This window comes from Clostridium cochlearium, from assembly GCF_900187165.1.
Lineage (GTDB): Bacteria > Bacillota > Clostridia > Clostridiales > Clostridiaceae > Clostridium_G > Clostridium_G cochlearium.
The window spans coordinates 115,343-173,013 of sequence record NZ_LT906477.1 but is presented as its reverse complement, the minus strand read 5'-3'; the positions used below and the strand labels follow the sequence as shown (position 1 = coordinate 173,013).

The window sequence follows — 57,671 nt, the reverse complement described above, 5'->3', positions numbered from 1 at the left end:
TCTCTTTCTTAACTATGTAGATAATTTAAATTGTACTATTTTTTATACTTCACTTAATGTATTGCTTATATTATAATGCTATTTAGATAAAATTTTAATTTTGAAAAGGAAGATTGATATGAAACAACTTTTAAGTAAACTTAGGAAAGCAGTAAGTGATTTTTCTTTAATAGAAGATGGCGATAATATTGCAATTGGCCTATCTGGTGGAAAAGATAGTATCGCTCTTCTGTATCTTTTAAGTAAATATAGAATGTTTTCTCCTGAAAAATTTAACATAATAGCAATTACTATAGATCCAGGAACAAATATGGATTTTTCTCCTTTAAAAGCTCTTTGTAAAGATTTAGATGTAAATTTTCACATAATAGATTCTAATATAAAGGAAATAGTATTTGATATTAGAAAAGAAAAGAATCCTTGTTCTCTTTGTGCCAATTTAAGACGTGGAATACTAAATGATAATGCTAAAAAGCTAGGTTGTAATAAAGTAGCATTAGGTCATCATAAAAATGATGCTGTTGAAACACTTTTATTATCTATGTTCTATGAAGGTAGAATTAGTTGCTTTCTTCCAAAAACTTATTTAGATAGGAAAGATATAACTGTAATTAGACCTATGGTATATATAGATGAAGAATCTATTAAAAATACTTCAATAAAATATAATTTTCCTATAATACAAAATCCTTGTCCTGCTAATGGTTTTACTAAAAGAGAATCTATAAAAAATTTAATAAAATCTCTAAAAAAAGATTTTCCTGATTTAGATAATAGATTATTAGGTGCTTTAACAAATTCTAATCAACTTTGTATTTGGAATAAACAAAATTAAACAATTTGCTATAATATTAATTACACCACCTTCATATAAATTATTGAAGGAGGTGTAATTTTTGGATAAAACCATGGTCCATTATAATGATCCTTTGGCTTATAAAATAATAGGAAATAGTTTAATAAACTTTTTAAATGAAAAAACTATAATAGTGTGTATAGGAACAGATAAATGCATAGGAGATTCTCTTGGTCCTATAACTGGTACAATTTTAAAAACAAAAGATTTTCCTCTGCCTGTCTTTGGAACAATAGAAAATCCAATCCATGCGTTAAATATAAAAATAAAAATGGAAGAAATATCTTCTTTATACCCTAATCATAGTATACTTGGCATAGATGCTTGTTTAGGAGAACCTAATAATATTGGATTTATACAATCACGAAATTATCCAATATATCCTGGAAAAGGTGTTGGTAAGGAACTTCCTCATGTGGGAAATCGTTCCGTAGTTGGAATAATCGATTCCACTGAAATGAATATATTTAATAATAATTCTATTCGACTTAATTTTATACTTAATATGGCCAAATCTATTTCTGAATCCATAATATATGGTTTAAAATTATCTTGTAAAGAATACATTTTGTCAAATAAAAATAAAGCAAAGATATAAATTCTTTGCTTTTTTATTTTTAGTCTATTAAAACTATACTATCTCCTTGAAAAGTTATATCTAACTTATCCAAGTATTCTAACATCTTCCCTGTACCAATAGCTACACATGTAACTGCATTTTCAGAAACATATACTGGTACATGGGTTACTTCTGATATTAACTTATCTAAACCATTTAATAATGCTCCACCTCCGGTCATTACTATACCTTTATCAGATATATCTGCCGCTAATTCTGGTGGGGTTTTTTCTAAGATAGCATGGGTACTTTCAGCTATAGTATTTATAGGCTCTATTAAAGCATCTCTCATCTCTGATGACGATACAGTTATATTCTTAGGTAACCCTGATATTAAATCTCTACCTTTTATATCCATAAAATTTTCTTCACCAACATCATAAACAGATCCTATATTTATCTTTAAATCCTCTGCAGTCCTTTCTCCTATCATAAGATTATGCTTCTTTCGTATGTATTTTATTATAGCTTCATCGAAGCTATCACCGGCTATACTTATTGTTGATCTTGCAACTATTCCTCCTAGTGATATAACCGCTATATCGGTTGTCCCTCCTCCTATATCAATTATCATATTACCACTAGCTTTAGTTATATCAACACCAGCACCTATTGCCGCAGCTAGAGGTTCTTCTATTAAAAAAACCTTTTTAGCACCTGCATTCCTTGCTGCATCTATAACTGCTCTTTTCTCAACTTCCGTAGACTCACAAGGTATACATACTACTACTCTTGGTGAAACCATTTTCTTTTTACCACAAGCTTTAGTAATAAAATGTTTCAACATCTTTTCTGTCAAATCGTAATCAGAAATAACTCCTTCCCTAAGGGGTTTTAATGCAACAATATTGCCAGGAGTTCTACCAATCATTTGCCTTGCTTCTTCTCCTACTGCTAAAAGCTTATCTTTACTTTTATCAATGGCTACTACTGATGGATCATTCAATACTACACCTTTTCCTTTAATATAAACTAGTACAGTGGCTGTTCCAAGATCTATTCCCATATCTGTTCCTACATTAAAAAACATCCCTATTTTTCACACCTGCTCTTTCCTTATTCTTCTTTGGTAAATTTTGATACTACCTAATATCAATTATAATAGGAATGTTTTTAACCTTCAATAGCTTTATACTTCAATTTTGTAGCTTTTCCACCTCTTATATGTCTTTCTGCCTTATTAAATTCCAATATATTTTTAGCTTCTTTTGCAATTTGAGGATTTATTTTAGGCAATCTTTCTGTCATATCTTTATGAATTGTACTTTTGCTTACACCGAAGACTTTGGCCGTTTTTCTTATAGTAGCTTTAGAACTTATTATATAATTAGCGACTTCTAAAACTCTTTCTTCAATGTAATCCTTCAAATTACTACCTCCTTACTATTTATAAATATATTTAGTAACTAAATTATTTTTATAATGCCATTTTCCACTCAGTTATGTGGAAAATGGCTTTATTTTATTTAATATTTTATATACTTATTTGGATTTACATAATCTCCATCCTTAGTTACAGAAAAATGAAGATGTTCTCCATAATTTTCATAAGCTGCTCTTAATGTTGTTTTCCCTACTTTTCCTAAATTACTTCCTTTTTTAACTTCATCTCCTACTTTTACATCTAATTTCTCATCTAAATTAGCGTAAATTGTTTTCAACCCGTTTTGATGATTAATAGTAACTTGAACACCATCTACTGTATCTTTCTTTATATCTTCTATTTTCCCATCTAATACAGCAACAACAGGTTTTCCTAGTTCACATTTAATATCTATTCCAAAATTAGGTCTATAACTATTTGTAGATTTCCAATAAACAGGTTCTTCTGAATAATCCCTAGCTATAGTTCCTTCTACTGGTTTGACAAATTTGTTGTCTGTTTTAGCTGACACTTGAGCTACTTTTTCAGTTTTTTCTTCAACCTTTTTATCTTCTTCTTTAACTTGTAAAGCATTATCATATTCTACACTTGGCTCTCTAGTTTCTACAGTTTCTTGTTCTTTATTTTCATTTGATTCTTGAATTTTATTTTCTTCTTTAACAGCTAATCTTTTTGCTTCTTTATTGTTTTTTGAAGATATGTAAGCTGCTGATCCTATTAAACATAGACATATAAATAGAACTAGATAGAATCCCTCCTTCTTTATACGAAATTTACTTGAAAATTTTTTACCCATATAAGCACCTCCTTTTTGTAGTTTGTCCAGTCTGTAGTAAAAAATACATATTTTATTTAAAATTCTTTCTCCTATTTTCATCATTTTTTGACAAATAGTCATTAATTTTATAAAAATAAAAAATACTAAAAAGAAACTTTAAATTTCTTTTTAGTATTTTAATTATTTTTTAAAACTTCTTTATATTTTTTTATTTCTACACCTGTATAATAATGTTTTAATATATCCTTATAATTCTCACCAGATTTTCCTAATACATTGGCTCCCCATTGGCTCATACCTACACCATGTCCATATCCTTTGCATTCTATATTTATCTTATCTTTCTCAAATTTTATATTAAAATTTGATGAATTTAAATTAAAAATTTTTCTAAATGTTGGACCTGTTATAATGGTTTTGCCTAATACTATCTCTTTTACACTTCCTCCAGAAGTTCTGCTCTTTATTTTTACTTCATTTTTTATATTTTTTATATTTGATATAGATTTAGGATATTTTTTATTAATTATATTTATAAATTCACTATACGAATAGTTTTTATTACTCTTATATTTTGGTGCAATTTCTTCTCCTTGACTTTTTACACTCTTTAAATATGGCTCTGTAGATGCAAATATATCTTGGCCGTTTTCCGTAAATCCACTACTAGTTGAGAAATAATATGCTCCTTTTATGATTTCATCTTTATACACCAAAACTTCTCCTGCAGTACTTTCAACTGCATTTTCAATCTTATTCCAATATTCATTTCTTTTTTTCTCTGACCAGCCTTTCATTCTAACTTCTTTAGTTAAAAATGCTTGACAGTGTACTGTATCACATAAATCTGCACCATTTACATTTTTGCAACTGACTCCACCTAATTGTTTTATACGAGGTATAGCATAAGTTCTTGCTGCTATAGCTTGAGCTTTTAAGGCCTCCTCATGAAACTCAGCAGGCATTTCAGCTGAAACTACTCCTTTTATATAATCTTCCAAATCTAATTCTATTATTTTTTTATCTTTTGAGATATATACTTTTACTTTTATTTCTTCAATCTTCTTATTTTCAGATATATTATTTTTGTTGTCTTTTCCTATTAAAGATGGTTTTAATATTATAAAGCAAAAAATAATTACAATAAGTATACTAGCTAGTATACTTGCAAAAAATCTTTTTAATAAATACATTATATCTCCACTTCTCATATAGTTTTCTCCTCTATTAATCTTACGTATTTTATAATAACTATATGAAAACAATTATATTTATATTCCAATTATTATATTCTGTAAACATCTGCTCCTAGTAATTGAAATTTCTTCTCTACATCTGCATATCCCCTGTCAATATGATAAATATCTGTAATTTCTGTGCTTCCTCTTGCTACTAGACCACACAGTATTAACGCTGCACCTGCCCTTAAATCCGTAGCCTTTACTTCACAACCTGTTAATTTATTTCCTCCTTCTATTACAGCACTTCTCCCATCTATCTTTATATTTGAACCCATTCTTTTCATTTCGATGGCATGCATAAATCTATTTTCAAATATTGTTTCAGTTACTATACTAGTTCCTTGTATAGTACTTAGTAACGCCATAGTTTGAGGTTGCATATCTGTTGGAAACCCTGGATATGGCATAGTTTTTATATCCACAGGTTTTAGTTGACGATTTCCATCAACTATCATACTTTCCCCATCTATATTTATGTCTACACCTATTTCAGTTAATTTTGCTATTATTGGTCTTAAATGCTCTTCATTTACTCCATTTAATTTTATTCTACTCCTTGTTATAGCTGCTGCAGTCATGAAAGTTCCAGCTTCTATCCTGTCATATATGGGCTTATGGACTACCCCCTTTAAATTTTTTACTCCTATTATATTTATTGTATCAGTACCTGCTCCAATTATATTAGCGCCCATAGCATTTAAAAACTTAGCTAAATCTTGTATTTCTGGCTCTTCTGCTGCATTTTGTATTATAGTTTCTCCTTCTGCAAGGACAGCTGCCATCATTATATTTTCTGTTGCTCCTACAGAAGGAAAATCTAAGTATATTTTATTTCCTTTTAATTTATCCGCCTTAGCTTCCACGTAACCATATCCTATATTTATATCAGCTCCTAAGGCACTTAGACCCTTTAAATGCAAATCTATAGGACGAGTGCCTATATTACATCCCCCTGGAAGAGATATTTTAAAATTCCCAAATCTAGATAGCATAGGCCCCATTATAAGAAAAGAAGCTCTTAATTTTTTTACAAGATCACTGCAAGGTTCTAAACTACAAATATTAGATGTATCTATTATTATTTTATTATTAATCTTATCTATCTCTACTTCTGAAGATATGGATCTTAAAACTTCACTTATTACAAATACATCTTTTAACATAGGAGTATTTTCTATTATGCATTTATCTCCACTCAATATACTAGCTGCTATTATCGGTAATACAGAGTTTTTAGCAGAGTTTATATTAATTTCACCTTTTAGCCCTTTACCTCCATTAACAATAATTTTATTCATAGTATTCCTCCATATCATTATAAATTTCTAATATAATTCAAAAATCTGTGGTTCCCCCATTATTAAGTAGCTACCTGAAGAATAGTTTACTAAAGCATATTGAAAAGACTTGTTTTCTAAAAAATTACTATATCCATTAATAATTTTTACAGTATTAATATTATAATTAAGCCTTTCTATAATTTTTTTATTTGCACTATCTAAATCCTCTGTATTAATCTTAACTTTCATATAACTATATATTTTCAAATTTCCATTAAGTATTTTATTTCCACTTTTTTTTAAGTCATCTAAAATATTTTCTGAATTCTTTTCTATTAGAACCATTGTAGTTCTACTTAAATTTTTATCTTTTATATGTTCTTGTTGAATATATCCTCTTAAACTTTCCTTTTGAAATTCTATAATAACTTTTTTTTCATTTTCTTTATAATCCTTTATTTCTGTTTCTTCTATATCTAAACTATTTAAAATCTGTTGAAAACTTTTTTCCTTTCCAAGGCTATCTTCACTAATTAATTTTACGCCATTTTCAATTATAGTTCCCTTAGAAATATCTAATAAAGACTGAAATAAATTTTTCTTTGGTAACTTTGCTCCTAATAAAAATAATATTACAAATAATATTATTACCAATTTTTTATTCTTATTTTTTTCTATAACTCTCATACTAAACTATATATCCCCCTTACAATTTATTATAAAATCATCTTTAATAATTATTGACAAATATATAGTTTGTATTCATAAATATATTATTAATATATAAACTACATAAAAAAAGTGTTACAAAATAAGAGTATTTAAAAAGTTCTTATTTTGTAACACAAAACATAAAACACAAAAGCCGTTAGCAATTGCTAACGGCTTTTACTCATATTTAAATTATTATCTTTCTACAAGAAGGGCTGTTCCCATTCCTCCACCTATACAAAGTGTAGCTAAACCTTTTTTAGAATCTCTTCTTTGCATTTCATATAATAGTGTAACTAATATTCTCGCTCCAGAGCATCCTACTGGGTGTCCAAGAGCTATAGCTCCTCCATTAACATTTACTTTTTCCATATCAAATCCTAAATCTTTAGCAACAGCTAAACTTTGTGAAGCAAATGCTTCATTAGCTTCTATTAAATCTAAATCTTCTACTTTCCAATCAGCTTTTTCAAGAGCAACTTTTGTTGCACCTACTGGTCCATATCCCATATAAGCTGGGTCTAAACCTTTTGAACCATAAGAAACTATTTTAGCTAATGGTTTTAATCCTAATTCTTCTGCTTTTTCCGCACTCATTACGATTAATGCAGCAGCTCCATCATTTATACCTGATGCATTTCCTGCTGTAACTGTTCCGTCCTTTTTGAATGCTGGCTTTAATTTTGATAATGATTCTACAGTAGTTCCAAACCTTGGGAATTCATCTGTGTCAAACACTACTTCACCTTTTCTAGTTTTTATAACTACTGGAACGATTTCATCTTTAAATCTTCCTTCTTTAATAGCCTTTTCTGCTTTATTTTGTGAAGCGCATGCAAATTCATCTTGCATTTCTCTTGTTAATCCCCATTTTTCTGCTATATTTTCCGCTGTCATTCCCATGTGATAATCATTAAATGATTCCCATAAACCATCTTTTACCATAGTATCTACCATTTTGCCATCGAACATTCTTTGTCCCCATCTAGCATTTGGTAAAACATATGGTGCTGCAGACATGTTTTCCATTCCACCAGCTACTACTACATCAGCATCTCCAGCTTTAATCATTTGAGCTGCAAGACTAACTGCTCTTAGTCCAGAACCACAAACTTTATTTAGTGTAAATGCTGGGATTTCAACAGGTATACCAGCTTTTACAGCTGCTTGTCTTCCTGGGCTTTGTCCAAGTCCAGCTTGAATAACATTTCCCATTATAACCTCATCTATGATTTCAGGTTTGATTCCAGCTCTATTTATTGCCTCTTTAATAACTGTAGCACCTAATTCTACTGCAGGTACATCTTTCAAACTTCCTCCAAATTTACCCATGGCAGTTCTAACTGCACTAACAATAACAACTTCTTTCATTTAAAACCCTCCTAAATTATTTAAATTTTCGGTTTTCTCTCACCTTTAGTTAAAAAATTAACAACTTTCTTTTAAACTAATTATATTATAACCCCTTATTAAAAATTTATCAATATATTTTTGTTAAAAAAAACACAAACTTTATATAAAGTCATTAGGTCTATTTTCTAAATATTTAAAATAATATAATATGGAATCTACTATTCTTCTTGAGGCATACCCATCTCCATAAGGATTTATAGCTCTACTTATTTTATTATACTCTTCTTTATTTCTTATTATTTTATTAGCTTCATGTACTATAAGTTCTTTATTTGTTCCTAGAAGTTTTACTGTCCCTGCTTCAACTGCTTCTGGTCTTTCCGTTACATCTCTTAAAACTAAAACGGGTTTTCCTAAGTGGGGTGCTTCTTCCTGAAGTCCTCCCGAATCTGTCATAACCATATAGCATTTGTTCATTAAATTATGAGTTTCTTTAGTATCTAAAGGATTTAATAGGTGTACTCTATCTACGCCATCTAAATATTTATAAACCACATCTTTAACAATTGGGTTTAAATGAACTAAATATATTATTTCCACATCTTTATTATTTTCAACTACTTCTTTTAATCCTTTGCATATATTTTCTATTCCTTCTCCCCAATTTTCTCTTCTATGAGCAGTAACCATTATAACTTTTCTATTTTTATAATCTATTTCATTTAAAATTTTATTTTTAAAAACATAATTATCTTCTACTGTAAATTCCATTGCATCTATTACAGTATTCCCTGTAATATATATGTTATCATAATCTATTCCTTCTTTTAAAAGATTATTTTTCGATCCTTTTGTTGGAGCAAAATGTAAATCTGCCATAGCACCTGCTAATTTTCTATTCATTTCTTCTGGATAAGGAAAATACTTATTAAAAGTTCTTAATCCTGCTTCTACATGACCTATCTTTATCTTTTGGTAAAAAGCAGCCAATGCTCCTGCAAAAGTTGTAGTGGTATCTCCATGAACTAAAACTAAATCTGGTTTTTCTTCTCTGAACACTCCCTCTAAACCTTTAAGACTTTTCATAGTTATATCTGTTAAAGTTTGCCCTTTAGCCATTATATCTAGATCATAATCTGGTTTTATTTGAAATAAATCTAAAACTTGATCTAGCATTTCTCTATGTTGAGCTGTAACGCAAACTTTGCTACAAAGCTCCTCTCTTTTTTCTATCTCCTTTACTAATGGAGCCATTTTTATAGCTTCAGGTCTAGTTCCAAATATAGTCATTATCTTTGTTCTTTTCATAAAATTTACCTCCAAGTCAATTATGCACTATTCCTTGTGTTTAAAAAATCCACATTTCCACGCTGCTACCATTATAATTACTACAATAACTGCAAGTAAAAAGTATGAATTTTGGTTGCTTATTTGCATGGCTAATATAGCAAAACTTCCAAGTATAGCACTTATAAGATACATTATTAATACAGCTTGTCGTTGATTTAATCCCATATCAAGTAATCTATGATGTAGATGTCCTTTATCTGCTTCCATTATAGATTTTCCATTTATCTTTCTTCTTATCATAGCAAACAAAGTATCATATATAGGTATACCTAATGCTAATATAGGTACAGATATAGCTACTGTTGCAGCAGATTTTATTGCTCCTTCTATTGATATTGCTGCTAATAAAAACCCTAAAAGTTGAGCTCCTGTATCCCCCATAAATATTGAAGCTGGATTAAAATTATAAGGAAGAAATCCGAGAATTGCTCCACTTAAAACCGCCGTTAAAAATGCTGCCTCATATCTAATATCTATACTCATAACAGCAATTATGAATAAAGTTACTGAAGATATTAATGCAACCCCAGCTGCTAATCCATCTAATCCATCTATTAAATTAATAGCATTGGTTATACCTACCACCCAAATTAATGTTAATGGTATAGAAAGCCATCCAGTAGATAACCAAGGATTACTGTTAGAAAATGGATTAGTTATATTTACTATTCTTAAGTCAAATGTAATTAAAATAGCTGCAGATAAAATTTGAAATAATAATTTATAAATAGGTTTTAAATCATATTTATCATCTAAAAAACCTGCTATAACGATTATGGTTGCTCCTATTAATATTCCCTTTTCAGGATTAGTTAAAGCACCCTTTTTTATAACTACAGTAAATAAAAATGATAGGTAAATAGCTATACCTCCTAACAAAGGTACAGGCTTTTTATGTACTCTTCTTTTATCTTTTGGTACATCTATAACACCTATCTTAACTGCAAACTTTTTTACTAAAGGTGTTAGTAGTATAGATGCCATAGTGGAAACTATAAAAGCTAAAAATAATTCATTCATTGCTATCTCTCCATTAATAAGATCCGTCCCCTTCTAGTGAATCATCATTGTCTATCCAATCTTGTACAGGGACAACTCTATATTCTGTTTTTGTATCTCTAATTATAACCTTATTTATTCCTGCGTTTATTATAAATCTTTTACAAAGAGAACATGGTGCAGCATTTTTTACAAGTTCTCCAGTTTCTTTTTCTTTTCCAACTAAATACATAGTAGAGTCTATCATGTCTTGTCTTCTTGCTGATATTATTGCATTCTGTTCTGCGTGTACAGATCTACATAACTCATATCTAGTTCCTCTTGGTACATTTAACTCTTTTCTTCTACATACACCCATATCACAACAGTTTTTTCTTCCTCTAGGAGCACCTGAATATCCTGTTGCCATTATTTCATCATTTTTTACAATTATAGCTGCAAAATTTCTTCTTAAACAAGTGCCTCTTTCTAATACTGTTTCACATATATCTAGATAATAATTATTTTTATCAATTCTATCCATTTATTCCTCCGTATATTCTAAATTTTATTTATATACTATTTATTATTCTATACTAAAAATAACATAAATTAAAGTCACAAATTATAACTAAGTAATATAAAAAGTCGGCATATGCCGACTTTTTATATTACTTAGTTCCAAATAATCTATCTCCTGCATCTCCTAATCCTGGAACTATATATCCTGATTCATTTAATTTTTCATCTATAGCAGCTACATATATATCTACATCTGGATGAGCATCCATTACTACTTTTATACCCTCTGGGGCTGCAACTAAGCAAACAAGTCTTATATATTTTGCTCCTCTTTTCTTTAAAAGAGTTATAGCATCTGTAGCTGAGCCACCTGTTGCTAGCATAGGATCTGTTACTATTATTTCCCTTTCCTCTATATCTTGCGGTAATTTACAAAAGTATTCCACTGGTGTTAAAGTTTTTTCATCCCTATAAAGTCCTATATGACCAACTTTAGCTGCTGGTATAAGTTTTAATATCCCATCTACCATTCCAAGACCTGCTCTTAAAATTGGCACTATGGCTACTTTCTTTCCAGCCAATACCTTGCTTTTAGTTTTACATATTGGTGTTTCTATTTCTACATCTTTTAAATTAAAGTCTCTTGTAACTTCATAAGCCATAAGCATTGCTACTTCTTCTACTAATTCCCTAAAATCCTTTGCACCTGTATTTTTATCTCTTATTAAAGTTAGCTTATGTAATATTAATGGATGTGCTATTTGTGTTACTTTACTCATATTTTTCCCTCCTAAATTTTCTTATTTATGAAAACTATTTTCTATATCACTTATTTTATCAACTCTTCTTTTATGCCTTCCTCCTTGAAATTCAGAAGATAGAAAAGTATCTACTATATCTAATGCTAATCCTACACCAACTACTCTTTCTCCTAATGCTAATATATTTGCATTGTTATGTTCTCTAGCTGAATGGGCACTAAAAGTATCTGAGCAAAGAGCTGCTCTTATACCTGGTACCTTATTAGCAGCAATACTAATTCCTATACCTGTTCCACAAATTAGTATACCTAAATCATAATTTTTATTAGCTACTTGATTTGCTACCTCTTTAGCATAATCTGGATAGTCACAAGACTCCTCTGTATTAGTACCAAAATCCTTAAATTCAATGTCTTTTCCTTCTAAGTGTTTCATTATTTCTTTTTTAAGTTTTAAACCTGCATGGTCACTTCCTAATGCAATTTTCAAAACAATGCACCTCCAAATAATTTATAATTTTACAAAAAAAGAAGATATTAGTACTCTTTAATGAATACTTTATCTTCTCCTAATTTACTTAAAAGTAATAATATATTTTCTTTTAATTGTATAAATGTTTGTTGATAAACAGACAACGTGCCGCCGAAAGGATCTAAAATTTCACCTTTTACGCCGACATATTCATTTAAAGTATATATTTTTTCCTCATATTCTTGAAAATTATGTTTTAATACTTTTTTTAAACCTTCTGTCATTGTTAATACTAAATAGCTATTTTTTAACATCTGTTCTGTTAATTGTATTGCTTCTCTTTCATAGATATTTATATTTAAATTTTTATCCACTAATTTAGCTGCATTAGAAGAGGCTTTGCTGTTAGGATATACAGCTACACCAGCTGACTTAGCTATTAGTGATGTTGTATTAAATTTATTAAATATAGCTTCTGCCATTGGGCTTCTACATGTATTTCCTGTACAAACAAATAATATATTCATTAGCTCCTCCAATTAACTTTTCTAACTATCAGTAAAATATTTTATACTACCTTATTATATATGTCAACTATTTATTTTTTTATTTAAACATTTATAATATTAAATCCCGCTGATTTTTTTAATCTGTTCATAATGGCAATACCTATCCCCTTTTCTTCAAAGGATTCTGATAATATAATATCTACATTTTTACTATCAAAACTTCTTAATACTGAAAATAGGTTTCTTGCAATACTCTCTAAATTTTCCCTGCTGCCCAAGGACACTATCTGACCTTTTACATAAAGCTCTTTGGTCTCATCTGTAGTCATTATTCCAACATTTTTTCCTGCTGATTCATACTCTTCTGTAAGCTTTTTTATTTTCTCTACAGAATTTCTTAAATTGCCACTAATTATTTTTAATTCTGCTTTAGGTGCATAATGTCTATATTTCATTCCAGGGGCTTTTGGCTTTATATTTTCATTATCTTTAGTCATTATAGCAGAATCTATATATATATTGTTATCTATCTCTTTCAACATTTCTAAGGTTATTCCACCTGGTCTTAATACACAAGGCGGATATGCAGTACAATCTATAACAGTAGATTCTACTCCTACATCACACTTTTGACCACCTATAATATAATCTACTTTGCCATCCAAATCTTCTATACAAGTTTCTATATCCGTTGGACTAGGTCTTCCTGATATATTAGCTGAAGGCGCAGCTATAGGTACCTTTGCCTCTTTTATAAGTTTTCTTGCTATCTTATTAGAAGGCATTCTTATACCAACACTATCAAGCTCAGCACTAGTCCTATCCGGAATTAAAGAGCTTTTAGATAATATTATAGTCATAGGTCCTGGCCAAAATTTCTCCATTAATTCATAAGCTATTTTAGGAATTTCTTTAACTAAAGGCTTTATTTCATCTATATCTGATATATGAACTATAAGTGGGTTATCCTGCGGCCTTCCTTTTGCTTCAAATATCTTTTTCACTGCATCTTCTTCTAATGCATTAGCTCCTAAACCATATACAGTCTCTGTAGGGAATACTACTAATTTACCATTTCTTAATGCCTCTCCACACTCTTTCAATGTTTTATCTTCTAGTTTATCTTCATATATTCTAATAACTTTAGTTTTCAAAATTACATCTCCTTTTATATCTTCTACAATAAATATACTATAATTAGTCCAAAAATCAATCCTGATAATACTCCAATTGTATTAGATACACCTTCCCATAATTTATTAGATTGAGGTAACATCTCTCCACATACTACATAAAGCATTATTCCCGACGCTAAAGACAAATTTGCTCCTAATAGATCATTAGATACCTGTCCCATAAAAGCTCCTAAAATGGCTCCTAAAGTTGTAGGTAAAGCTGTTATTACCGTATATAAAAATATCTTAAAGCTATTTTCATTAGATGCCATTAAGGGAGTCGCTACAGCCATGCCTTCTGGTATGTCATGTATAGCAATAACTAAACTCATTTTTATTCCTAAATTAGTTCCAGCTGCAAATCCACATCCCATAATCATTCCTTCTGGAAAATTATGTAGCATAAGTCCCAAAGCTGTTATCATAGCCATCTTTTTATGCTGATTTATAGATTCATTACTAATGTTTTTATCCACAAAGGCTATAAATATTATTCCCAATATACAGAAAATAATTGTATGTTTAAAGCTCCAATTTCTAAGAGCTTCTGGAATTAAATCAAATACAACCACAGATAGCATTAATCCAGCTGCAAATCCTAATAATGTTCCTAATAATTTCCTTGAGGGATTTTTTACCATTATACCAACTAATCCTCCTATAGTAGTACCCATTAAAGATATAATGCTTCCCATTATTATCATATAAATCAAAATTTATTAAAACCCCTTTTAAAATACTATTCTCTAGATAATATTTTAAAAAATACGCAAATATTACTATACTATAAATTTCTATATTCTATTATTTTATCTATAGTTTCTTCTGAAAAACTTGCATTAACACATTTACTATATATTAAGTCTAATAACTTATATTTAAAAAATCTACCTTTACTTATTATAGTAAAAGAATAATTATTTTCTGGATTTAAAACTTTTAATTTATTATATTTGTATGCTACAAAAGGATACTCTATAAGGAACTTTTCATTTATTTTATGTATGCCCCTACTTCTAATATTAAAAGATAATAATATAATTATTATAAAATCCTTTTCTTTATCATATTTTCTTACTACATCTTGAACATGAACAAATTCCACTTTATCACAAGGTATTATTGTAATTTCTTTTGTTATACCTGCTGAAATATATAACCTACCGTTACTATAAGAAAATTTTAATCTCTCCATGTTTATTTTAGCAATAATAGCAATTATTATTAATAGTTCTATGGCAATAAGATAAGCTACAAAAAATACATCAAGTATTTTAAAAAATATTAATATAAAAGGTAAAATTAAAAAAATAAAGCCCATAATTAGCATAAATCTTTTATAAGAATTTATTTGCTTCTTCAGAGCTTTATTTATATTCATACTTATCTTCTCCTATAATTTTATTAATTTATATCTTTCATTCTTTCTGATTGTTCAACAGTAATTAGAGCGTCTATCATCTCTTCTATGTCTCCATCTAAAAAAGATTCTAGTTTATATAGTGTTAAACCAATTCTATGATCTGTAACTCTTCCTTGAGGGTAATTATAAGTTCTAATTCTTTCACTTCTATCTCCAGTTCCTACTTGACTTTTTCTATCTTCTGCAATGCTTGCATGTCTTTCAGATTCTAACAGATCATATAGTCTAGATTTTAAAACCTTCATAGCTTTTTCCTTATTTTTTAGCTGAGATTTTTCATCTTGGCATGTAACCACTAATCCTGAAGGTATGTGGGTTATTCTTACCGCTGAGTCAGTAGTATTTACACATTGGCCTCCATGTCCAGAAGCTCTATAAACGTCTACTCTTAAATCATTTTGATTTATTTCAACATCAACATCTTCTACCTCCGGTAAAACTGCTACTGTAGCTGTAGATGTATGAATTCTTCCACTAGATTCTGTATCAGGTACTCTTTGTACCCTATGAACTCCACTTTCATACTTTAATTTGCTATAAGCTCCTTTTCCTTTAACCATAAATACAATCTCTTTAAAGCCACCTATATCTGTCTCATTTGCACTTACTGCTTCTACTTTCCAATTGTGTCTTTCAGCATACCTTGTATACATTCTAAATAAATTGGCCGCAAAAAGAGCCGCTTCATCTCCTCCTGCACCTGCTCTTATTTCAATAAAAACGTTCTTTTCATCGTTTGGATCTTTGGGCACTAATAACATTTTTAATTCTTGTTCTAATTCTTGTACTCTTTGTTCAAGTTCTTTCATGTCTTCTTGAACCATATCTTTTAATTCTTGCTCTATATCTTCTTTTAACATTTCCTTATTGTCTTCTATATTTTGTAAAACTTCTTTATATTCTTTATAAACGGTTACTATGTTTTCCATATCTGAATGTTCTTTGCACAACTTTTGCCATTCTTTTTGGTCTTGCATTACTGTAGGGTCACTAATCTTTATTGAAAGTTCTTCATATTTATTCTCTATAAAATTTAATCTATCTAACATAACTTTCTCACTCCGTAAATATATTTTAACAACTATTAATTATAACATATTTTTTGTATTTAAATCAATTAGTTGTTTTAAGCATTCCAATAATAACTCTGTCTAACCCTGCTAAGTCTTTATAACATTCTATATTAATAAATTCATTACTTTCTAATATACAACTAACTTCTTCTTTTTGATCATATCCTATTTCAAAAGCTATAGCTCCTCCTGGGTTTAAAAGACTTTTGCTTTGTTTTACTATCTGTTTATAAAAATAAAGCCCATCCTCTCCTCCATCTAAAGCTATATGTGGTTCATAATTTTTAACATCCTTCATTAAATTTTTTATTTCTCTTTTTTTTATATATGGGGGATTCGATACTATCATATCATACTTCTTACTACTTTTTATAGCATCTTCTAATAAATTGCTTTTAAAAACTTTTACTTTTTCTTCTAGATTATTTAATTTAATATTTTCTTTGGAAACTTCTAATGGTATATCCTCAATATCAAAACAATCTATATTAACATTATCAATAAAGCTGGCTATAGATATGCCAATTATTCCACTACCACAACATACATCACTTATATTTCTATAGTTATTTTTTTTTATAGTTTCTATACTTTTCTCTACTAAAATTTCTGTATCTGGTCTTGGAATTAATACTCCTTCCTTTATTTTAAATGGAATACCCATAAATTCACAAGTACCTAATATATATTTAATTGGCATCCTTTTTTTTCTAATATCTATAAGTTTTAAATATTGCCTCTTTTCCTCATCAGATACTTTATAATCCTTATTAACCATTATAAAAAGTCTATCTTTATTTATTACCTTCCCTAATAATAATTGACTTTCTAATATGTAACTTTCTATACCTACTTCTTTTAAAGATTTAATACCTTCTGATAAAAGTTCTTGTATAGTTTGGTAATTTTTTTCAACCATATTATAGATTACTCCTTTTTTAATTCTCTATTCCTTCTGCGCCTTTTAAAGCCTTTATAGCTACCTCTATTTGTGATGTATCCGGTTCTCTTGTGGTAAGTCTTTGTAATGCTAACCCTGGAGCTGCTATTATTTTAGCTATTTTGCTCTGGCTTTTTCCTAACCATTTTATAATTTCATAAGTTGTACCTGATACTACTGGTATAAGTATAATCCTATACATCATTCTTTCTAATAAAGAATTCCATCCAGTAAAAGAAAAAATAATTATACTTACAATCATAACTAAAAATAAAAAGTTAGTACCACATCTTGGATGAAACCTAGAATGCTTCTTCACATTTTCAGCTGTTAATTCTTCTGAGCTTTCATAACAAAATATTGTCTTATGTTCTGCTCCGTGATATTGAAAAAATCTATTAATATCATCCATTTTTCCTATTATGTATATGTAAGAAAGAAATATTCCTACTCTTATTATACCCTCTATAATATTTAAAACTAATGAACTTTCAACACCTAGTTTTTTAAATAAATTTGCAATCACTGTAGGTAAAACCACAAATAAACCTATTGAAATGAAAAAAGACACGCACATAACAATAGTTATAATTATATTATCTGCACGCTCTCCAAATTTTTTTTCAATCCATATATTAAACTTTGATTTTTCGTCATCCTCTTCAAAGAAAGATGCAGAATAATTTAGGGTTTTTATTCCTATAACAAGAGACTCTATTAATGAAATAAATCCTCTAATAATAGGCATTGAGAAGAACTTATTTCTTTTACTATATGGAGTAAATTGTTGTATATCCATAACAATTTCTCCATCACTTTTTCTCACTGCTGTAGCAATCCCCCTAGTCCCTCGCATCATAACTCCTTCCATTACAGCTTGTCCGCCTACATTGCATTGTTTTTTCATAATCTCACCTCACTTCTTAGGTACTATATGGCACTTTCTACATCTTGCTTCATAAGATTCTTTTGCTCCTACAAGTACTATTGGATCATCATACCTAGCAGGTTGTCCATTTATAAGTCTTTGTGTTTTTGTTGCTGGATTACCACATACCATACAAACTGCTTGCACTTTATGAACAAATTCTGCTACAGCTATTATATCTGGCATATATCCAAAAGGTTCTCCTCTAAAATCTTGATCTAAACCAGCACAAATAACTCTTTTACCTTCATTAGCCATTTTATTTACAACTTCCACTATACCTTTATCAAAAAATTGTGCTTCATCTATAGCCACTACCTGAGTATCTTCTCTTATTAATTTTAAAATATCTTTTGATGATTTAACAGGAACTGCTCCCTCTTTATCTCCACGATGAGATACTACATCTTCATTACTATATCTATTATCTATCTCAGGTTTAAAAACTTGAACCCTTTGTTTAGCAATTTTTACTCTCCTAACTCTTCTTATAAGTTCTTCTGATTTTCCACTGTACATAGGTCCAGTTATTACTTCAATCCAACCATGATTTTTAGGTCCATACATAAAAAATACCTCCTACTTTTATAAATAAACAAGTATTATTTTATCAGACCTATATGATATATTAAAGGCTAATTTTTAATAAAAAATATCTTGTAACCTGTGCATCAACTAAATTTATTGACTTAATCCATAGAGCGTGTTATAATTTAGTAGTTAAAAATTCGGATATTATGTCCAAAGAGTTCGAGAGAGGTGAAAATTATGAGAGAAGGCATTCATCCAGAATATCATAATGATGTAGAAGTAAAATGTGCTTGTGGAAATACTTTTAAATCAGGTTCCACAAAGAAAGAATTAAAAGTTGATATATGTTCAAAATGCCATCCATTCTTCACTGGTAAACAAAAGATAGTTGATGCTGGTGGAAGAGTTGAGAAGTTTATGAAGAAATTCAACATATCAAACGAGGAATAATTTAATTTTCTGATTTTAGATTTAAAATAAACCCGACTTTGGTTGTGCCGGGTTTATTATTTTTCTAATAATATTAAACTATTTCTCTAACAACATTATATTTCAATTTCCATAAAGCCTTCTAGTTTTTAATTTCTAAGAAGGCTTTTTTATTTTTTGATTAAATCTTTATTTTTATCTATTTCTTCCTTTATTTAAATCAATCTTACTTATAATTTCCACAAATTCATCATTATTCTTAGTTTTGCAAAGCATATTTATAAGTTGTTCTGTAACACTTTGAGTATTATTATCATCATAAAGTAATCTTCTTATATTAAAGGATGCTTCATATTCTTTTTCTGATAATAATAAATCCTCTTTTCTAGTTCCTGATCTGTATATATCTATAGCTGGGAATATTCTTCTTTCTTGAAGTTTTCTATTTAAATGCACTTCCATATTGCCTGTTCCCTTAAATTCTTCAAATATCATATCATCCATTCTGCTTCCAGTTTCAACCAAAGCAGTAGCTAATATTGTAAGACTTCCTCCTTCTTCTATGTTCCTAGCGGCTCCAAAAAATTTCTTAGGCATTATTAAAGCCCCTGGATCTAATCCTCCTGATAATGTTCTTCCTGTTGGATTTATTGTAAGGTTATATGCCCTCGCAAGTCTTGTTAAGCTATCCAATAATATAACAACATCTTGACCTTGTTCTACCATTCTTTTAGCTCTTTCAAGTACCATATATGCTACTTTTGTATGATGCTCTGGTTCTTCATCAAAAGTTGAGTATATTACTTCACCATTTATAGACCTTTGCATATCTGTAACTTCTTCTGGTCTTTCATCTATTAGCAAAACTATTAACTTCATATCTGGATGATTTATACTTATACTTTGGGCAATTTTTTTAAGAAGTGTAGTTTTTCCAGCCTTAGGAGGAGCAACAACTATTCCTCTTTGTCCTTTACCTATAGGGGATATTATATCCATTAACCTGGAAGATAGATCAGATGAATTATTTTCTAATTTTATTCTTTCTTGAGGATATATTGGGGTAAGATTTTCAAAAGGACGTCTTCTCACAGCCTTTTCTGGATTTTCTCCATTTACCTTTTGTACATACAGAAGTGCTTTAAATTTTTCTCCTTCTTTTGGTGTTCTAACTTTACCTTCAACTTCATCTCCTGTTTGTAAATTAAATCTTCTTATTTGAGATGGTGATACATATATATCATCTGGTCCTGTTAAGTAGTTTTCACCTCTTAAAAATCCATAATTATTATTCTCAATAATTTCAAGAACACCTTTTGCTGTATCAGATTCGTTTATCATTTCTATTAGTTTTTCTCTCTTATTTTCATCTTGCTTATTATTTCCATCTTCTTTTCTTCTATTATTATGCTCACTATTAATTCCTTCAGATTTATTATTCCCACCCTTTGGAACTATCTTTTCTCTTAATACAACTCCATTTTTTTCTATATGCATAGGAGATACTTTCTGAATCTCCTCTATTAATTCCTTCTTTTTATACTTATAAATACCTTTTATTTCTAAGTTTTTAGCTATCTCTCTAAGCTCATTTACCGTCAATTTATCTAAATCATTACTAGACAAAGAATAACACCTCCAAAAAATTTAAACGTCTTTTATATAATACTTGGGAATTTTAAAGAATAACCTGACAGGATTAATTATTATTAAATTATACAGTATTTGCATTATAAAATCTATATAGAACATAGTTATAACTTAAACTAAGTAATCTTTTAAAACATTGCATATATATTTTTATTTATCTCATTATAAATTGTAATTCTTTTTTTAACTTTTTCATAGTTACCTATATAAAATATAGGATTATTTAAAAGTTCACATCCTCCTACTATTAATCCATTATAAACCAATAAATCTCTAATAGAATAAGTATAGCAATGTATATCTCCGCACATAGGACATCTTACATATAAATATAATTCTTTCTTTATTATCTTTATATCTTTTATAGAGGTGATAGTAGTCATTAAAGATTCAAATTTAAATAAAGAAACCCGTTTTAATAAATATTTCCCACTTTCATCTTTAATAGCAAAACATTTATTACTTTCTATTAACAAAAGAATCACCTCCAGATCAAATCTTTTCATTTCATTATAAAATTTCTATAAAACCTTAAAAAATCCTTTTACTTTAAAATCAAATATTTAAATTAAGTCTAAAATATCAGCTTTAGATTATTATGATACCATACTTTATTCATATTTCATAATGCTTGTTTATTTTTTTATTTAGTCTTTCTTATAATTGATTCTGCTTCAAAAAACATTTCTCTTATATCTTTATTTATCATAAGTTTTTTTTCAGCTGTTTTAAACATTTTATTCATATTGTCTTTATCTTTTATTTTAAAATCTTTGTAGAGACTTTCATTGTCCATACAATTATATTTATTTAATAAAAGAAATAAGAGATATTTACATTCTTCATCTTTTAATATTTCTATTAATTCACTTCTATCAATTTTTTTATAGTTACATAATAGATCTATAATCTTTTCATAATGTATTTCATTATTAAAATAGCTCATGCTTTTTTCCTCCTAAATATACATATATCATTAATTTTCAATATGTTATTTAGATTATTATCATAATTAAGTTATTTTAAACACAAGCGTAAAATAAAAAAATTACGATGCAATTTTTTTAATAGAGGACATAGGACAATTGACATAGGACAATGAAGGAAGATTTTATAATATAATTGAAAATGGAAGGTGGAGAATGGAGAATGATAGACATTTTTTCTTCATTGTCATTACGAAAAAATTTTAATTTTATAAAATCTGATGAGATTTAAAATAAATTAATCTTTATATAATAATTTATTTTAATTACTTGCTATTAATCTAGCGACTGTGTCGCAAGCCTATAGGCTGCCGTTAATTAATGAATAATGAACAGGGAACAATGAATAATTATTGAGGATTTTTTCACTTTGTTACAAAAAATCTTTGATTATATGAATTTTTATAAAAACTAAAACTAAACTATTCAATAGAATTTTATAGCTTAAAAGATTTTAAGACTATAGCCTGACTTAATTTTAATGTTCTTAAAAACTAAAGCGATGTTTAGCTTTGCTAAACGAGCCATCAATAAAAATGTCAATTAATTCTCCATTCTCAACTCTCCATTTTCAATTCTAACTAATAAGATTAAAGATTTTCTGACGTAAGGAAGAAAATCCTCCTAAATTGTTCATTATTCATTGTTAGTTGTCCATTAAAAATTGTCCTCTGTCCTCTGTCAATTGTCCTCTATAAAAATTTTGTGACACAAAATTTTTATTTTATCCATTATTGAGGTTTTATATTTATCTTTAAAGTTGTTTCTAGTGGCTTGTCTACTCCCATTGCCATTGTATAATCTATTAATATATTCCCACCATCTTCATCTACATTTATATCTAAATTCTTAGTAGTCAATTTTAATTCTAAAGTTCCATAAGGTGTATCATAGAGTACAAATTGTTCTTTTTGTTTTTCGAACTCCATTTTTGTACTAGTAGTGCCAATTCTAATTAAAGAAAATTTATCTCCCTTAGAACTTATTTTAAACGTTGTAGTAGTTCCTTCCATTCCTGATAATTTGGTTTCATCATAAGCTACATAATAATCTTTTTCTTTTTTATAAAATTTTCCTGGTGTCACTATTTCAATATTATCATCTTCGTTTTCAGATTGTACACTAGAAACAGATACTATTACATTCTTTTTCATGTAAGTTACTCCTCCAATCCCTATATAATATATTCTTTTATATCATCATCCTGTGCTGGAACTACTTCTATTTCATTATTATATGGCTTAGTATAGTTTCCATATATTATCTTTATCTTTTTTTCATCTTTTCCTTTGCTATATCGTCCTGATATTTTAGCTGCAAATTCTATATCTTCTGTAGAAGGCTCCCCTATAATTATTATCATAGAACCGTTAAATTCTTTAGCCATAAATACTAAATCATTCTTTGTTAAATATTTCTTTATTTCGTCTCCTTCTATTTTAGTTCTGGTAGATATTATTTTTGCATTTGATGTGATTCTAAAATGTCTACCTATCTTTAATATTTCTAATTCCCTATATTCAGGTTCATTATTGTATTTAAGTAAATCTCTTAGTCTATTAGAATAGTTAGGCTCTGTAAGTTTACATCCTCCTGCTGGTGATGGATATTCTTTTATTCCCCACTTTTCTGCTAATTCCATCTGAACTTTTCTGCTTCTTCCGGATATATCCAAAAGTTTTTCCCTATCTACCATTCCACTTAATTCCATATCTGTAGGAGGTAAGTTTTTAGCACATAAAGGTCTTAATATTTTATCTGCATATCCAGAATAGTTTTTTACTAATTCTAAAGATCTTTGATTTTGAGACATAGGTCTTTGATTTAATACCTCTCCCGTTATTATAAAATCTGCATCTAACTCCTTTAATAATTTTCCTGAATAATTCATCATAAGACTATGGCAGTCAATACAAGGATTCATATTTTTTCCATAGCCATACTTAGGATTTTTAACAATTTCTAAATGTTTTTCTGAAAAGTCTATTACCTTTAAAGGAATATCAATTTGTTTTGTCATTCTTATAGCGCTTTCTTCATTAAAGAAATGAGACTTAAAGCATATACCAATTACATCTATTCCTTGATCTTTTATTAGTTTAGCAGCTAGAATACTATCTAACCCTCCTGAAATCATTGCTAAAGCTCTTGTCATGGTTTTCTCCTTTCACAATACTATTTGTTATCTATAGCTAATTTTATTAGCTCATCTATTAATTCTGAATAAGATTTTCCAGATGCCTCCCATAGTTTTGGATACATACTTATTTTTGTAAATCCAGGTAATGTATTTACTTCATTAAAATAAACTTCTCCACTTTCTTTATCCATTAAAAAGTCTACTCTAGCTAATCCACTACAACCCAACAATTCATAAATTTTTATAGCTAATTCTTTAATTTCTTCTTGTTTTATATCATCTATATTAGCAGGTATAAGCAATTCTGACTTTTCATTTTGATATTTTGCTTCATAATCATAAAATTCTTTTGCAGGTATTATTTCTCCAGGTACTGCAGCCTTTGGATTATCATTACCTAATACTGCTACTTCTATTTCTCTTGCATTTATAGCCTCTTCTACTAATACATTTTTATCATGTATAAAAGCTTCTTCTATTCCTTTTAAAAGCTCTTCTCTGTTATGTGCTTTTGTTATTCCAACAGATGAACCACTATTAGCAGGTTTTACAAATACATCATATTTTAATTTTTCTATATTTTCCAATATTATTTCTTTATTTTTTTCATATTCAAATTTATTTACAACTACATAATTTGCCTGTTTGAATTTAAAATTTTCCAATACATATTTGGTATATATTTTATCCATACATAATGCTGAAGATAAAACTCCAGGTCCTACACAAGGAATTCCTACAAGCTTACATAAGCCTTGAATAGTTCCATCTTCACCATATAGACCATGCAATACTGGAAATACTACTTCTACTTCTCTATTAAATAATAAATCATATGCATTTTCTAATTTATTCTTACTATCTTCTTCCCATTGTCCATTTTTAATGTTATCTACATCTCCTGTATATCGAAACCATTTTCCATCTTTAGTTATTCCTATAGGATATATTTGATATTTATCTTTGTTAATATTTTTTAATATTGATGTAGCTGAATTTCTAGAAACTTCATGTTCTGTAGACTGACCACCAAAAATTATGGCTATTTTTATTTTTTTCATTATTATCTCTCCCTTTGATATATGCGAATTTAATTGTTGCGTTAAAAACACAACAATTAAATTCTACTACTTAAATAATAGTTTAAAATCTTTTATTAATTTAATCAACTACTTTTTAAACTATTAATTTACGTATAACACCTATCAAATAGTTAATTGTCCATTTGGAGTATTTATTATCTGTATTATTCTCTCTTCATAACCATTATCTGAGTTTATATATACTATAAAAGTTTCTCCATTATAATCTCCTGTAAACTCATAACATAATTTTTCCTTATTAGTTTCTGTAGGTATTATAGCTAATCTACTAGCCTTTACTTTGAGTCTCTTTCCAACCTTTCCTCTAGCTTCTTCTAAACTCACTTTTGGATTAGGAATATTTCTATCTTCTGTATGTGATACTAAGTACTTTTCGCTTTCAATTCCTACTATACTGCCATCATCTAATGCAATTTTCAATTTTATTTGATCTGGATATACCATTATATCATCTTTTTTGTATACATAACTTATAGTCGCTACATTTCCATAGTTAGTTGTATAAGTTGGTACCATCTCTTTGTATCCTATACTTTTTAAAAATTCTTTTCCTTTTTTTATAGCAGTATCAATTTCTATTTTACCGTTCTCAACTAATCTATTATCTAACAAATATAGTATTTTGCCACCTTTTTTACTTACTTCACAAACAATTTTGTCATTTTTATTATTTCTACCTTTTAATGCTACTTCAAAAGAATATGTACTTATTCCTGTATTACTCTCTCTATTAATCAAACTTATTTTTGTTACTTTGTCTTCTCCTATTACGGTTTTTATCTTTTTTTCTGCATCTTCTTTAGAAATTTCTCTTTCTTTATTTATTCTTGGTTCAATTTCTACTACATTATCTGAAAAAGGTCCGTCATAAATTAATGATGGATATTGAGTTACTTGCTTTTGTATCCCTTTAAATTTCTCAGATACATCCTCTTTATTTCGTGCAAGAACTCCTCCAACCTTCTTCCTTATTTCTCCCCATTTTACTCTGCCTTCATTTATTTCATCACTAACTTGGTTTAAATTAGCTTCTAATTTAAAAGATCTATTTTTTAAACCTTCTATATTTTTATAATCCTTATCTTGTAATTCAGTACCTTCTGAAGTAGTTTTACCTAAAGTATAACAAAAGTCCCCTACTTGAGATAAAAATTTACTTGTATTTTCTATTGTATCTTGACTTAAGGGTAAAGAATGTAATCTATCATTTGCATTTGTTGCGTGTCTAAATATTTCATCAAAAACTATTATTTTCTGCTCTCTTGATCCTACAACTGCGGCTTTACTTAAATTAACTCTTATATTTTGAACAGAATCCATAAGCTCATACATATTTTTACTGTATTGAGCTTGAAGATAGTTTCTATAATCTGTTCTTTCCAAAGTCATTAGAATAGCAAAAGTAGATGAAAAAACCACTATTATAGTTACTATGGCAGTATAAATAATTCTTTTACTTGACTTTTTCATTTTAATTCCTCCTATTAAAATTTCTTGTAATATTATCTGTAAATATTTAATTATTTATTCATTTAAAGCTAAATAATAATGTCATATGATATAATATTAATTAATTAATTATTGTTATTTATAAATAAGCCCTTATAATTTTCAATAATTTTGTGTACAATATTTACTAGATGAGTTTTCCTACAATTGTAATTAGCTTAACCTTAAGAAAGGAGAACTAATAATAAATGAAAGTATTAATATTTTCTGTTTCTGCTGGTGGCGGACATAGCAAGGCAGCAGAAGCATTGAAGGAATATATTGACCTTTATTCTCCAGATTCTACAGTTAAAGTCATAGATACTTTAAAATATATAAATCCAATAATAGATAAAGTTATAATTGGAAGTTACCTGAAGACTATAAAAATAACACCTTCTCTTTTTGGGAAATTATATGATTATACTGAATCTGATTATGGTTTATCTATTATTAGTGCAAAATTTAATGAAATAATGACCTATAGATTATTGCCATTAATAAAAGATTTTAATCCAGACATATTTATTGCCACTCATCCTTTTCCTACTGAAATGTTGTCTATATTAAAATCAAAACATAAAATAAATAGTCCAATTATATCTATACTTACGGATTATGCCCCTCATAGTTTTTGGCTTCATCCATGTATAGATGCTTACATAGTTTCAAATGAATGCATGATATCAGAAATGGTATCCAAAGGCATTCCTAAAAATACTATATATCCTTTTGGAATACCAATTTCTAGAGACTTTCTTATAAATTATGACAAAGATGAAACCTTAAGTGAAATAAATTTTTATTCAAATAAACCAACTATACTAGTTATGGGTGGAAGTTTGGGCATAGGCAAAATAACTAAAGTTTATGAAAATCTATTGAAAGTTGATGAAGATATTCAAATTATAGTTATAACAGGAAATAATAAAAAATTATACTATGATCTATTAAGTTATAGAAATTCCATAAATAAAAACAAAGCTTCCTACATAATAGGTTTTACAGATAAGGTTAATAAATATATGCAAGCATCTGATTTATTAATTACTAAACCTGGTGGACTTACTATAACTGAAGCATTGGTATCTAATATACCTCTTGCTCTTTTTTCTCCTATACCAGGTCAAGAAGAAAAAAATGCTCAATTTCTTTTAACAAATAAATTAGCTATTGATTTACATGATGGTTCCAATACTCAAGAAATAATAGAAAGTTTATTAAAAGATAAATCTAAATTAACTACTATAAAAGAAAATCAAAAAAAATTTTCTAAACCTGATGTAGGTAAAAATATTTATAATCTTATTTTAAAATTAATAGCTAATTATAATACTAATACTGAAGATATACATTTAAATGAAAAAAATCCAGATTAATCTGGATTTTTTCTATTTAAATATATCCTTTATAATTTCAACTATTTTAAATTCAAATTTTATTTTATCATTACTTATTAAATCTTCCTCTATATCATCAGTTTCTAAATAGGTTTCCATAATTTTTTCAGTTTCCTCATAAGCAATTTCTCCCTTAGTTACATCTACAAAACATAGTGGTGGAAACATAACACACCACCAATTCTTACCTTTCCCATTTCCGATTATTATTCTAAAAGCTTCATAATTTCCTTGTGGAAGAGTTATGTTTCCATATGTTTTTACTGGAAAATTATCATGAGTTAATTCCAATTTTAAATCATAATCGTATCCATTTTTTAAAATAACATTTTCTGCTACCTTTTTTATATCTTTAGTATTTTCCATTAAAATTTTTCTAGATTCACTTATATTTCTACTATTTGATAGTTTAGGATATATATATTCTAGCACAGAATTTTTAACTTTAATTTTTAATTTTTGATCTTCTTCTGAATCGCTATTAGCTAGTACATGAAATCTTATTAATTTTTTATCAATATCATGTATATTTTTATAATTATTAGAAGGTTGTCCCCAATACGATAATATTAAAAATATAGATATAAAAATAGTAATAATACCAAATAGTTTATTTTTCAATTTATAATCCCCCTTATATATTTCATATTTAACTATTTGTTATTATTACCATTAATTTAAAAATTATTCATATTATTTTTTTATTTTATAGCTCCTATTCTTCTTATATATGTTTTTACATTAACTTTTATATTCACATCTCTGTATACATCATCCCAATTATCTTTTATCTTATTCCATATATTAGGATGATATTTTTTTAAGTGTTCATCTATATTTATTAGATCTACATTGTATTTTTTTTGAGTTGTTTCTATTAATCTTTCTAGTTCTTTGCTAATAGCTTCATTAAAGCTCTCTTCTACTTCTTTTAAATTATCCTTATTTATAAATTCTTTGCCTAAATAATATCCTCTTATTTGTCCCTCTAAACTTATATTTATATCCAAATTCAACTTTCCATCTGCTTTTGATTTTAGTTTAATTTTCTTTTCTGCATTTTCTATAAGTAAGTCTATGGGATGCCCCTCTTTATAAATAACCTTATTTCCTCTTTTATATTTACCTGTTAACAGCTTAATACCAGATGTTTGTGCAGAGGATAATACATTTTGGAATTTAAAATCTTTTATAATACATGAATTAGATAGTTCTACGCCTTTTTCATCTTTTCTTCTTGTTAATAAAGGTAACATTATATTTCCCTTCTCATTCATTCCTTTCATAAATTTATTAAAATTTATAGGAATTATATTGCTATTACTATCACTATTTTCTATTAATCCTACTATATAATTATGAATATTTTTTTCAGTATCAGGTTCAAAGTCAATATAATTTTTTACATCTCCATCACATGCTATTACAAGCATATCCCTAGTAATGGCAGGCTCTCTTTGAAGATAGTCTACCACTTCTTTTATAGTGTCAGGGTATTGAAAAAGATCTTTACTTAAAATAAGTAATTTTAAATGCCCAAAGCTTATATCTCTACTACTTTTGCTTATAGCTTTAATGTATGCATCCTCCATAGAATATGAATCCACAGTTATATTTTTTTCTCTTGCTTCTCCACCTTTCTCAGGTGTTAATTCACTTATATCTGGGTATCCATATACTACTTTTAATTTTTTTATATAATTATCTGTAAAAGGTTCATTAGATTCAATTTCTTTAATTTCTTTTTTTCTTTCTATATCTTCTCCTGCGTTTATACCAAGAGTAGACACAAATATCTTTCTATCTATTTCTACCTTATCCCAACATCCACTTATAAAAAAACTTATAATAACTATGAAAACTCCTATTAACTTTTTCTTATTCAATTTTATTTTTTCCTCCTTTCTTCACATGACTTGCAATTATTATAAGAATAGGAACAATTATCATGTTAATTATAAACATGGTTGGAATAAGTTTTTGAGTTTTTTCACCTAATTGAGCTATATTTTCAGGATATAAAGCAAATATGTAGATAAAAGGAACTAAAATTGCTGAAGATAATTTTATATCATCTAACTTCAAAATATTTTTTAATACATCTGAAGAAAGATAATAATAATTTATAAAACTTGTATAATAAAACATTATCCAAATAGCCATAACTATTCCTTCCCACTTTTGTATAAAGGATCCTGGTATATTTATAGAACTTATCATAGTTATAGTAGGCCATAATAGCATTTTAGACTGTTCTTCTCCAAAGGTACCTATTGATAATACAAAAATTACAACATAAAATACAGAAGTAAATAGTATACTCTTTTTAATAACTTTTGGTGCTTTATTTTTATTTTTTAGAATCGGTATTATCATGAATAATATTCCGATTCCTCCAAATCTATAAAAAACATTTATAGACCCTTTAAAATATGATGAGGGTTCATTTTTAAAAATAGGCAATAAATTTGTAAAATCCACATCATATATAGATACTAAAAGAACAAAAATAATAGGAATAAACATAAGCCAAAAACTAATCTCATTAAACCTTATTAAATGCTCTAATTCAGCTCTTATTAAGTATATTCCTGATAATATCATTACTGTGAATATAAATTCCGTAGGAGTATCTTGTAAAAGGTACATTTTAATTTCTTCAGTAAATGTCCTTAAAGCTATAGATATAAATAATAAACTATATATTACAATACTAAATCCTATAATATTTCCTATAATTTTACCAAAGGAATCTTGAAACATATGGTAACAATCTTTATAATCACTCTTTTCTATACATTTATATATTAAATATGCTGATATATATGTTATAACTCCTCCAATTATTATTGAAATCCAGCCATCTACTCCAACTATAGTAGTAAGATCTCTAGGAATAGAAAATACATTTACTCCTATAATTGTTACTACTAAAGTTACAAACAACCCATAGGAAGATACTATATTTTTTTCTTTCAATTTTATCACCCTCTTTGGAAATGATTACTTTTGCCTAACTTTATCTTTCGTATCTAAATAATGAGGTCTCCTTTTAAAATACTTTAGTGGAAATCTAACATACAAATCTTTAAAATCCGATTTTGATGAGTTCACTATAGGAAGCAAATACCCTAATCCAAAACTCTTTAATTTTATCATGTGTACTAAAAGAACTATAAGTCCTATGACTATTCCATATAACCCCATAATAGACGCAAGTATTATTAAAATGAATCTTACTATTCTAAATGCCGAGTTCATCTCATAATTAGGAGTTGTAAAACTAGTGATTGCTGTTAATGACACTATTATTATCATTATTGGACTTACTATGCCTGCACTAACTGCTGCTTGCCCTATTATAAGTCCTCCCACTATGCCTATAGTTGCCCCTATAGCCTTTGGTAGTCTTACTACCGATTCCATCAGTAACGCTAAACTTATTTCCATTATTATAGCTTCTACAAATGCTGGAAATGGTACTCCTTCTCTAGAAGATGCTATAAAATAAGCTAATCTTGTGGGTATTATGGATGTATGAAAAGATGTTGTGGCCACATACAATGAAGGTAATAACACAGATAAAAAAAGAGAAATTATCCTTAATATCCTTAATATAGATCCATATATCCATCTTTGATAATAATCATCTGGAGATTGAAATAAACTAGGCAATGTTGCTGGAACAATAATAGCAAAAGGGGAGTTATCTACTAATATAGCTACCCTTCCTTCATACAAACTTGCAGCTACCACATCTGGCTTTTCTGTACTTTGTGTTTGTGGGAAAATTGACCATTGATTATCTTCTATTAATTGTTCTATATATCCACTATCTAAAATTGCATCAATATCTATTTTGTCTAATCTTTTAAAAACTTCCTCTACTATTCCTTCATTGGCTATATCACTTATATACATAATTGCTATATCTGTCTTTGACCTAGTTCCTAAACTCTTAGGTACTATTTTCAATTCTGTATCTCGTATCCTTCTTCTAACTAATGCCGTATTAAATCTTATAGTTTCTGTAAATCCATCCCTAGATCCCCTTAATACAGTTTCTCCTGATGGTTCTGTTACCCCCCTTGTCGGCCAAAATCTTGTAGATAATACATAGGCAATATCTAAACCATTTACTAGCATAAGAGTATCTCCAGATAGCATAGAGTCTATACCTTTTTTAAGGCTATCTATTTCATTTAAATCAGATACTGTTAGAAATTTATTTTTTAATGTTTCTTTATTAAAGTCACCTTCTTTCAATGACCTATCTCTGTCCATTAAATTTTCCAACACAAAATCATTTAATAAATTTTTATCTGCCATACCATCTATATATATAATCAAACTTTTAATTTCCCCTATATAAAATTCCCTAAATATTACATCTGAATTATCTTCAAAAATCTTTTTCAAATAACTTAAGTTTTCTTCTAACTCTTTATTTATCTCATCTTTTATGTGAGTTACCATAATTACACCTCCTTTTAATATTTATAAAATATTTTATTTCCTACATATAAAACTATACTTAAAATTATCATTGTAAAGGCTATTCTTCTACACTTCTTTGAAGTCTTTATCAGCCCCTTCTCTTTGAAGCTATTATAGTCAATTGTTAAAAGTAAAAATCCTTGTATTAACGATAGAATCACAAAGTATATATTAAATAACCTTATAATATCCACATAATCTCCCCTTTACATATAAACTCTTATATATGTTTTGAAATTTCCACATATTTTATACAATAAAAAAGCTATGTAAAGAAAACATAGCTTTTTTATTACATAATTTATATTGTTTTATTTATATACACTTCGCTATATCTGGTTTTTATTTTCTCGTAACATTCTTTAGCAGCATCTTCACAAGAGAAAAAACCAAATATAGTAGGGCCACTTCCTGTCATTTGTACTCCCATAGCTCCATATTTTAATAATGCTTCTTTTATTGATTTTAAATCATCTATTTCATCTAAAGTTACTATTTCCAATACATTTATCATGTTATCACATAACATCTTCAAATTATTTTCATTTACAGCTCTTACAATTTCCTTGGTATTGGGATGATTTATTATTTGTTTTTTATCTATACTATTATAAACATCTTTAGTACTTATTCCAAAATCAGGTTTAACTAATACTAAATATTGATCCTTAAAAGAATTAAGTTGAGTTATTTTTTCTCCTATTCCTTCACAAAGTGCAGTTCCTCCATAAATACAATAAGGTACATCTGCACCTATCTTCACTCCTATTTTAGCAAGTTCTTCATTACTTAAATTAGGAAGAAATATATCTCTCAACCCTCTCAAAACTGCCGCTGCATCACTACTTCCCCCTGCCAATCCTGCTTCTATAGGTATATTTTTTTCTATGTATATATCTGCTCCCTCTTTTATATTAAAAGTGTCCTTAAATATCTTAGCTGCTTTATATGCTAAATTTCTGTTATCTAAAGGTATATTTAAATTATTACTGTTAATTTTTATCCCATTATTTTTAATATTTAGATGTACTGTATCATATAAATCAATAGTTTGCATAACCATTTCTAAAAGATGATATCCATCTTCTCTTACACCAACTACATCTAATGATAAATTAATCTTTGCATAGGCTTTTATTTTCATTTTACCCTCCAAATTCAATAAAAAGTATTTTCTATTTCTTTATTAAGTATAATACTTTTTATTGATCTATCTCAAGTATATGTTTATGCCAATGCTTCTTTAGATGAATTTTGTTTATTCTTTTCATCCCTAATCTCTTTTTTTACTATATTTAAAAGTGGTTCAAATTCTTCAAAGAACATAATAATTAAATCTCCTTCTTTACTGCAATTTATAGCTTCTTTTAACGCCTTTTCTTCTTCCAAAATAATTTTTATATTATCTTCCTTAAATCCCGCATCTAATACACCTTTATTTAATAACTCTGCTACTTCCCCCTTCTTTCTTGTTCTATTATTTTTATCTTCCTTAATGTATATATAATCAAAGTTTTCACCGCTTATATTTCCCAATTTGACTAAATGTTCATCATTTCTGTCTCCTGGTGCTCCTATTATTCCAATTAATCTATTATATTTTAATTTTTTAGCACCCTTAATAACCGCATTATATCCCTCTGAATTGTGTCCATAATCCAAAATTATTGTTCTACCTTTAAAACTATATACATTAAATCTTCCCGGTATATAATTTTCATCTAATTTAAAACCTTCCATAGCTTTTCTTATATAAATAGGATTAATGCCCATAGCTATACCTACTGCACATGCTGCCATGGCATTTTCAATATTATAATCTAATTTTCCTTTTAATGTTATTTTTATATTATCTATACTAATTAATGAATTTATTTTATTATCTTTTTCTATGTATATGGAATTTTCATGAACATATATAGCAATACATCCTTTATTAAGATACTTTCTTATAAATTTATTATTTTTATCTTTAGAAAATAATATAAGATTACTTTTTATTCTATTTATTATTTTCATACTCATTTCATCATCTGCATTTAGCACTACATATCCATCATCTTTTACTGCCTCTCCTACAAGAGATTTAACATAGGCCAAATCTTCTAAAGTATTTATACCATTTAGTCCTAGGTGATCAGAGGTTATATTAGTAATTACTCCTACATCAGCTAAATCATAAGCTAATCCTTTTTTTATAATACCACCTCTAGCTGTCTCTAAAACTATGGCTTCTACCTCTTTATTAGTAAGTAGTGTTAATGCACTATTGTAACCTGTGGTGTCCCCTTTATCGATTATATTTCCATCTATATATATACCTCCAGTGCTAGTAAATCCTGTTTTATAGCCTGCTAGTTGGAAAATATGAGCGATTAATCTAGTTGTTGTAGTCTTACCATTAGTTCCTGTTACAGATATTAATGGCACCTGATGCCTTATATCTTTAAATATCATATTAACTATAGCCCCTGATACATCCCTTCTTTTACCTCTATAAGGAAATTCATGCATCCTTATACCTGGTGCTGCATTAATTTCAATAATTGCACCATCAATGGGTTTAGATATATCAGTGCAGCAAACATCTATACCGCAAATATCCAAACCTATTGCTTTAGAGGCTCTTTCAAAAACTTTAATGTTTTTATCGCATATTAAATCCGTACAATCAATAGCAATTCCTCCAGTAGATAAATTAGCATTTTCTCTTAAAAATACTCTTTCACCTTTTTTAGGCACAGAATTTATGTTAAATCCCATTTTGCTAATATTATTAATGAGATTTAAATCTATTTTTATTCTAGTTAAAGGTTTTTCATGTCCCTCTCCTCTTTTTGGGTCCTTATTTAATTCCTGCACAAGATCTTTTATTGTGCTTTTGCCATCTCCTATTATATATGGAGGTATCCTTTCTGAAGCAGCTACCACCTTATAATCTACCAAACAAATTCTATAATCTTTCCCTTCTATATGTTTTTCTATAATTATATCTTTATATTTTTTTGATAATATTTTATATGCATGTATAAGTTCTTCTTCACTTTTTAAGTTGGCAAATACTCCCTTGCCCTGATTCCCATACCTAGGTTTTATAACTACAGGATAGCCTATTTTATTTGCTTTTATAAGCATATCCATAGGGTTGTTTATAATTCCTCCTAATGGCGTAGCTATACATTGATTTTTTAAAATTTCCTTGGTTAGGTATTTATCGCATGCTATATCTACAGATATACACTTTGTATCATTTCCTATAGTAGCTTCTATAATTTTAGAAGTCTTTCCATATCCTAATTGAAATATGCTTTTTTCTCCTATTCTTATAAATGGTATATTATTTTTTTTAGCTGCGTTTACAATAGAATATGTACTAGGCCCTAGCTTTTCTCTATTAAATATATTGTTGAGTTTATTTAATTCTGATTCTAATCTAAGTTCATTTTTGGTTATTATAGAATTTATTATTTTTATAGCTATATTTCCTGCTTCTATAGCTGTGTTCTTATATTTACATTCATATACTATATAATAATTATCTCCTTCTATCTCTCTAGCTTTTCCATAGCTCACCTCTATTCCCAATATATTTTGTAATTCTATTATTATATGCTCACATATATGTGCTAAAAAAGTTCCTTCTTCTAGTCTTTTTACAAATCCCATATCTTCGTCTATTCCACATCTATGTTTTTTTAATCCTGGTAACAGTTCTAATATTTTATCATTAAATCCACATATATCCTTACTTGGTATATCTTTAAATCCTTCTAAATCAACTTCCATCTTTATACAAGGTCTATGGGAATATATATTTCTGCCTGAAAAATATTTATAATTTAATGCTTTCATTGCTTAAAGTATCCTCCTACTCAAATCGAATTTATCATCTTTTTTTAATACATGCATTCTTATATTAAATATAGATAAAACCTCCTCTGGTTTTTGTTCTGATACATCACTTTTAGTTATTTCACTCCCATCTAGTATATATACCGCTCCTGAACCTATTACCCTAAATTTTGCTTTATCATTTACTATGATAGCTGTATCCTCATCTATTCCTATACCTATAATTTGGGGATTTTGAGCTATGGCAGTAAGTAATCTACCTATTCTACCTCTCTGAGCAAAATGCTGATCAATTATTACATCTTTAATAAGCCCTAACCCTGGTGCCATTTTAATAGTATATTTTCTTGGTGATTCATCATTAAGTCCACTTACAATCATAGTATCACTCATTACAGATGCTCCTGCTGATGTTCCTATATATATACATCCATTTTTATAACTTTTGTGAATTGCTTTATACAGAGGAGTTCCACCTATCATACTAGTTATCCTTAGCTGATCTCCACCAGTAAAAAATACTGCTGTTGCACTATTTATAAGGTTTATATTTTCTAGTTTTAAAGCATCCTTTCTCTCTTTTACTTCAAGTATAGATACCTTACCTATACCTAATTCTTCAAAAATATTTTTATATTCTGTGCCAAGCTCTTCTGGTATTTCTGATGCTATAGCTGCTATAACTAAATGATTTTTGTCATTTTTTATATAATTGCTTATTTCCTTTAATATAAATTTATCTCTTTTTTTATCTTCTGCTCCACCTATTATTATTAAATTTCCATATAATTTTTCTTCCATAAAAAACACCTCTTTTACAGATATCTTTTATTTTTACCACATTTATCATATTTATACATGAATGATAAATAAAAAGTCTGTAGCTTTTTAACTACAGACTTTTTAACTATATTAAATATATGCTCTTCCTGGGATTATTAATTTATCACCTGGTTTTATAGTATCAGGATTCTCTAATTCGTTTATATTTATTATATTCTCAATAGTTGTATAATATCGTTTAGCTATCTTCCACAATGTATCACCATTTTGTACTACATATATTGTAATACTAGCTTTCTTCTTAGGAAGCTCTCCTTCTATACATTCTATATCTACCAAAAATTCTTTATTAGAAATATAATTAACCTTTGCATATCCCTTTACTATAGCCCTTATTGCTATATTTCCACCCTCTATATTAGCTTCTATACTATCTAAAATACATTTAGCTACACTTTCCATCTGAATCTTAGATCCAGGAATATCTACCGTACAACTAAAAGGTATTTCTTCTGAAACACTTTCTATATAATTATCTTTATTATTTGTTTTGTATAGGACATTTACATTAAGAACCCCATCAATAATAACTTTATCTTCTACTATTCTTTTATCTGTTATAGATGTATTCCCAATACAACTAAGTATTTCTTTAGGTCTTAAGTCACTATCCTCTATCTCTATATCATCTTTAACAATTATCTCTTCTTGTCCCTCTCCATGAGTTACATTTAATTCATAACTTTCTTTTTTCATTTCCATGAATATAGAAGGTGAATAGGCATCTTCTATTATATTCATATCTTCTTTGTAAACAAGTTTTATATTTACTTTTACAAGGGTTTCTAAATCAATAACTCTTTTTTCTCCTATATCATTATCTTTTATATCAACTTCTAATCCTTCTACGTAAAAATCTGAATAATTCCTCATAAAAGGCGCTGCATTTTCCACATCTAAATCTTTATCAAAATCTATAATTTTTTCCATTGCAAATACATCTCTTGTATCTTTTCCCTTATATATTAAATTTATTATTGCTTTTCCTTCGATAGATACCTTATCATCATATACATTTACTACTCTGTCTTGTATATTTATATTCCAATTTAATATATTATCTACTTCTGGATAATTATTAGGTACTTCTATAACTCCTTTACCTATTATGTCTGTTTCTATGCTATTTACAATCTTATCTATTTCCATGGGGTTTTTAAGCATCTGTATGTCTTCTGATTCCTCTACATCCTTTATTATTTCAAAATTATATTTTTTATAAACTTCAGCCTTTAATTTTACAACGCCCTCTATTCCAATTTTTCTTTCATTTATTATATTACAATCCATATGTTCAACATAAGCTTCACACTCACAATCCATGCCATAGTCTGCACCTTTAACCTCTACATAATTTGAAAAATCACCTGTATAGCTAACATTAAATACATTCATGGTCTCTTCCTCTTTAGCAAGATAGATCACATTATATTCAAGATCTCCTTCTAGATACACTTTATCTTTCATTACTTCTTTATTGTTAACTTTTGGTCTTACTTCTACTGTTAATATTTTAATAACATCTGGATGAGTATCTGGTATAACATATTCTGCTTTTATAATGTTATCAGAAAAATTCTCTCCTAAAAGCTGTTCACATTCTATGCTTTCTTTAATAACATCTATAGCCATAATTTAATTCCCTCCTAACTTAAACCTACTATATAATGTATATATTTATATTATTGAAAATATGATTAATCTTTAAATTTATTTATACATAATAAATTTATAAGCACTCAACATATTTCATCAATTTTCAACATCTTTAAGTTTAAGTAGAGGTTTTTTCACCATATAAATTGTTGACATAAGTAATGTTTTGTTTTATTATATATTATGGTTGTTGACCATATAACCTCTCATAAATTCTCAATACCCTTTTATACCATAGTTGAAAGATGGCCCCCACCATCTTTCTTTTTATTTTTTGTATTTATCTTAAATAAAATATGAAAAAAGCAGTACCATTAATGGTACTGCTTATCAGGCATATACTAACTGTACTGTTTTTGTTAGAACGTCTGAATAACTGTAAGTTACAGCCCTTTGATTTTCATCATCTAATCTAACTAAAAAAATACTGGGATAAGTTTTCTCTATTACTCCAGTACTCACAAAGGTTTTTCTTCTTCCTCCATTGGCTTTTAAAGTAACAGTTTTTCCTACATTCTCTTCTATGTCTTTCCTGATGTCTGCCAGAACGTTAACTCTTCTCAAAACAAACACCCTCTTTCCTCTTATATCTATTATATATCAAACTCTTCAAAAAGTCAATAAACTATTTATTTTATATCTAAATTAACAATTTGTCAATATATATATAACTTAAATTTGACAAATATTTAAACGTATACATCAAATTCTTAAGTTTTTTTCTTCTTAACTTATTATTACCTAATACAAGGGTGTTTATTCATTTTTTTCTTATCGTTAATATAACACACCTCGTAAAATAAAAATTTTGCGTCATAAAATTTTTATAGAGGACAATTGACAGAGGACAGAGGACAATTGACATAGGACAATGAAGGAAGATTTTCTTCCTTACGTCAGAAAATCTTTAATCTTATTAGTTATAATTGAAAATGGAGAATGGAAAGTGGAAAATGATTGACAACTTTTCTCCATTAACATTACGAAAAGTTTTTAATTTTATAAGATCTTTAGGTTTAGCTAAAGCTAAACCTTTTTTATATTAGACAAATCTAAAATATCCGTAATTCTCCATTCTCCAATTTCCATTTTCAATTATATCTAAATTGACATTTTTATTGATGGCTCGTTTAGCAAAGCTAAACATCGCTTTAGCTCATATAAAAGTTCATATAATCAAAGATTTTTTGTAACAAAGTGAAAAAATCCTCAATAATTATTCATTGTTCCCTGTTCATTATTCATTAATCAACGGCAGCCTATCGGCTTGCGACACAGTCGCTAGATTAATAGCAAATAATTAAAATAAATTATTATATAAAGATTAATTTATTTTAAATCTCATCAGGTTTTATAAAATTAAAATTTTTTCGTAATGACAATGAAGAAAAAATATCTATCATTTTCAATTTTCAACTTTCAATTTTCAATTATATTATAAAATTAAAGATTTTCTGTAGCAAGGCGGAAGAAAATCTTCCTTCATTGTCCTATGTCAATTGTCCTCTGTCCTCTGTTAAAAAAATTACATCGTAATTTTTTTATTTTAAGAATATAGTGATTTAGGAAATCCTTCTCTATACTTTCCTCTTGTTTGAAGTCCCCCTATGCCATTGGCCCCTGTTATTGTATTTTCTAATGCTTCTTGTATGGATACAACTTTATCTATATTACTGTAGGCTATTTTCTCACATAAAAAAACTGGATCTAAACAATGTATAAGAACTCTATTAGGTGCACTAGCAAAATTGGCACCAGCATCTAGTATTGCTTCATAATAAGATTGACATGCTCCAGCGAATATAACTAAATTGTCATATCCTGGTTCATAGTCTCTAAGCACTTTTACAGTTTTTATGAAGTATTTAGAATTCTTGTAGCTATCTAAATTCATATAATTCCTGGTATTCTTTAGTACTGCATCATGTCCAGTTATTATAACAATATCTGGCTTTACACTTTTTACTATATTTAAAACTTTTTCTGGTTGCTCTCTTTCGGCTATAACAGCTCCAACTACATCTAATTTTAACTGTTTGTATACTTTCATGCATACATCCAAATATTCTGCATCTCCATCTACATGTAGTATTTTCCCAGGCCTTCCAAAGGCCAACCCCACATTTTTTTCTGATTTTGTGGCTCTTACTGTTTTATTTGAGGATCTAGTATACTTTGATACACTAATTTCGTCTCCTCTATTCATTAAAATATTTTTTATTGAATTATTTATTCTTTCATCAAACACCTTTTCATACTTAGTATTTTCTTCTTTTACCAATTCTAGGTCATTTTCTAATGAATCTGCTATAATTCTTAAATTTACACCTTTTAATTTATATAAATTTCCTTTTTTGCCCTTTTGTATATCTATTATTTTAAAAGTTATATCTTTTCCGTAAGATTTTCTTACTACTATATCTCCTATATTCATATACGCACATCCTAAATAATATTTTAATTATATATCTATAATATGATTTAAAATATTAGATGCTACAAAAAGGTTGCTACTTAATAAGTAGCAACCCTAATAATTATTTTAATTTTACAATAGCAGCCTTTTTATTTGTGTTTTCTCCTGTAAATATTTTTAATGACTGTACTTTTTCCATATTAGTAACTATAACAGGAGTTATTAAACTTTTTCCTTTATTTTTTATAAAATCCTTATCCACACTTAATAGTAAATCTCCTTTTTTAACTATATCCCCCTGCTTAACATGAGAAATAAAGCCTTCTCCTTGAAGTTCAACAGTATCTATTCCTACATGTATTAATATTTCCAAACCACTATTTGTAGTTATTGCAATAGCATGTTTTGTTGGAAATAACACAGATATTTCTCCTTCTATAGGTGCATAAATTTTATCATCCTTTATTTTTACAGCAAAACCATCACCTAACATTTTCTGAGAAAAAACTTCATCTGGAACTTTTTCTAGCTCCACTACTTCACCTTCTATTGGTGTTAAAATAATTTCTTCTTTTATATTATTTTCTTTAACCTCAGCTTGTAAATCTTCTTTTATATTATAATTTTCTTTTTCTTCGAAAGCTTCATATGAATTATTAATAATATTTTTAATCTCATCTTTTATTCTTTCTGCTTCTGTTCCAAAGATTACTTGAACACTATTTCCAGCCTCCATTACTCCAGCTGATCCTAAAGCCTTAAGGGTACTCTTATTTACCTTTGAAGGATCTACTAAATTTAATCTAAGCCTTGTCATACAAGCATCTAATTCTTTTATATTACCTTCTCCTCCTAAAGCTTCTAAAATCTTACTTGCTCTATTATTCTTATCCAAATTATCAATTACAACTTGCTTAGCTTCTTCACCTTTTTCTCTACCAGGGGTTGCAATATCGAACTTCTTTATTACAAAATAAAACACTACAAAATATAATGCAAAAAATGCTATCCCTAAAGGCCAAATTAATAAAGGATTACCTGCAAATTTAAAGCCTAATGCATAATCTATTGCAGAAGCTGAAAATGTATATCCTAATCTTACACCTAAAATTTTTGTTGCTAATCCACCTAAAAAAGCTGCAAAAACATGAAATACAAATAATATTGGTGCAACAAATATAAAAGAGAACTCAATTGGCTCTGTTATCCCAGTGACAAAAGCAACTAATGCAGCTGATCCCATCATTCCCGCTACAGCTTTTCTGTTTTCTTTTTTAGCAGTAAGTACCATGGCTAAAGCTGCTCCTGGCAGTCCAAACATTATATTAGGATATTCTGACGCCATAAATATACCTGCATTGGGGTCTCCATGATAAAATCTTGCAAAATCTCCTAAATAAGATACTCCGTCTGATATATATTCGCCAAATTGATATAAAAATGGTGGATAATACACGTGATGAAGTCCTACAGGTATAAGTAACCTTTTACCTGAAGCATAAAGAGCTGGTCCATAGGGGGATATACTAGCCCATTGTGCAAATGCGTCTATTCCCTTTTGTAATTCTGGCCAAACCTTAACACCAATAACTGCAATAATTAATGATGCAATTGATGTAACTATAGGTACGAATCTTTTTCCAGCAAAAAATCCCAAAGCTTGTGGTAATTTTATATTATGATACTTATTATATAAAATTGCAGCTGTCAGTCCTATGATTATACCTCCGAATACACCCATATTTATTTTATTTAATCTAACTATCTCAGCATATTCTGCTGAATTTTTAAATACATCTAAAGCTATACCTTGAGCCTTTGATATCTGTTCTGCTGCAACTTGAGCAAAGTTATCTCCTGCTACTTCTAATATTCCTTGTAAAATAAATTGTCCTACTACTGCTGCTAATGCTGCTGTTGCTTCCCCTCCCGAAAACCCAATAGCCACACCCACTGCAAATATCATTGGAAGATTTGCAAATATAGCATCTCCAGCCGTAGCTACATAAGGCATATTTAAAAGATCTGGTTGTCCTAATCTTAAAAGTATTCCCGCAGCAGGCAATACTGATACTGGAAGCATCAAAGATTTACCTATTTTCTGTAAAATACTAAATAGCTTTTTCATTTATATTCCTCCCTTGTTAATTTTTTAAAAATAAAAAACACGAGCTAAAAAGTCGATAATTCAACTCTTTTAAGCTCGTGCCTAATTCAATAGTAACACTACTTATACATTCTTAAGTCTACTAAGATGAAGAGCAATATAACCTATTTCATCTTCTGGTACACTTATATTAAAAAGGTTTTCAATTTTTAAAGCAACTTTTATTGCTATATTGTATTCATTATATAGTTCTTTTTTTATACTGTCAAGTAAATAGTTTTTAACAGTTTTGCCTTCTTTTACTCTTTGTATCATAAAATTTATATGTGTTAGGGTCCTTGCATATTGTAAAGAATCTTTATCTATTTCTTTTTTTAATATAAGAAATATAAAATTCATAACCTCCCCTATTTTTTCTGCATACTTAATTGAATTTCCTAAATTTTCATTGGAAGATGCAGCTTTTATATGTAAACAAAGAAATCCTATTTCATCTTTTGGTAAATGTACCTTCAATCTTGTATTTATCATCTCTAAAGCTTTTCTTGCTGCTTCATATTCTTTAGGGTATAAAACTATAAACTCACTTAAAAATGGATTTTTTATATCTATACCTTCTTTTAATCTTTTAATAGCAAAACTTATATGATCTGGTAAAGATACATGGATAGCTTCATTTAATTTTACGTTAAGTACTTTTTCCCAAAATGATATTACTTCTTCTGAAATACCTATTATACTTTTTTCTACTGTATTTAATATCTTATCATAATTATCTCCTATGGCATTTTCTTGTTTAACAAATACATTTTCTACTTTATCATTGGGAATCTTCTCTCCTTTTGAATAATTAAACCCAATGCCTTTACCTGTTAATACATATTGTTTTTTATGCCTTCTGGCAATTACTACATTATTATTTAATACCTTAGTTAATATATAACATTCCATCTCTACACCCCATAAAACTAATAAGACATAAATTTTATTAATTAAAACTTGAACTTAACATAAAGGATATCAAAACTTTAATAAAAGTCAATATTTATTTTTGTAATAATAAATAAATTAATAAATATTCATAAGGTATTAAATAAACATAAAACCCACGTAAAAGTATTTCTACATGGGTTTTATATAAGACATATAATAAATATTTATTCTTTCTGATCATATGCATCTTTGAAATTTTCTATAAACTTCATATAATTATCTTGTTCTTCTATTAATCTATTCATTTTTTTGTCAAAAGACCTTGTAGCCCAATTGGTTTCATTATAAAAATATCTATTAGATAACCTCCAAAATCTTTGTGGAAATAACAAAAATGCAAATAAGACTCTATATTCTTCTTCCTTTAGTGGATATACTTTATTATATGATTCCAGTATTAACTTAGCATATTCTATATCCCAATCTACTCTTTTTAATACTTTTATCATAAATGAAGATACATCATATGCTCTTATCTCCCTTTTGCAATAATCAAAATCTATTACATTTATATCATTGTCATCATCTATTATTATATTGTGATAGGTATAATCATGATGGCAAAAGTTTTTATCCTCTTCAGATATTTTGCATAAATCTTCATAGGCTGAACTTTCTAAAACGTTTATAGCTCTTCTTCCTAAATCCCTATAAAATTGAACATTTTTTATATAGTTCATTTCAAATTCGTTTTTATTACTTCTCTTTCTAGCCATGTGTCGCATTTTTTCTAATGCTTTAACTCTTTTATTCATAAGACTTGGCCATCTCCAAAGATCCGTTTTTAATTTACTGTTTTCTGGAGGTTCATACCCTTTAGAGGCTATATGCATATATGCTAGACTTTTAGCTGAATTAGCTACATCTTCTTTATCTTTAAAATCTGCCTCTCTTCCATCTATCCACTCGGATAATGTATAAATATCTTCATTTACAATTGCAAAGGGTTCTCCATAAATATTCATATAATATCTATCAACTCTTGAAAATCCATTCTCTACAAGATGTTCTTTAGCACCATAAACAAATAGTAATTTTTGAATACCATAATTAATTTTTTTTAAACATCTTGGTCCTTCATTGGTTTTTAGAAAATACACTCCCTTATTAGGTTTAAGTTTTTCAATTTTAATATCAAACTGTCTTTCTATTTCAAATTCCCTCATCACAGTAATCACCTCTCTATAATCTATATGTGTTCTTTATAAATTTTAGAAGAACAATAACTAAAATTTATATTATTAACACTTTATGTATCATATTAATATAATGAAATATAATTATTTCTAAGAAAGGAACTCTAGAATATGAAAATTGGTATAGATGGAAGAGCTTCAAAATGGTATAGGGGGACAGGTATTGGTACTTATACTTATCAACTAATAAATAATATTAATAACATTGACAAAGTCAATAAATACACAATATTTATGCCATCCCAATGCAGTAACTCCATAAAATTTAATAATAATTTCTCTATATCTAAAATATCCTCACAAAGTCAAAGCAATAATTTTTGGGATGGTGTGAATATATGTAATCCATTACAAGGAGAGGATTTGCAGCTTTATCATGTTCCCCAAAATGGTATAGGATTGCCTTTAGAAAAAACTTGTTCTTTTATAATAACTTTACACGATGTTATTCCATATAGAATGCCTGAAACTACAAGTGACAATTATAGAAAAATTTTCAATGAAACTCTACCTAAAATAGTATCTTTATGTGATGGAATAATAACAGTTTCTAATTTTTCAAAACAAGATATAATAAAGGCTTTTAACTTTCCAGAAGATAAAATTTTTGTAACTCATTTAGCAAGTGAAGATATATATAAACCTAAAGATAAACAGCTAAGTAAATTACTCATAAAAAAACATTATTCTATTGAAGATGATTTTATATTATACGTAGGTGGATTTAGTCCTAGGAAAAACATAATTGGACTTATTGAAGCTTTTAGTAAGCTTATATGCTCTTATAAAAAAGATATAAAATTAATTATAGCAGGTAAAAAAGGAAAATCTTATGCATTGTATAAAAAAAGATGTGAAGAATTACAGATATCTGATAAAGTTATATTCTCAGGTTTTATAGAATTAGAGCACCTACCTTATTTTTATAGTGCTTGTGAACTTTTTGTATATCCTTCTTTTTATGAAGGCTTTGGATTACCACCTGTAGAAGCTATGGCATGTAATTGCCCTGTTATAACTTCTAATACTACATCTATTCCTGAAGTAGTATTGGATTCTGCTTTATTAATAGATCCATATAATATAGACGATCTTTGTGATTCTATGTACGAAGTTTTATTAGATAACAATTTAAAAAACTCTTTGATAAAAAAGGGACTTAAAAGAGCTTCAGAACTTACTTGGGAAAAAACAGCTATTAATACTATAAATGCATACTCTGATATTATAAATAATAGTCATATGAACAAAATAAAATGTATCTAAAAGGTAATTTAAAAATTACCTTTTAGATACATTTTTTTATTATATTAGTCCTTTAAAATCTTTTAAAAAATCTTTTTTAAATTCTTCTAATTCAACTTTCTTTTTTAATTTATCCACAGAATCTTTTTCCGACCAGTCTTTATTGTTAGTGTAATAATCTTTTACTATATTATATATCTCTTGTGGGAAAGTAAGCATACCATATAAAACCTCTATTTCCTTGCTATTTAGAGGGTTAATTTTATTGTATACTTCTAATATCTTAGAGCATTTTTCTACATCGTAAGCAGAGCTCTTTACCCATTTAGTTATAAAATTACATAAATCATGTACCCTTAAATCTACTATAGCGTAATCAAAATCTACAAAGTAGCCTTTATCATTATTAATTATAATATTATGATAAGCTAAATCATGATGGCAAAACACCCTTTTCTCCTCTATACTACATAATTTATAATAGCATGAGTTTTCTAGTATTTTTATGCTCTTTTTTATTTGCTCTATAAAAAAGTCCACATTGTCACTAACTATGTTATTAAATTTGCTTTTTTTGCTATAAATTAAGCTCAATTCTTTAAACAAATTCATTTCTTTTTCTCTTCTTCTAAAATTTCTAATAATATTTCCTATATTATTTTTAGACTTTATATGGCTATAAAATCCTTTTCCTGCACAATGTAATTCTGCTAAAGCTTCTGTAGCTATAATTAGATCCATAGGATTACTATAATCACTTTCTCTACCTTCTACTAAATCCATCATGCAATATATAGAGCCATTCCAAATAACATATGGTTTATTATCCCTAGTATTTAAAAAATTCATTGTTCTATCAAAACTTCTATTTACATATTTCAAACCCTGTTCTATAAATTTTAATTCTTCTAAAGTATAATCTACCTTTTTTAAAATTTTTTGTCCTATTTCATCTGTTATCATAAAAACACTTCTTAAAGGCAAAACTTCCTTAGGCTTTACATTAAAATTCTCAAATAATGTAGATTCTAAATCATATTGTGCTAAGTAATTTCTATTAGAATATATCCCCTTCATTCCACCACCCCTATATTGAAATTAAATTTTTTTGTTCACTTGATTTTATTAAATCCAATAAGTACTCATGCTCACTTAAATTTTTTCTATTATATCTATAGTTCATAATTACCTTCATAAATTCATAAGGAAATGATAAAAGTGACAATATAAATTGATAGCTATTTTCTCCTAAATTAGCTATACTACAAAATTTATCTATTAGCATATAATAGTCTAAACTAACTCCTTTTTTCTTGTACCTATATAGCAAATAAAAACAATCCATTTCCACTAAATTATATTTACATTTATTTATAGTTTTTAATTTTATAAATTCGTCTTCTTTCTTTAAATGTTTAAAATCTACTTTATCTAATATTATTTCTTTATTTTTCATACTTCTGGTTATCAATAAATAGTATTCATTTTTATATATATTTTTAATAGCTTTTTTCCCTTTTTCTATATGCTCTTCTCCTAATTCTAAAAATTTATTTTCAAAAGCATTATTAGGTCCCTCTAACTTAATTTTTTTTAAATCCCTGTTTACTTTTTTTATACAAACCTTATATTCCTCTATTGTCTTCCCAATTCCACTATCTAATCTATCTTTTATATTTTCATACCCCATAACTCTTTTATGGAAATCATTTATTATATAAAATTGTTCTTCTAGCTTTGTTTCATCTACATTGTTAGCTTTAATAGGAGAATTTATAGTTTCATCTACAAGTATATTTTTATCTTTTAAATACTTCAAAAAAGCCTCTCTTCTAATCATAACATCCTCCAATTCCATAATTTATATATCTAAATTCATCTATAAATTCTTGTTTTTGCTCTCTATCCATTACTATTTTTTCTATTTTATTTATAAAAATTTTTTCCTTCCAGGGTTGTTTTTCCACATAGTATTGAAGTCCTACTTGCCAAAAGTCTTGTGGAAATTCCATAAAAGCAGCCATAATTTTTATATCTTTTTTATTTATTGAATAGTTTAAACTATAACTATCCATTATTTTCTTTGAATTTTCTATGTTCCATTTCCCATTTTTCATTACACGTATAATTAAGCTACATAAATCATGTAAATGAATATCTAATATACAATAGTCAAAATCTATTATATGCGCACAATTGTTTTTATCTATTAACACATTATGATTAGCATAATCATGATGACAAAGTTGATTTTTTTTTCTTTCTGCCTGAATTTTATTTAAATAATCACTTCTCTTTAAATTATATATACTTTTATCAGCTCTTATTAATTCTTCGTCTACTATTTTTCTAAACAAGCTATCAAAATATGAAAATTTCTCCTTCTTATCTATTTCATTTTTAAAATAAATTATATCTTCTTTTTTACTGCTAAAGTTTTCAATCCATCCTCCTATTCTATATCTTGGTTTTATATATTTATGCCAATTAAAATTAGTACTCTTTTTATGAAATTCTCCTAAGGTAAACGCAGCTAGCTCCACATCTTTAAAATCTTCATAATTGCAATGTCGACTTTCTATCCATGGTGTCAAGTATCCATAATAATCTCCCAGAGATATGAAGTCTTTTTTATCTATAGTTTTTATAATCTTAGGAGTGTTCATAAAGCCTTTATTATAAAGATGATTAATAGCAGAAATTACAAATAAAGTTTCTGGTAATTTATACTTTAATACCTTTAAACAGAAATCCCCATTATTGCTTTTTATTTTATATATATTTTTTATTTTTCTATATATATAGCTTTTATATGATATTTATTGTTCACTAGTTTCTTTATATATCTATCCTCCAATATTTATCCTCCCGATCCTTGCTTCATAATTGTATTATATGTATTAATTACTTTGTATGTGCTAAAAGGTAATATCTAAAGGATATTAAACATATTTTATTTCATAAGGGTACACATTTTTATGATTGATTAATATTATTAATATATAGGATTGTTTTGCAAAGGAGGGATTTAGTGAAAATAGGATTTGATGCAAGAGCTATTAATTTATACAATGGTACAGGAATAGGGACTTACACTCAAAACATTTTAAAACATATACTAAATTTGGATAAAGAAAATTTTTATCACATATATTGGTGGGGAGAAAATTACAGTAATTTTTCAAAAGATAATTCCAAGATTATTTTAACTTCAAAACGACGTAAACATTTCTACGAAGAATACTATTTTCCATATAATTTAAGCAAGGAAAATATAGATTTATATCATGTACCACAAAATGGTATGGGCCTTAGTAAAAATACTTCTTGTAAAAAAGTTGTAACTGTGCATGATTTAATTCCTTATACAATGCCTGAAACAGTGGGTAGAGGATATTTAAAAAAATTTCTTAAGAATATGCCTCAATTAATTTATGATGCCGATGCCATAATAACAGTCTCTGAATACTCTAAAAAAGATATTTTAAGATTTTTCCCTATAGATGAAAAAAAGATTTTTGTAACTCATTTAGCAGCAGATGAAAAATATAAACCTTTAAATAAAGATAAATGCAACTATATTCTAAAAAATTACTATGACATAGATTATCCTTTTATACTTTATATAGGTGGTTTTAGTCCTAGAAAAAATATAAAATCTTTGTTGATTTCTTTTTCTAAAATATATAAAAAATTAGATAAAGATTACAAAATAGTCATAGTAGGTGCTAATAAAAATGGTTCAAAAATCCTAATAGATATGGCTAAAAAGTTGAACATAGAATCTAAAGTAGTATTTACTGGTTTTGTTCCTGAAAATCACTTGCCTATTTTATACAATAGCTGTGAAACATTTGTATATCCTTCATTATATGAAGGATTTGGACTTCCTCCATTAGAAGCTATGTGCTGCGGCGCTCCAGTTATAACTTCTAATATAACTTCTATACCTGAAGTAGTTGGTGATGGAGGACTTCTTATTGATCCTAATGACATAAATGAATTTTCTGATGCTCTTGAAAAAACTTTATTAGATATATCTTTTAGATATGAATTGCAGAAAAAAGCTTTAAAAAGATCTTCTTTATATTCATGGGAAAACACAGCTAGAAATACTCTTAAAGTATATAATAATATTATTTCTAACAATATATAAAAGGCTTAATTAAAATTAAGCCTTTTTCATTGAACTTACTACTTTGGGGAAACTTTCTGTATAATTTTTTCCGTATCAACTTCTTCATCATTAATAAATTTTAAAGTTTTATTTATATTTTTTCTTATATCTTCGTAATCTTCATTATATTTTATATTAGGAGACTTTCTATACACATCATAAACTAATTCAAATATATTTTCACCATTAAAAAAGTCTTCTTTTTTATTTAAACTCTTTGATTTATATACATTTATATTAAATGGCAATACTTTTTCATCTTTAAATATTTTTTCTTGAAGTTTTTCATTCTCTATTATAAATTTCAAAAATGTTCTTGAAGCTTTATTATTTTTTCCCTCAAAGACTAACAAGCTATACTCATTCTTACTTACATTTCTGTTTCCAGCTAAAATAAATGCAGGTATTCTCTTTATTGTATAATCTCCTTTCATACTTGGCAACTTTTCTATAATATTATATACATCTGTAGCCGTACATATAGTAGATACAACCTCTTCACTTTTTAACGCTTCTATTAGTGAATTATTTTCCTCCCTATAAATCATTTCATTTTTATTAAATATATTCAGCAATTCAATAGCCCTTATAGACTCACCACTAATTATAGTTTCATTTCCCTTTTCATCTTTGTATCCTCTTCCCAATTGATTTAAAAATATATCATATAAATCTATATTCTTATAGTTATGCATAAACTTATAGTTCTTATTTAATTTTTTATTTATATATTTACTACTTTCCACATAATTGTCCCAAGTTTTTATATCATCTAAATTTATATTGCATTTTTCGTATATATCTTTTTTATATATCATTAAATAGGGATTACTGCCTAAATCTATGCCATAAGTAACATTATCTAGGGATACATTTTCTAAACTTCCATATTTAAAATGTTTCTTATATTTTGATAAAAATTCTTCTAAATTTAAAAAATCATCCTTAAATTTACTTAAAAAATATTTTGTATGTTCACTTTTTATAATTATAATATCTGTTTCCTTTTTATCTTTTGATATATCTTTTTCTAAGCTTATATTAACTTTAACATTAGGATAGTAATTATTAAATTCTTCCACACATTGATTAATATAAGATAGCATTTCTTTAGGAACTGATATAGATAAATCACCTCTAGTATTTTTATCTAAAGTACTGACATTATCTTTCTTTTTACACCCAGTTAAACTAAAAATCATAAATATAGTTATAATCAAAATACTATATTTTTTTATATTTATATTCTTCATAAAATAATCACCACTTAATATTTTAATATGATTATTTTAATAATAGTTTAATAAAATCATAATGTCAAAATATATTAAAAATCCGCCATAATTTATGGCGGATTTTTAATATATTTTGACATTAGCCTTTTGACATAGAATAATTCCCTGTAGAATTAAACTCTTCAACCCACTCCTTATCTGCATAGGGCTTAAATTCGTCTGCTAATTTGTCTAAAGTATCTTTAAAGTCTTCATCATATAGCATCATTTCTGCACCCTTATCTGTAGGTTTTGCCCCAGTTTTATTCATTATATCTCTAACTACTTGTGGATTATCTATCATCATACATGGTCTCAATAAATTATTATTATATGGTTGATTCTTTATTAATTCCTTAAAAAATGGTCCTTTAAAAACTTCTATTAATGACTTGTTTTTTAAATTATCTGTAGCAAAGTGTGCAAATATACAAGGCTCCACATCTTCTTTTGAATTTATATGGCAATAATATTTACCCGCTATACATCCTCCAACATAAGGTGCATCATTGAAAAAATCAATAGCAAAATAAGGTTTATTATTTCTAATCTTCCTTATTCTTCTACCTAGGTATAGTCTTTGCTCAGGTTCAAGCATAAGTTCAAAATTAGGATCTTCACCTACTGGCATAAATATAAAATACCAACTCATCTTAGATCCTTTTTCTATAAGCATATTAATAAATTCATCTGAAGATACAATGTCAATATTGGATTTTCCTACAGCACTAGAAACTCCAAATAGTATTCCTCTTGTTCTTAACATATCCATACTTTTCATTACCTTTTTAAATACGCCTTTACCTCTTCTAGCGTCTGTTTCTTCTTCAAATCCTTCAAGAGAGAGCATAGGAATAACATTCCCTAATCTTTGGATCTCATCTGATAACTTATTATCAAATAAAGTTCCATTAGTAAAAGGCATAAATATAGCATCATTGTATTTTTCATATATTTTTAGTAAATCTTTATAAAAGAATGGTTCTCCGCCTAAAATAATAAAGTAATAAATGCCAATTTCAATGGCTTCTCCTATAATTCTATCCAATTCTTCATAGGTTATATCATCCTCTTTGCTATAACTTGACGCATAGCATCCCCTGCATCTTAAGTTACATCTCATAGAAGGACTTATTAAAATTACAAAAGGTGTTTTTATTCCTTCTTCTTCTAAAAGCTTAGCTCTTTTAGGCATTCCATACCAAACTGCATTTCCAAAAAAATTCGTAAAGAGTTTGTTAAGACAATTTTTATTGGTAGTTTTCAATATGTTATTAACATATTCATTAATAGACGGCATATCATTGTAGTATTTATAAACAGTATTAATCCTTTGTAAATTTTCTTCATCTTTTCCAGCTATTTTCCTAGCTATATGAAAAACTTTTTCTACATTTTTTTCAGGATTTTTGTTCAATAGTTCAACAGCATTGCTAATTAGAGTATCCCTTATTCCTTTTTCCATGGATTCTTTAATACTCATATTTATCCCTCCAAATTAAATATGTCATAAGAATAACTTATATTTACTGTTAATTTATACTCTAGAGTATAACTATATTATATTCCTTTACATTGTAAAAACAAACCTTTGTATATTATAGTTAACAATTTTTTAATATTCTAAATTATATATTTTATTATAACCTTAATATATAAAATTATCTAAGGACTTTCTTTATATACTAAGTAAAATTATGAAACTTATTAGAAGATTTTAATTCATCAACTAAATATTTTATTTCCTGATCTTTGTTTTTATCCATTATAAGCATTACATCTCCTGAATCTACTATTATAAGATCATTTATTCCAAAGCCTATAATTAATTTTTCTTTACTAAAAATTATACAATTGTTGCTTTGCTCCAAAAAAGCATTCCCTTCTACATTATTTCCTCGGAAATTTTTTAAAAATCTTGATAACGACATAAAACTACCTATATCATCCCATGTAAATTCACATTTTATAACATAGGCCTTTCTAGTTTTTTGCATGATCCCAAAATCTACAGATATTCCATCTATTAACCTGTATTCTTCTCTTATAGTATCTTCCTCTTTTTCAGTATCTAAATTATAGTATATATTCATCATGCTTTTATACATTTTGGGTAAATATTTTTCCATCTCTCTTAAGTATATATCTGCTCTCCAAACAAACATTCCACTATTCCAAAGATAATTTCCTTTCATTATTAAATCCTTAGCAACTTCTACATTAGGTTTTTCTACAAATCTTTCTACCTTATAAGTAGCAATACTACCCTGTATTCTTTCTCCTGCTTCAATATATCCATATCCAGTTTCTGGCCTTGTAGGCTTAACTCCAATTGTTAGCAATCCTCTCTTTCTTTCTACCGTTTCTACCGCTTGTTTCATAGTATCCATAAAAACTTTTTCATCTTCAATATAATGATCTGATGGAAGAACCATCATTACAGCATCTTTATCTTTTTTTAATAATTTAACTGCAGAAAGTCCTATACAAGTTGCCGTTTCTTTATTCTCTGGTTCTAAAAATATGTTATCCTTACTTAATTCAGGCAGCTCTTCGTATACTTTTTCTAAATAAGCCTCATTTGTAACTAAATATATATTTTCTATATTTACTAATGGCTTTATTCTATCCACCGTATTTTTTAAAAAACTTTTATTATTAATTATTTTTAAAAACTGCTTAGGTCTATTTTCTCTAGAAAGGGGATATAATCTTGTTCCTTTTCCTCCTGCTAAAATTAGCGCATATAACAAAAAAACATCACTCCGAATTATTAGTCATAAAATATATTATGAAATAACAATCGGAGTGGTGATTAATTTTTAAAATTTAAACTGCTTTTAGCCCTTTATTTTTTATTAATATTTTTTCCTTAATATTATTTTTATTAGGCAATATATCTAAAGAACTTAGTTTTAAAAAGAAATCTAACATAGTCTTTTCAGGATTTCTATGATAATCCAAATCTCTTATTTTAATTATATTCCATCCCATATTTTTTAATTTCAGCTCTAGTTTATACTCATCTCTTATTTCTTCACTAGTCCTTTTTTCACTTCCATGTACCTTACATTTTATAAATACTTTATTATTACGTCCTTCTACTATAAAATCTGATTTTATGCCATATACATCTGAACTTGGATATATTTCATAACCTTTAGAATTGATTATATTGTATATTTCTTTGTGTAAGGCCCTCTTCTCCATATATTCTAGTTTGTTATTATTATCATTGTATTTTTTATAGTTATTGCAATACTCTAACAATTCATATCTTACGCAATCTTTATTTAAGTCTTTGAGATCAACAGAGTGAAATACCCACATTTGATTTTTAGCTCTACTAGCTGCTACATTAAATCTTTTTATATCTGCCTCTTTAGTTAATGACGCAAATTTCATATTGTTTCCAATAACCATAGATAAAAATATTATATCTCTTTCATCACCTTGGAACGAATACGCATCTCCACAAATTATTTTTCTCTTTATCATTTCCTGTATTCCTATTTTTTCTTTTAAAAGTTCCTGAATATATTCTCCTTGGCATTCTCCTAATAAAGATATAACTCCCATTGTCATTCCATTATATCTTTTATCATTGCAACACTCATATATTTTATTTGCTATACACATTGCCTCTTCTTTATTAATACTCTTTTTTTCATCTCTCTTTCCATTATTTACTTTAACAGTTTTTATAGGTGTCAATAATCTTTCTGATCTTTTTGCATGCCTTAATATTTTTATCTCATTGAAATAACATAATTTATTGCTAAAGCCTATTATTTCTGGTAGAGATCTAAAATGTTCTTTTAATATAATCCTATCTGGAAATACTCTTAAAGCTGTATCATAAAGGCTTGTTTGAAGATCAAACCACTCTTTATGCGGAATATTTTTCAAGTATATATTTCCTAAGTTTTTTACTTGTTCAAAGTTTATTCCAACAGCTTGTGGGCTTATCTGTTGTTCATCTCCAACTATTATAGCTTTTTTTCCCCTCATTAAAGCACATAAAGAAAAAATATTACTTTGACTGCTTTCATCACATATAACTACATCAAATTTTCTATCTAAAACATTTATATTTTCAATAACATTATCTACAGGCATTATCCAAATGGGTATAATATTTTTGCACTTTTCCATTTCTTGTTGAGCTAATTTTACATATTCATCTGTATATTTACCCTTACCCTTACCTATTCTTTTAACTGCATTTAACCAACTCATTAAACTCCTTTTTTCATCTTCTGATACTTTCATTATTTGATTGTACCAAGTTTTCTTATATATTATATTTTTAATTATCTCTCTTTCCCTATTCTTTTCATACTCTAATAATTCTTCAATTTTATCCTCGTCTACCTCTTTTATTTTATTTAATAAGCAATCCCATTTTCTCCATCGCCAAGCTCTATTCCAATTTTTAAAATACTGACAATCTCCTTTTTCAATTTTGTTATATGTTTTTGGACATACAATCTTTAATTTATTAGATATTATATTCATTTCTTCTATTTTTCTTTTCAATACTTTTAAATCTTCGAGATATTCATAACTGTTTTTTAATTTACATATATCTAATTCTTCTATAGCATTTACTATATCGTAAAATTCTTGTTTTTGTGATAAAAAAGTAGTCATAGTATTTAAATAAGTTTTAGCTTGGTTATATTGGTTTATTTCCTCTATAGAATCTATACATTCTTCTAAATAAATAAGTGTACTTTTTTCAGTCCATTTTAAATTTCTAGGATATTTTATATTACCTAAATATTTGTTTATAGACATTCTTATTCTTTCATCCCAATGGACTATGCCTTGAATATTTTTTATATAATTTTCTATAATTATAATGCTATTTACATTACTTTCTTCTATAAAGAGTTCCTTGTACATATTCATTGTATTATTCCATAAGCTTATCATACTCTTTTCTATATTATTTTGCTCAAAATATAATTTTATTATAATAGCCGGTTCTATTGAGTCTATAGGTTTACAATCTACTAAACATTCATTTATTATATATGAGCAATCTTTATTTAAGAATAAAAAACTCTTTCTTAATTTATTTTTCTTATTTATTTCTTCATATATTTTATCAAAATCCTTTTCAAATTTATATAAATTTACATCTTTAGGAATAGATATATTATGACTATTTAGCTCTTTCTTTATAACCGATAGCCGATTTGAATATCTTCTCCAATTTAATAACATAGATGAAATTGAAGCTTTTAAAATATCGCTATTAAAATAATCTTTCATAACTTTTATAAGTTTTAATTTTTCTAAATCATCAATTAGCTCCATACCTTCCCAGA

General features: G+C 27.4%; 54 protein-coding genes (1 of these 54 cut by a window edge). 6 read left to right on the top strand and 48 right to left on the bottom strand.

The features are described from left to right. Positions 1-118 precede the first annotated feature (118 nt). Positions 119-835 (top strand): tRNA 2-thiocytidine biosynthesis TtcA family protein, encoded by a 717-nt coding sequence (locus CKV72_RS00850; protein WP_089866030.1) that lies wholly within the window; start codon positions 119-121, stop codon positions 833-835. Positions 836-896: 61 nt separating this feature from the next. After that, the gene (gene yyaC / locus CKV72_RS00845; protein WP_374048607.1) at positions 897-1,454 is read left to right on the top strand and encodes a spore protease YyaC; all 558 of its coding nucleotides are present in this window, start codon (positions 897-899) and stop codon (positions 1,452-1,454) included. 19 nt (positions 1,455-1,473) lie between these two features. Here the strand turns inward: yyaC and mreB are convergent, their stop codons facing one another. The 20 genes from mreB to CKV72_RS00745 form a co-directional block, all read right to left on the bottom strand. Then, a complete protein-coding gene (gene mreB / locus CKV72_RS00840) occupies positions 1,474-2,505 on the bottom strand; it encodes a rod shape-determining protein (protein WP_089866033.1) in 1,032 nt (343 codons plus the stop codon). 83 nt (positions 2,506-2,588) lie between these two features. Then, positions 2,589-2,843, bottom strand: coding sequence for a sporulation transcriptional regulator SpoIIID (spoIIID, locus tag CKV72_RS00835; protein WP_089866036.1), 255 nt, complete (start codon positions 2,841-2,843; stop codon positions 2,589-2,591). A gap of 98 nt (positions 2,844-2,941) precedes the next feature. Then, complete coding sequence (locus tag CKV72_RS00830) at positions 2,942-3,655, bottom strand: M23 family metallopeptidase (RefSeq protein ID WP_168944056.1); 714 nt, start codon at positions 3,653-3,655, stop codon at positions 2,942-2,944. 158 nt (positions 3,656-3,813) lie between these two features. Further along, entirely contained in the window at positions 3,814-4,848 is a 1,035-nt protein-coding gene (gene spoIID, locus CKV72_RS00825) for a stage II sporulation protein D (RefSeq protein WP_242868125.1), read from the bottom strand. Positions 4,849-4,922: 74 nt separating this feature from the next. After that, on the bottom strand, positions 4,923-6,176 hold the full coding sequence (murA, locus tag CKV72_RS00820) for a UDP-N-acetylglucosamine 1-carboxyvinyltransferase (RefSeq protein ID WP_089866043.1): 1,254 nt from the start codon (positions 6,174-6,176) through the stop codon (positions 4,923-4,925). A gap of 27 nt (positions 6,177-6,203) precedes the next feature. Next, positions 6,204-6,845 (bottom strand): hypothetical protein, encoded by a 642-nt coding sequence (locus tag CKV72_RS00815; protein WP_089866046.1) that lies wholly within the window; start codon positions 6,843-6,845, stop codon positions 6,204-6,206. A gap of 219 nt (positions 6,846-7,064) precedes the next feature. After that, positions 7,065-8,240, bottom strand: coding sequence for an acetyl-CoA C-acetyltransferase (locus CKV72_RS00810; protein WP_089866049.1), 1,176 nt, complete (start codon positions 8,238-8,240; stop codon positions 7,065-7,067). A 141-nt stretch (positions 8,241-8,381) separates the two neighbouring features. Further along, positions 8,382-9,530: a non-hydrolyzing UDP-N-acetylglucosamine 2-epimerase gene (gene wecB, locus CKV72_RS00805; RefSeq protein WP_089866051.1), complete on the bottom strand. Its 1,149-nt coding sequence runs from the start codon at positions 9,528-9,530 to the stop codon at positions 8,382-8,384. A gap of 27 nt (positions 9,531-9,557) precedes the next feature. Continuing rightward, positions 9,558-10,592, bottom strand: coding sequence for an MraY family glycosyltransferase (locus CKV72_RS00800; protein WP_089866055.1), 1,035 nt, complete (start codon positions 10,590-10,592; stop codon positions 9,558-9,560). A gap of 13 nt (positions 10,593-10,605) precedes the next feature. Then, a complete protein-coding gene (locus tag CKV72_RS00795; RefSeq protein ID WP_089866057.1) occupies positions 10,606-11,094 on the bottom strand; it encodes a deoxycytidylate deaminase in 489 nt (162 codons plus the stop codon). A 127-nt stretch (positions 11,095-11,221) separates the two neighbouring features. Further along, positions 11,222-11,851 (bottom strand): uracil phosphoribosyltransferase, encoded by a 630-nt coding sequence (gene upp, locus CKV72_RS00790; RefSeq protein WP_089866060.1) that lies wholly within the window; start codon positions 11,849-11,851, stop codon positions 11,222-11,224. Positions 11,852-11,872: 21 nt separating this feature from the next. Continuing rightward, on the bottom strand, positions 11,873-12,322 hold the full coding sequence (rpiB, locus tag CKV72_RS00785) for a ribose 5-phosphate isomerase B (RefSeq protein ID WP_089866062.1): 450 nt from the start codon (positions 12,320-12,322) through the stop codon (positions 11,873-11,875). A 47-nt stretch (positions 12,323-12,369) separates the two neighbouring features. Further along, the gene (locus CKV72_RS00780; RefSeq protein WP_168944058.1) at positions 12,370-12,831 is read right to left on the bottom strand and encodes a low molecular weight protein arginine phosphatase; all 462 of its coding nucleotides are present in this window, start codon (positions 12,829-12,831) and stop codon (positions 12,370-12,372) included. Positions 12,832-12,914: 83 nt separating this feature from the next. Further along, complete coding sequence (locus CKV72_RS00775) at positions 12,915-13,967, bottom strand: L-threonylcarbamoyladenylate synthase (RefSeq protein ID WP_089866068.1); 1,053 nt, start codon at positions 13,965-13,967, stop codon at positions 12,915-12,917. 23 nt (positions 13,968-13,990) lie between these two features. Then, positions 13,991-14,692: a ZIP family metal transporter gene (locus CKV72_RS00770; RefSeq protein ID WP_169712376.1), complete on the bottom strand. Its 702-nt coding sequence runs from the start codon at positions 14,690-14,692 to the stop codon at positions 13,991-13,993. An 80-nt stretch (positions 14,693-14,772) separates the two neighbouring features. Continuing rightward, on the bottom strand, positions 14,773-15,369 hold the full coding sequence (locus CKV72_RS00765) for a hypothetical protein (protein ID WP_095177197.1): 597 nt from the start codon (positions 15,367-15,369) through the stop codon (positions 14,773-14,775). Between the two features lie 23 nt (positions 15,370-15,392). Beyond that, complete coding sequence (gene prfA / locus CKV72_RS00760; RefSeq protein ID WP_095177196.1) at positions 15,393-16,460, bottom strand: peptide chain release factor 1; 1,068 nt, start codon at positions 16,458-16,460, stop codon at positions 15,393-15,395. 64 nt (positions 16,461-16,524) lie between these two features. Continuing rightward, on the bottom strand, positions 16,525-17,403 hold the full coding sequence (gene prmC / locus CKV72_RS00755) for a peptide chain release factor N(5)-glutamine methyltransferase (RefSeq protein ID WP_089866078.1): 879 nt from the start codon (positions 17,401-17,403) through the stop codon (positions 16,525-16,527). Between the two features lie 19 nt (positions 17,404-17,422). Beyond that, positions 17,423-18,331, bottom strand: coding sequence for a DUF1385 domain-containing protein (locus CKV72_RS00750; RefSeq protein ID WP_089866080.1), 909 nt, complete (start codon positions 18,329-18,331; stop codon positions 17,423-17,425). Positions 18,332-18,340: 9 nt separating this feature from the next. Beyond that, positions 18,341-18,919 carry a thymidine kinase gene (locus tag CKV72_RS00745; protein WP_089866083.1) on the bottom strand — a complete coding sequence of 193 codons (579 nt, stop codon included), beginning with the start codon at positions 18,917-18,919 and terminating at the stop codon, positions 18,341-18,343. Between the two features lie 201 nt (positions 18,920-19,120). Between CKV72_RS00745 and rpmE the strand changes: the two genes are divergently transcribed. Continuing rightward, complete coding sequence (gene rpmE / locus CKV72_RS00740) at positions 19,121-19,333, top strand: 50S ribosomal protein L31 (protein ID WP_089866085.1); 213 nt, start codon at positions 19,121-19,123, stop codon at positions 19,331-19,333. Between the two features lie 174 nt (positions 19,334-19,507). Here the strand turns inward: rpmE and rho are convergent, their stop codons facing one another. The 7 genes from rho to ypeB all read right to left on the bottom strand — a co-directional run bounded on the left by rho (position 19,508) and on the right by ypeB (position 26,661). Further along, positions 19,508-20,938, bottom strand: a complete 1,431-nt coding sequence (rho, locus tag CKV72_RS00735; RefSeq protein WP_089866088.1) for a transcription termination factor Rho — start codon at positions 20,936-20,938, stop codon at positions 19,508-19,510. Between the two features lie 152 nt (positions 20,939-21,090). Next, the gene (locus tag CKV72_RS00730) at positions 21,091-21,438 is read right to left on the bottom strand and encodes a hypothetical protein (protein WP_089866091.1); all 348 of its coding nucleotides are present in this window, start codon (positions 21,436-21,438) and stop codon (positions 21,091-21,093) included. 167 nt (positions 21,439-21,605) lie between these two features. After that, a complete protein-coding gene (locus CKV72_RS00725; RefSeq protein WP_095177195.1) occupies positions 21,606-21,908 on the bottom strand; it encodes a ribose-5-phosphate isomerase in 303 nt (100 codons plus the stop codon). Positions 21,909-22,679: 771 nt separating this feature from the next. Next, positions 22,680-23,102, bottom strand: a complete 423-nt coding sequence (locus tag CKV72_RS00720) for a YwiB family protein (RefSeq protein WP_089866095.1) — start codon at positions 23,100-23,102, stop codon at positions 22,680-22,682. A gap of 20 nt (positions 23,103-23,122) precedes the next feature. After that, positions 23,123-24,103: a DUF814 domain-containing protein gene (locus CKV72_RS00715; protein WP_089866098.1), complete on the bottom strand. Its 981-nt coding sequence runs from the start codon at positions 24,101-24,103 to the stop codon at positions 23,123-23,125. Between the two features lie 20 nt (positions 24,104-24,123). Continuing rightward, the gene (locus tag CKV72_RS00710) at positions 24,124-25,149 is read right to left on the bottom strand and encodes a D-alanine--D-alanine ligase family protein (RefSeq protein WP_095177194.1); all 1,026 of its coding nucleotides are present in this window, start codon (positions 25,147-25,149) and stop codon (positions 24,124-24,126) included. 144 nt (positions 25,150-25,293) lie between these two features. Further along, positions 25,294-26,661 carry a germination protein YpeB gene (gene ypeB / locus CKV72_RS00705; RefSeq protein ID WP_089866103.1) on the bottom strand — a complete coding sequence of 456 codons (1,368 nt, stop codon included), beginning with the start codon at positions 26,659-26,661 and terminating at the stop codon, positions 25,294-25,296. Between the two features lie 227 nt (positions 26,662-26,888). Between ypeB and CKV72_RS00700 the strand changes: the two genes are divergently transcribed. Next, entirely contained in the window at positions 26,889-28,058 is a 1,170-nt protein-coding gene (locus tag CKV72_RS00700; RefSeq protein ID WP_089866106.1) for an MGDG synthase family glycosyltransferase, read from the top strand. A gap of 12 nt (positions 28,059-28,070) precedes the next feature. On the opposite strand, the gene spoIIR is transcribed toward CKV72_RS00700, so the two are convergent. From spoIIR to CKV72_RS00630, 14 genes are all read right to left on the bottom strand, one after another. Continuing rightward, complete coding sequence (gene spoIIR, locus CKV72_RS00695; protein WP_202192261.1) at positions 28,071-28,700, bottom strand: stage II sporulation protein R; 630 nt, start codon at positions 28,698-28,700, stop codon at positions 28,071-28,073. Positions 28,701-28,780: 80 nt separating this feature from the next. Continuing rightward, complete coding sequence (locus tag CKV72_RS00690; protein ID WP_157726513.1) at positions 28,781-29,965, bottom strand: Ger(x)C family spore germination protein; 1,185 nt, start codon at positions 29,963-29,965, stop codon at positions 28,781-28,783. Next, on the bottom strand, positions 29,958-31,067 hold the full coding sequence (locus CKV72_RS00685; protein ID WP_089866115.1) for a GerAB/ArcD/ProY family transporter: 1,110 nt from the start codon (positions 31,065-31,067) through the stop codon (positions 29,958-29,960). The genes CKV72_RS00690 and CKV72_RS00685 overlap by 8 nt, the downstream gene beginning before the upstream one ends. Positions 31,068-31,082: 15 nt before the next feature. Beyond that, the gene (locus CKV72_RS00680; RefSeq protein ID WP_095177193.1) at positions 31,083-32,555 is read right to left on the bottom strand and encodes a spore germination protein; all 1,473 of its coding nucleotides are present in this window, start codon (positions 32,553-32,555) and stop codon (positions 31,083-31,085) included. 14 nt (positions 32,556-32,569) lie between these two features. Further along, a complete protein-coding gene (locus CKV72_RS00675) occupies positions 32,570-32,770 on the bottom strand; it encodes a CLC_0170 family protein (protein WP_089866122.1) in 201 nt (66 codons plus the stop codon). A gap of 107 nt (positions 32,771-32,877) precedes the next feature. Further along, positions 32,878-33,720 carry a 4-(cytidine 5'-diphospho)-2-C-methyl-D-erythritol kinase gene (gene ispE, locus CKV72_RS00670; protein WP_089866124.1) on the bottom strand — a complete coding sequence of 281 codons (843 nt, stop codon included), beginning with the start codon at positions 33,718-33,720 and terminating at the stop codon, positions 32,878-32,880. Between the two features lie 83 nt (positions 33,721-33,803). Continuing rightward, positions 33,804-36,428, bottom strand: coding sequence for a cyanophycin synthetase (cphA, locus tag CKV72_RS00665; protein ID WP_089866127.1), 2,625 nt, complete (start codon positions 36,426-36,428; stop codon positions 33,804-33,806). Between the two features lie 3 nt (positions 36,429-36,431). Beyond that, positions 36,432-37,229, bottom strand: a complete 798-nt coding sequence (locus CKV72_RS00660; protein WP_089866130.1) for a cyanophycinase — start codon at positions 37,227-37,229, stop codon at positions 36,432-36,434. 111 nt (positions 37,230-37,340) lie between these two features. Then, on the bottom strand, positions 37,341-38,903 hold the full coding sequence (locus CKV72_RS00655; RefSeq protein WP_089866132.1) for a DUF3794 and LysM peptidoglycan-binding domain-containing protein: 1,563 nt from the start codon (positions 38,901-38,903) through the stop codon (positions 37,341-37,343). Between the two features lie 354 nt (positions 38,904-39,257). Further along, entirely contained in the window at positions 39,258-39,491 is a 234-nt protein-coding gene (locus CKV72_RS00650; protein ID WP_035111179.1) for a Veg family protein, read from the bottom strand. Positions 39,492-40,473: 982 nt separating this feature from the next. Next, positions 40,474-41,361 carry a sporulation peptidase YabG gene (yabG, locus tag CKV72_RS00645; protein WP_089866667.1) on the bottom strand — a complete coding sequence of 296 codons (888 nt, stop codon included), beginning with the start codon at positions 41,359-41,361 and terminating at the stop codon, positions 40,474-40,476. 103 nt (positions 41,362-41,464) lie between these two features. Beyond that, positions 41,465-43,471 (bottom strand): glucose PTS transporter subunit IIA, encoded by a 2,007-nt coding sequence (locus CKV72_RS00640; protein ID WP_089866670.1) that lies wholly within the window; start codon positions 43,469-43,471, stop codon positions 41,465-41,467. A 102-nt stretch (positions 43,472-43,573) separates the two neighbouring features. Next, positions 43,574-44,401 carry a PRD domain-containing protein gene (locus CKV72_RS00635; RefSeq protein ID WP_089866671.1) on the bottom strand — a complete coding sequence of 276 codons (828 nt, stop codon included), beginning with the start codon at positions 44,399-44,401 and terminating at the stop codon, positions 43,574-43,576. Between the two features lie 206 nt (positions 44,402-44,607). Further along, positions 44,608-45,612 (bottom strand): CotS family spore coat protein, encoded by a 1,005-nt coding sequence (locus CKV72_RS00630; protein WP_089866674.1) that lies wholly within the window; start codon positions 45,610-45,612, stop codon positions 44,608-44,610. A 138-nt stretch (positions 45,613-45,750) separates the two neighbouring features. Between CKV72_RS00630 and CKV72_RS00625 the strand changes: the two genes are divergently transcribed. After that, a complete protein-coding gene (locus CKV72_RS00625) occupies positions 45,751-46,905 on the top strand; it encodes a glycosyltransferase family 4 protein (protein ID WP_095177192.1) in 1,155 nt (384 codons plus the stop codon). 39 nt (positions 46,906-46,944) lie between these two features. On the opposite strand, the gene CKV72_RS00620 is transcribed toward CKV72_RS00625, so the two are convergent. Genes CKV72_RS00620 through CKV72_RS00610 form a run of 3 tightly spaced genes read right to left on the bottom strand, consistent with a single transcriptional unit; the run spans position 46,945 to position 49,685 of the window. Then, the gene (locus tag CKV72_RS00620) at positions 46,945-47,961 is read right to left on the bottom strand and encodes a CotS family spore coat protein (protein WP_089866678.1); all 1,017 of its coding nucleotides are present in this window, start codon (positions 47,959-47,961) and stop codon (positions 46,945-46,947) included. A gap of 10 nt (positions 47,962-47,971) precedes the next feature. Beyond that, positions 47,972-48,724, bottom strand: coding sequence for a hypothetical protein (locus tag CKV72_RS00615; protein ID WP_089866681.1), 753 nt, complete (start codon positions 48,722-48,724; stop codon positions 47,972-47,974). Beyond that, positions 48,717-49,685, bottom strand: a complete 969-nt coding sequence (locus CKV72_RS00610) for a CotS family spore coat protein (protein WP_420896636.1) — start codon at positions 49,683-49,685, stop codon at positions 48,717-48,719. The genes CKV72_RS00615 and CKV72_RS00610 overlap by 8 nt, the downstream gene beginning before the upstream one ends. A gap of 230 nt (positions 49,686-49,915) precedes the next feature. On the opposite strand from CKV72_RS00610, the gene CKV72_RS00605 reads away from it, so the two are divergent. Next, positions 49,916-51,040 carry a glycosyltransferase family 4 protein gene (locus CKV72_RS00605; protein ID WP_095177191.1) on the top strand — a complete coding sequence of 375 codons (1,125 nt, stop codon included), beginning with the start codon at positions 49,916-49,918 and terminating at the stop codon, positions 51,038-51,040. A gap of 38 nt (positions 51,041-51,078) precedes the next feature. On the opposite strand, the gene CKV72_RS00600 is transcribed toward CKV72_RS00605, so the two are convergent. From CKV72_RS00600 to CKV72_RS00585, 4 genes are all read right to left on the bottom strand, one after another. Continuing rightward, positions 51,079-52,314 (bottom strand): ABC transporter substrate-binding protein, encoded by a 1,236-nt coding sequence (locus CKV72_RS00600; RefSeq protein ID WP_095177190.1) that lies wholly within the window; start codon positions 52,312-52,314, stop codon positions 51,079-51,081. A gap of 121 nt (positions 52,315-52,435) precedes the next feature. Next, a complete protein-coding gene (locus CKV72_RS00595) occupies positions 52,436-53,818 on the bottom strand; it encodes a radical SAM protein (RefSeq protein ID WP_089866691.1) in 1,383 nt (460 codons plus the stop codon). A gap of 202 nt (positions 53,819-54,020) precedes the next feature. Further along, a complete protein-coding gene (locus CKV72_RS00590; protein WP_095177189.1) occupies positions 54,021-55,088 on the bottom strand; it encodes a mannose-1-phosphate guanylyltransferase in 1,068 nt (355 codons plus the stop codon). Positions 55,089-55,164: 76 nt separating this feature from the next. Continuing rightward, positions 55,165-57,671, bottom strand: the 3' portion of a protein-coding gene (locus tag CKV72_RS00585; protein ID WP_095177188.1) for an AAA domain-containing protein. Its footprint extends 1,555 nt past the window's final position; only the last 2,507 of its 4,062 coding nucleotides appear in the window; its start codon lies off the right edge, out of view — the gene reads right to left on this strand; its stop codon occupies positions 55,165-55,167.

What these genes read in the sequence shown, in the direction of transcription:
- CKV72_RS00850 (WP_089866030.1), top strand. Translation starts at nt 119, where the DNA reads ATGAAACAACTTTTAAGTAAACTTAGGAAAGCAGTAAGTGATTTTTCT.
- mreB (WP_089866033.1), bottom strand. Translation starts at nt 2,505, where the DNA reads ATGTTTTTTAATGTAGGAACAGATATGGGAATAGATCTTGGAACAGCC.
- CKV72_RS00830 (WP_168944056.1), bottom strand. Translation starts at nt 3,655, where the DNA reads ATGGGTAAAAAATTTTCAAGTAAATTTCGTATAAAGAAGGAGGGATTC.
- spoIID (WP_242868125.1), bottom strand. Translation starts at nt 4,848, where the DNA reads ATGAGAAGTGGAGATATAATGTATTTATTAAAAAGATTTTTTGCAAGT.
- murA (WP_089866043.1), bottom strand. Translation starts at nt 6,176, where the DNA reads ATGAATAAAATTATTGTTAATGGAGGTAAAGGGCTAAAAGGTGAAATT.
- CKV72_RS00815 (WP_089866046.1), bottom strand. Translation starts at nt 6,845, where the DNA reads ATGAGAGTTATAGAAAAAAATAAGAATAAAAAATTGGTAATAATATTA.
- CKV72_RS00810 (WP_089866049.1), bottom strand. Translation starts at nt 8,240, where the DNA reads ATGAAAGAAGTTGTTATTGTTAGTGCAGTTAGAACTGCCATGGGTAAA.
- wecB (WP_089866051.1), bottom strand. Translation starts at nt 9,530, where the DNA reads ATGAAAAGAACAAAGATAATGACTATATTTGGAACTAGACCTGAAGCT.
- CKV72_RS00800 (WP_089866055.1), bottom strand. Translation starts at nt 10,592, where the DNA reads ATGAATGAATTATTTTTAGCTTTTATAGTTTCCACTATGGCATCTATA.
- CKV72_RS00795 (WP_089866057.1), bottom strand. Translation starts at nt 11,094, where the DNA reads ATGGATAGAATTGATAAAAATAATTATTATCTAGATATATGTGAAACA.
- upp (WP_089866060.1), bottom strand. Translation starts at nt 11,851, where the DNA reads ATGAGTAAAGTAACACAAATAGCACATCCATTAATATTACATAAGCTA.
- CKV72_RS00780 (WP_168944058.1), bottom strand. Translation starts at nt 12,831, where the DNA reads ATGAATATATTATTTGTTTGTACAGGAAATACATGTAGAAGCCCAATG.
- CKV72_RS00770 (WP_169712376.1), bottom strand. Translation starts at nt 14,692, where the DNA reads ATGATAATAATGGGAAGCATTATATCTTTAATGGGTACTACTATAGGA.
- CKV72_RS00765 (WP_095177197.1), bottom strand. Translation starts at nt 15,369, where the DNA reads ATGAATATAAATAAAGCTCTGAAGAAGCAAATAAATTCTTATAAAAGA.
- prfA (WP_095177196.1), bottom strand. Translation starts at nt 16,460, where the DNA reads ATGTTAGATAGATTAAATTTTATAGAGAATAAATATGAAGAACTTTCA.
- prmC (WP_089866078.1), bottom strand. Translation starts at nt 17,403, where the DNA reads ATGGTTGAAAAAAATTACCAAACTATACAAGAACTTTTATCAGAAGGT.
- CKV72_RS00750 (WP_089866080.1), bottom strand. Translation starts at nt 18,331, where the DNA reads ATGAAAAAACAATGCAATGTAGGCGGACAAGCTGTAATGGAAGGAGTT.
- CKV72_RS00745 (WP_089866083.1), bottom strand. Translation starts at nt 18,919, where the DNA reads ATGTATGGACCTAAAAATCATGGTTGGATTGAAGTAATAACTGGACCT.
- rpmE (WP_089866085.1), top strand. Translation starts at nt 19,121, where the DNA reads ATGAGAGAAGGCATTCATCCAGAATATCATAATGATGTAGAAGTAAAA.
- CKV72_RS00725 (WP_095177195.1), bottom strand. Translation starts at nt 21,908, where the DNA reads ATGAGCTATTTTAATAATGAAATACATTATGAAAAGATTATAGATCTA.
- CKV72_RS00720 (WP_089866095.1), bottom strand. Translation starts at nt 23,102, where the DNA reads ATGAAAAAGAATGTAATAGTATCTGTTTCTAGTGTACAATCTGAAAAC.
- CKV72_RS00715 (WP_089866098.1), bottom strand. Translation starts at nt 24,103, where the DNA reads ATGACAAGAGCTTTAGCAATGATTTCAGGAGGGTTAGATAGTATTCTA.
- CKV72_RS00710 (WP_095177194.1), bottom strand. Translation starts at nt 25,149, where the DNA reads ATGAAAAAAATAAAAATAGCCATAATTTTTGGTGGTCAGTCTACAGAA.
- ypeB (WP_089866103.1), bottom strand. Translation starts at nt 26,661, where the DNA reads ATGAAAAAGTCAAGTAAAAGAATTATTTATACTGCCATAGTAACTATA.
- CKV72_RS00700 (WP_089866106.1), top strand. Translation starts at nt 26,889, where the DNA reads ATGAAAGTATTAATATTTTCTGTTTCTGCTGGTGGCGGACATAGCAAG.
- CKV72_RS00680 (WP_095177193.1), bottom strand. Translation starts at nt 32,555, where the DNA reads ATGGTAACTCACATAAAAGATGAGATAAATAAAGAGTTAGAAGAAAAC.
- ispE (WP_089866124.1), bottom strand. Translation starts at nt 33,720, where the DNA reads ATGAAAATAAAAGCCTATGCAAAGATTAATTTATCATTAGATGTAGTT.
- cphA (WP_089866127.1), bottom strand. Translation starts at nt 36,428, where the DNA reads ATGAAAGCATTAAATTATAAATATTTTTCAGGCAGAAATATATATTCC.
- CKV72_RS00660 (WP_089866130.1), bottom strand. Translation starts at nt 37,229, where the DNA reads ATGGAAGAAAAATTATATGGAAATTTAATAATAATAGGTGGAGCAGAA.
- CKV72_RS00655 (WP_089866132.1), bottom strand. Translation starts at nt 38,903, where the DNA reads ATGGCTATAGATGTTATTAAAGAAAGCATAGAATGTGAACAGCTTTTA.
- yabG (WP_089866667.1), bottom strand. Translation starts at nt 41,361, where the DNA reads ATGAATATAGGAGATATAGTAGTAAGAAAATCTTACGGAAAAGATATA.
- CKV72_RS00640 (WP_089866670.1), bottom strand. Translation starts at nt 43,471, where the DNA reads ATGAAAAAGCTATTTAGTATTTTACAGAAAATAGGTAAATCTTTGATG.
- CKV72_RS00635 (WP_089866671.1), bottom strand. Translation starts at nt 44,401, where the DNA reads ATGGAATGTTATATATTAACTAAGGTATTAAATAATAATGTAGTAATT.
- CKV72_RS00625 (WP_095177192.1), top strand. Translation starts at nt 45,751, where the DNA reads ATGAAAATTGGTATAGATGGAAGAGCTTCAAAATGGTATAGGGGGACA.
- CKV72_RS00620 (WP_089866678.1), bottom strand. Translation starts at nt 47,961, where the DNA reads ATGAAGGGGATATATTCTAATAGAAATTACTTAGCACAATATGATTTA.
- CKV72_RS00615 (WP_089866681.1), bottom strand. Translation starts at nt 48,724, where the DNA reads ATGATTAGAAGAGAGGCTTTTTTGAAGTATTTAAAAGATAAAAATATA.
- CKV72_RS00600 (WP_095177190.1), bottom strand. Translation starts at nt 52,314, where the DNA reads ATGAAGAATATAAATATAAAAAAATATAGTATTTTGATTATAACTATA.
- CKV72_RS00595 (WP_089866691.1), bottom strand. Translation starts at nt 53,818, where the DNA reads ATGAGTATTAAAGAATCCATGGAAAAAGGAATAAGGGATACTCTAATT.